The organism is Pseudomonas sp. MSSRFD41, assembly GCF_014230245.1.
Taxonomy (GTDB): domain Bacteria; phylum Pseudomonadota; class Gammaproteobacteria; order Pseudomonadales; family Pseudomonadaceae; genus Aquipseudomonas; species Aquipseudomonas piscis.
This window is the reverse complement of sequence record NZ_JACKZK010000001.1, coordinates 560,224-616,357: the sequence shown is the minus strand read 5'-3', so window position 1 is coordinate 616,357 and position 56,134 is coordinate 560,224. Positions and strand designations below refer to the sequence as shown.

General features: G+C 64.5%; 51 protein-coding genes and 1 riboswitch (2 of these 52 running past the window's edge). Of the genes, 26 read left to right on the top strand and 25 right to left on the bottom strand.

The window, feature by feature from the left end:
* On the top strand, positions 1–157 hold the final stretch of the coding sequence (choV, locus tag H7A76_RS02930) for a choline ABC transporter ATP-binding protein (RefSeq protein WP_185697118.1). It extends 1,022 nt beyond the left edge of the window; only the last 157 of its 1,179 coding nucleotides appear in the window; its start codon lies beyond the left edge, outside the window; the stop codon is at positions 155–157.
* A 211-nt stretch (positions 158–368) separates the two neighbouring features.
* On the opposite strand, the gene betT is transcribed toward choV, so the two are convergent.
* A complete protein-coding gene (betT, locus tag H7A76_RS02925; RefSeq protein WP_185697117.1) occupies positions 369–2,366 on the bottom strand; it encodes a choline BCCT transporter BetT in 1,998 nt (665 codons plus the stop codon).
* Positions 2,367–2,791: 425 nt separating this feature from the next.
* On the opposite strand from betT, the gene betI reads away from it, so the two are divergent.
* The 9 genes from betI (at position 2,792) to yccS (ending at position 16,502) form a co-directional block, all read left to right on the top strand.
* Positions 2,792–3,385: a transcriptional regulator BetI gene (betI, locus tag H7A76_RS02920; protein WP_185697116.1), complete on the top strand. Its 594-nt coding sequence runs from the start codon at positions 2,792–2,794 to the stop codon at positions 3,383–3,385.
* Between the two features lie 106 nt (positions 3,386–3,491).
* A complete protein-coding gene (gene betB, locus H7A76_RS02915) occupies positions 3,492–4,964 on the top strand; it encodes a betaine-aldehyde dehydrogenase (protein WP_022641536.1) in 1,473 nt (490 codons plus the stop codon).
* A 143-nt stretch (positions 4,965–5,107) separates the two neighbouring features.
* Positions 5,108–6,811, top strand: coding sequence for a choline dehydrogenase (gene betA, locus H7A76_RS02910; RefSeq protein ID WP_185697115.1), 1,704 nt, complete (start codon positions 5,108–5,110; stop codon positions 6,809–6,811).
* Positions 6,812–7,056: 245 nt separating this feature from the next.
* Positions 7,057–8,499, top strand: a complete 1,443-nt coding sequence (locus H7A76_RS02905) for a TldD/PmbA family protein (protein ID WP_185697114.1) — start codon at positions 7,057–7,059, stop codon at positions 8,497–8,499.
* The gene (locus tag H7A76_RS02900) at positions 8,499–9,836 is read left to right on the top strand and encodes a TldD/PmbA family protein (RefSeq protein ID WP_185697113.1); all 1,338 of its coding nucleotides are present in this window, start codon (positions 8,499–8,501) and stop codon (positions 9,834–9,836) included. The genes H7A76_RS02905 and H7A76_RS02900 overlap by 1 nt, the downstream gene beginning before the upstream one ends.
* Before the next feature lie 74 nt (positions 9,837–9,910).
* Positions 9,911–11,338, top strand: a complete 1,428-nt coding sequence (mdtD, locus tag H7A76_RS02895; RefSeq protein ID WP_185697112.1) for a multidrug transporter subunit MdtD — start codon at positions 9,911–9,913, stop codon at positions 11,336–11,338.
* Positions 11,339–11,456: 118 nt separating this feature from the next.
* Positions 11,457–12,842: an ATP-dependent RNA helicase DbpA gene (gene dbpA, locus H7A76_RS02890; protein WP_185697111.1), complete on the top strand. Its 1,386-nt coding sequence runs from the start codon at positions 11,457–11,459 to the stop codon at positions 12,840–12,842.
* A gap of 149 nt (positions 12,843–12,991) precedes the next feature.
* Complete coding sequence (locus H7A76_RS02885; protein ID WP_185697110.1) at positions 12,992–14,170, top strand: NAD(P)/FAD-dependent oxidoreductase; 1,179 nt, start codon at positions 12,992–12,994, stop codon at positions 14,168–14,170.
* Between the two features lie 142 nt (positions 14,171–14,312).
* Positions 14,313–16,502, top strand: coding sequence for a YccS family putative transporter (gene yccS / locus H7A76_RS02880; RefSeq protein WP_185697109.1), 2,190 nt, complete (start codon positions 14,313–14,315; stop codon positions 16,500–16,502).
* A gap of 47 nt (positions 16,503–16,549) precedes the next feature.
* On the opposite strand, the gene H7A76_RS02875 is transcribed toward yccS, so the two are convergent.
* Complete coding sequence (locus H7A76_RS02875; protein WP_185697108.1) at positions 16,550–17,287, bottom strand: ABC transporter substrate-binding protein; 738 nt, start codon at positions 17,285–17,287, stop codon at positions 16,550–16,552.
* Positions 17,288–17,555: 268 nt separating this feature from the next.
* On the opposite strand from H7A76_RS02875, the gene H7A76_RS02870 reads away from it, so the two are divergent.
* On the top strand, positions 17,556–18,008 hold the full coding sequence (locus tag H7A76_RS02870; RefSeq protein WP_185697107.1) for a GNAT family N-acetyltransferase: 453 nt from the start codon (positions 17,556–17,558) through the stop codon (positions 18,006–18,008).
* Positions 18,009–18,011: 3 nt separating this feature from the next.
* On the opposite strand, the gene H7A76_RS02865 is transcribed toward H7A76_RS02870, so the two are convergent.
* Genes H7A76_RS02865 through H7A76_RS02855 form a run of 3 tightly spaced genes read right to left on the bottom strand, consistent with a single transcriptional unit; the run spans position 18,012 to position 21,002 of the window.
* Positions 18,012–18,308 (bottom strand): helix-turn-helix domain-containing protein, encoded by a 297-nt coding sequence (locus tag H7A76_RS02865; RefSeq protein WP_185697106.1) that lies wholly within the window; start codon positions 18,306–18,308, stop codon positions 18,012–18,014.
* 13 nt (positions 18,309–18,321) lie between these two features.
* Complete coding sequence (locus H7A76_RS02860; protein WP_185697105.1) at positions 18,322–18,834, bottom strand: M48 family metallopeptidase; 513 nt, start codon at positions 18,832–18,834, stop codon at positions 18,322–18,324.
* A 44-nt stretch (positions 18,835–18,878) separates the two neighbouring features.
* The gene (locus H7A76_RS02855; RefSeq protein WP_185697104.1) at positions 18,879–21,002 is read right to left on the bottom strand and encodes a bifunctional diguanylate cyclase/phosphodiesterase; all 2,124 of its coding nucleotides are present in this window, start codon (positions 21,000–21,002) and stop codon (positions 18,879–18,881) included.
* A 319-nt stretch (positions 21,003–21,321) separates the two neighbouring features.
* Between H7A76_RS02855 and H7A76_RS02850 the strand changes: the two genes are divergently transcribed.
* The gene (locus H7A76_RS02850; protein WP_185697103.1) at positions 21,322–21,993 is read left to right on the top strand and encodes a polysaccharide lyase family 7 protein; all 672 of its coding nucleotides are present in this window, start codon (positions 21,322–21,324) and stop codon (positions 21,991–21,993) included.
* Between the two features lie 61 nt (positions 21,994–22,054).
* On the opposite strand, the gene fba is transcribed toward H7A76_RS02850, so the two are convergent.
* The 6 genes from fba to tkt all read right to left on the bottom strand — a co-directional run bounded on the left by fba (position 22,055) and on the right by tkt (position 28,358).
* The gene (gene fba / locus H7A76_RS02845) at positions 22,055–23,119 is read right to left on the bottom strand and encodes a class II fructose-bisphosphate aldolase (protein ID WP_022641550.1); all 1,065 of its coding nucleotides are present in this window, start codon (positions 23,117–23,119) and stop codon (positions 22,055–22,057) included.
* A gap of 243 nt (positions 23,120–23,362) precedes the next feature.
* A complete protein-coding gene (locus H7A76_RS02840) occupies positions 23,363–23,692 on the bottom strand; it encodes an MliC family protein (protein WP_185697102.1) in 330 nt (109 codons plus the stop codon).
* Positions 23,693–23,749: 57 nt separating this feature from the next.
* Positions 23,750–23,971 (bottom strand): hypothetical protein, encoded by a 222-nt coding sequence (locus tag H7A76_RS02835; protein ID WP_185697101.1) that lies wholly within the window; start codon positions 23,969–23,971, stop codon positions 23,750–23,752.
* A gap of 32 nt (positions 23,972–24,003) precedes the next feature.
* Positions 24,004–25,167: a phosphoglycerate kinase gene (locus H7A76_RS02830; RefSeq protein ID WP_185697100.1), complete on the bottom strand. Its 1,164-nt coding sequence runs from the start codon at positions 25,165–25,167 to the stop codon at positions 24,004–24,006.
* Positions 25,168–25,184: 17 nt separating this feature from the next.
* Positions 25,185–26,249 (bottom strand): erythrose-4-phosphate dehydrogenase, encoded by a 1,065-nt coding sequence (gene epd, locus H7A76_RS02825; protein ID WP_185697099.1) that lies wholly within the window; start codon positions 26,247–26,249, stop codon positions 25,185–25,187.
* A 111-nt stretch (positions 26,250–26,360) separates the two neighbouring features.
* Entirely contained in the window at positions 26,361–28,358 is a 1,998-nt protein-coding gene (tkt, locus tag H7A76_RS02820) for a transketolase (protein ID WP_185697098.1), read from the bottom strand.
* 258 nt (positions 28,359–28,616) lie between these two features.
* On the opposite strand from tkt, the gene H7A76_RS02815 reads away from it, so the two are divergent.
* From H7A76_RS02815 to H7A76_RS02800, 4 genes are all read left to right on the top strand, one after another.
* Positions 28,617–29,612: a metalloregulator ArsR/SmtB family transcription factor gene (locus tag H7A76_RS02815; protein ID WP_185697097.1), complete on the top strand. Its 996-nt coding sequence runs from the start codon at positions 28,617–28,619 to the stop codon at positions 29,610–29,612.
* An 18-nt stretch (positions 29,613–29,630) separates the two neighbouring features.
* On the top strand, positions 29,631–30,821 hold the full coding sequence (metK, locus tag H7A76_RS02810) for a methionine adenosyltransferase (protein WP_185697096.1): 1,191 nt from the start codon (positions 29,631–29,633) through the stop codon (positions 30,819–30,821).
* 222 nt (positions 30,822–31,043) lie between these two features.
* Positions 31,044–32,714: an NAD-dependent DNA ligase LigB gene (gene ligB / locus H7A76_RS02805; protein WP_185697095.1), complete on the top strand. Its 1,671-nt coding sequence runs from the start codon at positions 31,044–31,046 to the stop codon at positions 32,712–32,714.
* A 120-nt stretch (positions 32,715–32,834) separates the two neighbouring features.
* A complete protein-coding gene (locus tag H7A76_RS02800; RefSeq protein ID WP_185697094.1) occupies positions 32,835–33,230 on the top strand; it encodes a DUF1090 domain-containing protein in 396 nt (131 codons plus the stop codon).
* A gap of 68 nt (positions 33,231–33,298) precedes the next feature.
* Here the strand turns inward: H7A76_RS02800 and H7A76_RS02795 are convergent, their stop codons facing one another.
* Positions 33,299–33,748, bottom strand: coding sequence for a cytochrome c (locus H7A76_RS02795; RefSeq protein WP_185697093.1), 450 nt, complete (start codon positions 33,746–33,748; stop codon positions 33,299–33,301).
* Positions 33,749–33,879: 131 nt separating this feature from the next.
* Here H7A76_RS02795 and H7A76_RS02790 point away from each other — a divergent pair, with 131 nt between their 5' ends.
* Positions 33,880–35,064: a murein transglycosylase A gene (locus tag H7A76_RS02790; protein WP_185697092.1), complete on the top strand. Its 1,185-nt coding sequence runs from the start codon at positions 33,880–33,882 to the stop codon at positions 35,062–35,064.
* A 54-nt stretch (positions 35,065–35,118) separates the two neighbouring features.
* Here the strand turns inward: H7A76_RS02790 and H7A76_RS02785 are convergent, their stop codons facing one another.
* Positions 35,119–35,502, bottom strand: coding sequence for an MAPEG family protein (locus tag H7A76_RS02785; protein ID WP_185697091.1), 384 nt, complete (start codon positions 35,500–35,502; stop codon positions 35,119–35,121).
* Positions 35,503–35,537: 35 nt separating this feature from the next.
* Positions 35,538–36,371, bottom strand: coding sequence for an EamA family transporter (locus tag H7A76_RS02780; RefSeq protein ID WP_185697090.1), 834 nt, complete (start codon positions 36,369–36,371; stop codon positions 35,538–35,540).
* 294 nt (positions 36,372–36,665) lie between these two features.
* Between H7A76_RS02780 and H7A76_RS02775 the strand changes: the two genes are divergently transcribed.
* Complete coding sequence (locus H7A76_RS02775; protein ID WP_185697089.1) at positions 36,666–37,925, top strand: cation:proton antiporter; 1,260 nt, start codon at positions 36,666–36,668, stop codon at positions 37,923–37,925.
* 53 nt (positions 37,926–37,978) lie between these two features.
* Here the strand turns inward: H7A76_RS02775 and H7A76_RS02770 are convergent, their stop codons facing one another.
* Complete coding sequence (locus H7A76_RS02770; protein WP_185697088.1) at positions 37,979–38,383, bottom strand: hotdog domain-containing protein; 405 nt, start codon at positions 38,381–38,383, stop codon at positions 37,979–37,981.
* Between the two features lie 199 nt (positions 38,384–38,582).
* Positions 38,583–38,689, top strand: a riboswitch (S-adenosyl-L-homocysteine riboswitch).
* Positions 38,690–38,710: 21 nt separating this feature from the next.
* Here H7A76_RS02770 and ahcY point away from each other — a divergent pair.
* The 4 genes from ahcY (at position 38,711) to H7A76_RS02750 (ending at position 44,169) form a co-directional block, all read left to right on the top strand.
* Complete coding sequence (ahcY, locus tag H7A76_RS02765; protein ID WP_022641583.1) at positions 38,711–40,120, top strand: adenosylhomocysteinase; 1,410 nt, start codon at positions 38,711–38,713, stop codon at positions 40,118–40,120.
* Positions 40,121–40,310: 190 nt separating this feature from the next.
* Positions 40,311–41,156: a methylenetetrahydrofolate reductase [NAD(P)H] gene (gene metF / locus H7A76_RS02760; RefSeq protein ID WP_185697087.1), complete on the top strand. Its 846-nt coding sequence runs from the start codon at positions 40,311–40,313 to the stop codon at positions 41,154–41,156.
* Between the two features lie 119 nt (positions 41,157–41,275).
* Complete coding sequence (locus tag H7A76_RS02755; protein ID WP_185697086.1) at positions 41,276–42,091, top strand: ABC transporter substrate-binding protein; 816 nt, start codon at positions 41,276–41,278, stop codon at positions 42,089–42,091.
* Positions 42,092–42,315: 224 nt separating this feature from the next.
* Entirely contained in the window at positions 42,316–44,169 is a 1,854-nt protein-coding gene (locus tag H7A76_RS02750) for a DEAD/DEAH box helicase (protein WP_185697085.1), read from the top strand.
* Positions 44,170–44,388: 219 nt separating this feature from the next.
* Here H7A76_RS02750 and H7A76_RS02745 read toward each other — a convergent pair whose 3' ends face one another.
* Together H7A76_RS02745 and H7A76_RS02740 are read right to left on the bottom strand one after the other, a co-directional pair.
* Positions 44,389–44,985 (bottom strand): YceI family protein, encoded by a 597-nt coding sequence (locus H7A76_RS02745; RefSeq protein WP_185697084.1) that lies wholly within the window; start codon positions 44,983–44,985, stop codon positions 44,389–44,391.
* Between the two features lie 32 nt (positions 44,986–45,017).
* Positions 45,018–45,569: a cytochrome b gene (locus H7A76_RS02740; protein WP_185697083.1), complete on the bottom strand. Its 552-nt coding sequence runs from the start codon at positions 45,567–45,569 to the stop codon at positions 45,018–45,020.
* A gap of 322 nt (positions 45,570–45,891) precedes the next feature.
* Here H7A76_RS02740 and H7A76_RS02735 point away from each other — a divergent pair, with 322 nt between their 5' ends.
* Both H7A76_RS02735 and H7A76_RS02730 read left to right on the top strand, forming a co-directional pair.
* The gene (locus H7A76_RS02735; protein ID WP_185697082.1) at positions 45,892–47,298 is read left to right on the top strand and encodes an adenosylmethionine--8-amino-7-oxononanoate transaminase; all 1,407 of its coding nucleotides are present in this window, start codon (positions 45,892–45,894) and stop codon (positions 47,296–47,298) included.
* A gap of 70 nt (positions 47,299–47,368) precedes the next feature.
* Positions 47,369–48,088, top strand: a complete 720-nt coding sequence (locus tag H7A76_RS02730) for a 16S rRNA (uracil(1498)-N(3))-methyltransferase (protein WP_185697081.1) — start codon at positions 47,369–47,371, stop codon at positions 48,086–48,088.
* A gap of 85 nt (positions 48,089–48,173) precedes the next feature.
* On the opposite strand, the gene H7A76_RS02725 is transcribed toward H7A76_RS02730, so the two are convergent.
* From H7A76_RS02725 to H7A76_RS02715, 3 genes are read right to left on the bottom strand one after another with little or no spacing between them, the layout of a single operon-like run.
* Positions 48,174–49,079, bottom strand: coding sequence for a transporter substrate-binding domain-containing protein (locus tag H7A76_RS02725; protein ID WP_185697080.1), 906 nt, complete (start codon positions 49,077–49,079; stop codon positions 48,174–48,176).
* A 29-nt stretch (positions 49,080–49,108) separates the two neighbouring features.
* Positions 49,109–49,459, bottom strand: coding sequence for a RidA family protein (locus H7A76_RS02720; RefSeq protein WP_185697079.1), 351 nt, complete (start codon positions 49,457–49,459; stop codon positions 49,109–49,111).
* 22 nt (positions 49,460–49,481) lie between these two features.
* On the bottom strand, positions 49,482–50,723 hold the full coding sequence (locus H7A76_RS02715) for a D-amino acid dehydrogenase (RefSeq protein WP_185697078.1): 1,242 nt from the start codon (positions 50,721–50,723) through the stop codon (positions 49,482–49,484).
* 107 nt (positions 50,724–50,830) lie between these two features.
* Here H7A76_RS02715 and H7A76_RS02710 point away from each other — a divergent pair, with 107 nt between their 5' ends.
* Entirely contained in the window at positions 50,831–51,745 is a 915-nt protein-coding gene (locus H7A76_RS02710; protein WP_185697077.1) for a LysR family transcriptional regulator, read from the top strand.
* A 103-nt stretch (positions 51,746–51,848) separates the two neighbouring features.
* Here H7A76_RS02710 and trhA read toward each other — a convergent pair whose 3' ends face one another.
* On the bottom strand, positions 51,849–52,466 hold the full coding sequence (gene trhA, locus H7A76_RS02705; RefSeq protein ID WP_031320660.1) for a PAQR family membrane homeostasis protein TrhA: 618 nt from the start codon (positions 52,464–52,466) through the stop codon (positions 51,849–51,851).
* Between the two features lie 200 nt (positions 52,467–52,666).
* Between trhA and H7A76_RS02700 the strand changes: the two genes are divergently transcribed.
* Complete coding sequence (locus H7A76_RS02700; RefSeq protein WP_185697076.1) at positions 52,667–53,581, top strand: LysR substrate-binding domain-containing protein; 915 nt, start codon at positions 52,667–52,669, stop codon at positions 53,579–53,581.
* Between the two features lie 35 nt (positions 53,582–53,616).
* On the opposite strand, the gene madM is transcribed toward H7A76_RS02700, so the two are convergent.
* The 4 genes from madM to H7A76_RS02680 form a co-directional block, all read right to left on the bottom strand.
* Entirely contained in the window at positions 53,617–54,381 is a 765-nt protein-coding gene (gene madM / locus H7A76_RS02695) for a malonate transporter subunit MadM (RefSeq protein ID WP_185697075.1), read from the bottom strand.
* A gap of 1 nt (position 54,382) precedes the next feature.
* Positions 54,383–54,790, bottom strand: a complete 408-nt coding sequence (gene madL, locus H7A76_RS02690) for a malonate transporter subunit MadL (protein ID WP_185697074.1) — start codon at positions 54,788–54,790, stop codon at positions 54,383–54,385.
* 67 nt (positions 54,791–54,857) lie between these two features.
* Positions 54,858–55,793 carry a malonate decarboxylase subunit epsilon gene (gene mdcH / locus H7A76_RS02685; RefSeq protein ID WP_185697073.1) on the bottom strand — a complete coding sequence of 312 codons (936 nt, stop codon included), beginning with the start codon at positions 55,791–55,793 and terminating at the stop codon, positions 54,858–54,860.
* Positions 55,790–56,134, bottom strand: partial view of a malonate decarboxylase holo-ACP synthase gene (locus tag H7A76_RS02680; protein WP_185697072.1) — the 3' portion only. 285 nt of this gene lie beyond the right edge of the window; only the last 345 of its 630 coding nucleotides appear in the window; its start codon lies beyond the right edge, outside the window — the gene reads right to left on this strand; its stop codon occupies positions 55,790–55,792. Before H7A76_RS02680 ends, mdcH begins: the two co-directional genes overlap by 4 nt.

The following is a 56,134-nucleotide window of genomic DNA, read 5'->3' as shown; positions in this document are numbered from 1 at the left end:
CCCGACCCTGGTGGATTCCAATATCGGCATGCGCGAGGCCCTGCAGATCCGCTACCAGACCGGCAACAAGCTGGTGCTCCACGATAACCACAAGGTGGTGGGGATCCTTGGCGACAGCGAGCTCTACCACGCGCTGCTCGGCAAGAACCTGGGCTGATGCACGGAAACGACAACGCCGCGACCTGGGTCGCGGCGTTGTCGTTTGAGCGGGAATAGAGGGTGCGAATTGCACCTGTTGCAGGAGCGGATGTGGCGGTAAGCCACACATCGCTTCGCGGGCAAGCCCTGCTCCTGCGTAGGAGCCAGGCTTGCCCGCGATGCAGGCGACGCGGTACCCGGTGAACCCGGGCCCGCGTCTACTTCAGGACTTAGCTATAGACCCGGCCCAGGAGTTGCCGATGGCTTTCGAACTGATCGAGCACGTCACGGGTGATCTGATCCTGGGTGAAGCCCATCAAGTCGTATTCCTGGCTGCCGTTGTGCAGGTACACCTCGGCACGGTAGTAGCGTGCACGCGCCTCCGGCGCATCGGCCGACTCGCTCGGCGCCGCCAGGTAACCGTCCAGGCTCACTTCATAGACGAAGGGGTTGCCCTCTTCCATCTCGATCCGCACACCCATGCAGCGCTTGGACTTGCCCAGCAGGGTCTGCACATCCAGCCCCTGGTTGCGCAACTGGGTCGCGGCTTCTTCCAGGGCCGGGGTCACGTGCTTGTCCATGAAGCGCTGGACCACTGCCTGGGTCGGCTGCAGGTCCAGCTGGGTCAGGCGCTCGCTGAAACCGCGACGGCCGCGGGCCGCCAGCTCCGCTTGTTCCTGCTCGACCCGGGTGTCCTGGGCCATGGCCTTGTACAGGCCGAACATGAAGCACACCAGCACCACCGAGAACGGCAGGCCAGCCAGTACCACCATGGTCTGCATGGCCTGGAAGTTACCGGCGAACAGCAGGCCGACGGTCACCAGGGTGATCACGACCGACCAGAAGATCCGCAGCCAGTGCGGGGCGTCTTCGTCGACGTTACCGCCCTTGCAGGACAGGTTGGCCATCATCACCGCGCCGGAGTCGGCCGGGGTCAGGAACAGCACGAAGCCCACGAAGATCGACACACCGATGACGATCTTCGACGCCGGGTAATGCTCGAGCAGCTGGTAGATCGCCATGGACGGCTGTTCCAGGGCGGTCTTGCCCAGTTCCACCGCGCCCTGGTTGAGCACCAGGTCCAGGGCCGAGTTGCCGAAGATCGACAGCCAGGCCAGGGTGAAGCCCAGCGGGATCAGCAGTACGCCAGCCACCAGCTCGCGCACGGTACGACCACGGGAAATACGAGCGATGAACATGCCGACAAAAGGTGCCCAGGAAATCCACCAGGCCCAGTAGAACAGGGTCCACAGGCCCAGCCAGCGATCGGACTTGGCACTGTCGCCTTCATACACATAGAGGTCGAATGTCTTGAGCACCACGCCGTTGAGGTAGTCGCCGATGTTCTGCACGAAGCCGTTGAGCAGGTGCAGGGTCGGACCGAACAGCAGGACGAAGATCAGCAAGCCACTGAACAGGACGATGTTCAGGTTGGACAGGCGGCGAATGCCGTTCTCCACCCCGGATACCGCGGCGATGGTGGCCACCGTGCTCATGACGATGATCACGATCAACAGGTTGGTGTTGCTGTGCTCCATGCCGAACAGGTTTTCCAGGCCGGACGATACCTGCATCGAGCCGATGCCCAGGTTGGTCACCAGGCCCAGCAGGGTCACGAACATGCCGAAACCGTCCACCGCGTGGCCGGCCGCGCCCTTGACCCAGCGCTCGCCGACCAATGGGTACAGCGCCGACCGCAGGGCCAGCGGCTGGTTATGCCGGTAGGCGAAGTACGCCACCGCCAGGCCCACCAGGGCATAGATCGCCCAGCCGTGCAGGCCCCAGTGCAGGAATGTCAGTTGCAGCGCCTGGCGCGCGGCCTGGTTGCTGGCCGGCACGCCTTCGGGCGGGTTGAAGTAGTGGTCCAGGGGCTCGGACGCACCGAAGTACAGCAGCGAGATGCCGATGCCGGACGAGAACAGCATCCCGGCCCAGGCGCCATAGCTGAAGTCCGGGGTATCTTGCTTGGCCCCCAGCTTGAGCTTGCCGTAGGAAGAAAACGCCAGGCCCACCACGAACACCAGGTAGGCGGCGATCACCAGCATGTAGTACCAGCCGAAACTGCGGGACAACCAGGCCTGGGCAATGTCCAGCATCTTGCCGGCCTCTTGCGGGGCGATGATCAGGATGGCAGTCAACAACAGGATCAGCGCGGTCGAGGTATAGAACACCCAACCGTTGACCCGCACCTTTTCCGGCGGGGTCTTTATAAGAGAGGCAGAACTCATTGCACAGATGCTCCAGGCAGTGCGAGAGAAGGACACAAGGCAACACGGCACCCGACCAATCGGTTAGTTGGCAGCCGATCGTCGGGTGATATAAAGACACCCCGAAAAAAGCCCGGACCCACGGCGGCTGCGTTGCGAACCAGCATCCCCGACCTCGACTCGAACCCCTGGTTCGGCGTCAGGCCTGAAGCGTCTTGCCCATTCAACACGTCCGTCCTTACCGGTTCACGCCATGCCATCCCTGGGGTGCGGTCTTTTTCGGAGGTCGTTTTCCGCCATCCACATGCGGGAAGAATCCGTAGGCAGCGACGATTTGTCGCAGATCTTATTCTTTGTTGATTGAACGTTCAATCAAAACAAAATAGACTGGCCCGCAAGCCGACAGCCGTCATGCGTCTGCCGGCGGGCCTAAGGAGAGGTAGCAGATGCCCAAGGTCGGTATGCAACCCATACGCCGCCAGCAGTTGATCGAAGCCACGCTGCAAGCGGTCGACCAGGTCGGGATGGGGGACGCCAGCATTGCGCTGATCGCCCGTTTGGCCGGAGTGTCGAACGGCATCATCAGTCACTACTTTCGGGACAAGAACGGCCTGATCGCAGCGACGATGGGTTACATCATGAGCATGCTCAACGAAGGCGTCAGAGCACGTCGCCTGGCCCTGACGGACGACAGCCCGCGCGCTCATCTGAAGGTGATCATCGAGGGCAACTTCGATGCCAGCCAGGTGAACGGCCCGGCAATGAAAACCTGGTTGGCCTTCTGGGCTTCCAGCATGCACCAGCCCGATTTGCACAGGTTGCAGCGGATCAACGACCACCGCTTGTATTCCAACCTGTGTTGCCAGTTCCGCCGCGCCCTGCCGCTCTACCATGCGCGCAAGGCAGCCCGCGGCCTGGCGGCCTTGATCGACGGCTTGTGGCTGCGTGGCGCCCTGTCGGGTGATGCATTCGACACCGACCAGGCGATACGGATTGCTTACGAATACATGGATCTACAACTGGCTAAGCAGGAGCGCTAGAGCACAACCAAGACGCTCGGCCTCTGCATGCCACTGGTCAGCGTGCCCGAATCCAAGGACACGCCCGGTGGCCAAGCCCATAACTCAATGCACTTGCGAGGACACTATGGCCCGTTTTGAACTGCAAAAACTCTACATCGACGGCGGCTACACCGATGCCGGCAGCGACGCCACCTTCGATGCCATCAACCCGGCCAACGGTGAAGTTCTCGCACAAGTGCAACGTGCGACCAAGGAAGACGTGGAACGCGCCGTGGTCAGCGCCGAAAAAGGCCAGAAGATCTGGGCCGCCATGACCGCCATGGAGCGTTCGCGCATCCTGCGTCGCGCCGTGGACATCCTGCGTGAGCGTAACGACGAGCTGGCCGCCCTGGAAACCCTGGATACCGGCAAGGCCTACTCCGAGACCAAGTACGTCGACATCGTCACCGGCGCCGACGTGCTGGAATACTACGCAGGCCTGGTACCGGCCATCGAAGGCGAGCAGATCCCGCTGCGCGACACTTCCTTCGTCTACACCCGCCGCGAGCCACTGGGCGTGGTCGCCGGCATCGGTGCCTGGAACTATCCGATCCAGATCGCCCTGTGGAAATCCGCACCGGCCCTGGCCGCTGGCAACGCGATGATCTTCAAGCCGAGCGAAGTGACTTCGCTGACCACCCTGAAACTGGCCGAGATCTACACCGAGGCTGGCGTACCGGCTGGCGTGTTCAACGTCCTGACCGGCAGCGGTCGTGAAGTCGGCACCTGGCTGACCGAGCACCCGCGCATCGAGAAAGTCTCCTTCACCGGCGGCACCGACACCGGCAAGAAGGTCATGGCCAGCGCTTCGAGCTCCTCGCTCAAGGAAGTGACCATGGAACTGGGCGGCAAGTCGCCGCTGATCATCTGCGACGACGCCGACCTGGATCGCGCCGCCGACACCGCGATGATGGCCAACTTCTACAGCTCCGGCCAGGTTTGCACCAACGGCACCCGCGTGTTCGTACCGAGCCACCTGAAGGCTGCTTTCGAAGCCAAGATCGCCGAACGCGTTGCCCGCATCCGCGTGGGTAACCCAGAGAACGAGAACACCAACTTCGGTCCGCTGGTGAGCTTCGCCCACATGGAGAACGTGCTGGGCTACATCGCCAAGGGCAAGGAAGAAGGTGCCCGCGTACTGTGCGGCGGCGAGCGCCTGACCGACGGCGAATTCGCCAAGGGCGCCTTCGTCGCTCCGACCGTGTTCACCGACTGCACCGACGACATGACCATCGTCCGTGAAGAAATCTTCGGCCCAGTGATGAGCATCCTCACCTACGAGACCGAAGAAGAAGTGATCCGCCGTGCCAACGACACCGACTTCGGCCTGGCCGCCGGTATCGTCACCCGCGACCTGAACCGCGCCCACCGCATCATCCACCAGCTCGAAGCCGGTATCTGCTGGATCAACGCCTGGGGCGAGTCCGACGCCAAGATGCCAGTCGGCGGCTACAAGCAGTCGGGCGTGGGCCGCGAGAACGGCATCAGCTCGCTGAACAACTTCACCCGCATCAAGTCGGTGCAGGTCGAGCTGGGCGACTACAGCTCAGTATTCTGAGCAGCGGCAAGTAGCTAGCTATCAGCGGCAAGCCAAGGCATTAGCACGGCTTGCCGCCTGCCCCTCATTCAATGCCAAGCCCGCTTCGCTGCCTTCTCTTGCAGCTTGAAGCTTGAGGCTTGCAGCTCTCCACGGAGGCTCCAATGTCCCAAGAATTCGACTACATCATCGTTGGTGCCGGCTCTGCCGGTAACACCCTGGCGACCCGTCTGACCGAAGACGAAGGCGTCACCGTCCTGCTGCTGGAAGCCGGCGGCCCGGACTATCGTTTCGACTTCCGTACCCAGATGCCTGCGGCCCTGGCGTTCCCCCTGCAAGGCCGCCGCTACAATTGGGCCTATGAGACCGATCCAGAGCCACACATGAACGGCCGCCGCATGGAATGTGGCCGTGGCAAGGGCCTGGGCGGTTCCTCGCTGATCAACGGCATGTGCTACATCCGCGGCAACGCCATGGACTACGACGGCTGGGCCAAGCTGCCGGGCCTGGAAGACTGGAGCTACCTGGACTGCCTGCCGTACTTTCGCAAGGCCGAAACCCGCGACATCGGCCCTAACGACTACCACGGTGGCGAAGGCCCGGTACGGGTGACCACGCCCAAGGCTGGCAACAACCCGCTGTTCCACGCCATGGTCGAGGCCGGTGTACAAGCCGGTTATCCACGCACAGAAGACCTCAACGGCTACCAGCAGGAAGGCTTCGGTCCGATGGACCGCACCGTGACTCCCGAAGGCCGTCGCTCCAGCACCGCCCGCGGTTACCTGGACGTAGCCAAGAAGCGCTCCACCCTGACCATCGTCACCCACGCCCTGACCGACAAGGTCCTGTTCGAAGGCAAGCGCGCCGTAGGCGTGAGCTACCTGCAAGGCAGCACCGAGGAGCGCGTGGAAGCCCGTGCACGCAAGGAAGTCATCATCAGTTCCGGCGCCATCGCTTCGCCACAGCTGCTGCAACGCTCCGGCGTCGGCCCGCGCGCCCTGCTGGAAAGCCTGGACATCCCGGTGGTCCACGACCTGCCGGGCGTCGGCGAAAACCTGCAGGACCACCTGGAGCTGTACCTGCAATACGCGTGCACCCAGCCAGTCTCGCTGTACCCATCGCTGCTGTGGTGGAACCAGCCGGCCATCGGTGCGCAGTGGCTGTTCAAGGGCACCGGCATCGGCGCCAGCAACCAGTTCGAAGCCGGTGGTTTCATCCGTACTCGCGAAGAGTTCGAATGGCCGAACATCCAGTACCACTTCCTGCCGGTAGCTATTAACTACAACGGCTCCAACGGTGTGCAGGAACACGGCTTCCAGGCCCACATGGGCTCCATGCGTTCGCCAAGCCGCGGCCGGATCCAGGTCAAGTCCAAAGACCCGCGCCAGCACCCGAGCATCCTGTTCAACTACATGGCCACCGAGCAGGACTGGCAGGAATTCCGCGATGGCATCCGCCTGACCCGGGAAATCATGCAGCAGCCGGCACTGGACGCCTACCGCGGCCGCGAGATCAGCCCGGGCATCGAAGTGCAGACCGATGAACAGCTGGACAAATTCATCCGCGAGCACGCCGAGACCGCGTTCCACCCATCCTGCTCGTGCAAGATGGGCACCGACGACATGGCCGTGGTCGATGGCCAGGGTCGCGTGCACGGCATGCAGGGCCTGCGTGTGGTGGATGCCTCGATCATGCCGATCATCACCACCGGCAACCTCAACGCGCCGACGATCATGATGGCCGAGAAAATCGCCGACAAGATCCGTGGCCGCCAGCCGCTGCCGCGCAGCAAGGCTGCCTACTACGTGGCCGGCGATGCCCCGGTACGTGGCAAGCCGGTACGCGACGTAGCCGCGAACGCGCAGTAAGCATGATGGGCGCCGGCCGCAATGGCCGGCGCCATTCCCTTGGATTTCCCCGCCTTCTTCCCCCCTTTCCACTGCACCCACCGCGTCCTTGATCGCAGCCGCGGGCAACGGCTACAGTCTGCCCATCCGCTGCATCCCCTACGCTCCACGGACTTTATCCCGAGCCCTGCGCGACCTATACCTGTAGGAGCCGGCCCGCCGTCGATAAGACCCGCAAGCCCCTGCTCTTCACAAGGAGGTCATTCATGTTCGACTTTCACCCCCAGCTCAAGCAGCGCTTCGCTGCCTTGCGCACGGGCGCCGAGTTCTTTTCCCTGCGCTACGTGCGCGAGTCCGACCGATACCTGTCGGTGCGCAAGAATGTCGCCGAGCCGCCCAGGCTGGGCCGCGACGAAGGCGCGATGCTGACCGTGCGAGTCGCCGGCGTGGAGGCCTATGCCGCCACCAACGACCTGTCGCCAGGCGGCCTGCAGGCGGCCCTGGACCGCGCCGAACGGCAAGCCCGGGTGATCGCCGCCCACGCCCTGCTGGACCTGCGCGAACAACCGGTCTCCAGCCACCGTGCCGATTACTTCTCGCCCAATCTCGAGCAGCCCTTCCCGTCCCTGAGCGATTGCTACCAGCTGCTGGGCGACGAATCGGCCTCGGTGCCCAAGGACGAGCGCCTGGTGAACTGGCAGGTAGGCATCGGCGTGACCCAGGTCGAGCAGATCTACCTCAACAGCGCCGGGGCCGAGTTGCGCCAGGCCCAGCGCTTCGTCTACCCGGGCCTGGACGTCACCGCCTACGACGGCAACGACAGCCAGACCCGCAGCCTGGGCCGGGAGAATTTCGGCCAGCAGGGCGCCGGCGACGTGATCAGCCGCTGCGGCCTGCTGGGCGCCGCCCCCCGGATCGCCGAGCAGGCCCTGCAACTGCTGCTGGCTCCCAACACGCCCCAAGGCCCGCGGGACCTGCTGCTGATGCCGGACCAGATGATGCTGCAGATCCACGAGTCCATCGGCCATCCCCTGGAGCTGGACCGCATCCTGGGCGATGAGCGCAACTACGCCGGCACCAGCTTCGTCAAGCAGGCGGACTTCGGCCACCTGCAATACGGCTCGCGGCTGCTCAACGTGACCTTCGACCCGGACATCCCCGAGGAGCTGGCCAGCTATGGCCATGACGACGAAGGCACCGCCGCCAGCAAGCAGTTCCTGATCCGCGAAGGGTTGCTGGTACGCCCCCTGGGCGGCGCCCTGTCGCAGTACCGCAGCGGCCTGGACGGCGTTGCCAACAGCCGCGCCAGCAGCTGGAACCGCGCGCCCATCGACCGCATGGCCAACCTCAACATCGAGCCTGGCGAGCAGTCCCTGGAACAGCTGATCGGCGGGATCGAGCACGGCATCCTGATGTCCACCAACCGCTCCTGGTCCATCGACGACGCGCGCAACAAGTTCCAGTTCGGCTGCGAATGGGGCCAGTTGATCGAGAACGGCGAACTCAAGGGCGTGGTGAAGAACCCCAACTACCGGGGCATTTCCGCGCAGTTCTGGCGCAACCTCAGCGCCGTCGGCAACCGTGGCACCTTCCAGGTCCTGGGCACGCCCAACTGCGGCAAGGGCGAACCCAACCAGGTGATCCGCGTGGGCCACGCCTCGCCAGCCTGTGTATTCAGCAAGATCGACGTATTCGGAGGAGATGCCTGATGACCAGCGCGACCAATCAGGCCCAGCCGTTCAAGACGCTGGTGCAATGGCTCAAGGACGAGATCCGCGGGTCGGAACAATTCACCCTGAGCTACGCTGCCGAAGCCTCGGAGTTCATCCGCTTCAACCATGCCAAGGTACGCCAGGCCGGGCAGGTGCAGCAGGCCAGCCTGACCTTCAAGCTGATCGACGATGGCCGCCACGCCGACCTCGACATCACCTTGGCCAACGATCCCGAGGTGGACCGCCAGCGCCTGGCCGAGGGCCTGCAACAACTGCGTGAAACCCTGCCGCTGCTGCCGGCCGACCCTTACCTGATGCTCAACCACACCCACTGGCAGTCCCAGCATGAGCAAAGCCATCCGCTGCCAGGCAGCGAGCAGGTGGTGGAGGAAATCGGTCGCGCCGCCGCAGGCCTGGATCTGGTCGGCATCTATGCCGCTGGTCCCATCAGCCGTGGTTTCGCCAGCTCCAGCGGGGCCTTCGGCTGGCACCAGGCCAACAGCTTCAACTTCGACTTCAGCCTGTTCCACGCCAATGGCGAGGCGGTGAAGGCCAGCTACGCCGGACACGCCTGGAACAGCGACGCCTTCGCCCAGCGCTTCGACCAGGCCCGCCGGCAACTGGAGTTCCTCGGCCGGCCGTTGCGTACCCTGGCCCCCGGCCAATACCGCGCCTACCTGGCCCCCGCGGCCCTGGAGGAGATCATGGGCATGCTGGCCTGGGGCGGGTTCTCGGCCCAGTCCATCGCCAGCAAGCACAGCGCCCTGCAGAAACTCTATGCCGGTGATGCGAACCTGAGCCCGCTGGTCTCGGTGCGCGAGCAGGTCAGCGGCTCCCTGAGCCCGGCGTTTTCCGACGAAGGCTACCCGCGCAGCGACCTGGCGCTGATCGCCGGTGGCGCCGCCGAGGCGCGCCTGATCAACTCGCGCAGCGCCGCCGAATATGGCCTGACCGCCAACGGCGCCGGCAGCGGCGAATACCCCAGCGCCCTGGACATGGCCGCCGGCCAGTTGGCCCAGCAGGACATCCTCAGGCAATTGGGCACTGGGCTGTACATCAGCAACCTGTGGTACCTGAACTACTCGGACCTGCCTGCGGCGCGCCTGACCGGCATGACCCGCTTCGCCACCTTCTGGGTGGAAAACGGCGAGATCCAGGCGCCGGTGAGCACCATGCGCTTCGACGACAGCGTCTACAGCCTGCTGGGCTCGCAGCTCGAGGCGCTCACCGAGCAACGCGAGCTGTTGCTCTCGGCCAGCACCTACGGCCAGCGCCAGACCGCGTCGATGCATCTGCCCGGGGCACTGGTCAGCCGCCTGACGCTAACCTTGTAGAATCGGCCTAGAGTTGCAAGCCACAAGCTTGCAACTTGAAGCTTGCAACTTACCTCTGTCGTTGTTGAGGTCCCATGCCCGAACGTTCGCCACTCGATGCCACTACTATCCGCTGGCTGCCGTGGGTAGTGGCCATCGCCTTCTTCATGCAGTCCCTGGACGGCACCATCCTCAATACCGCGCTGCCGGCCATGGCCAGGGACCTGGCCGAAGACCCGTTGCGCATGCAGGGCGTGGTCATCGCCTACATGCTCACCGTGGCGCTGCTGATCCCGGCCTCGGGCTGGATCGCCGATCGCTTCGGCACCCGCAACATCTTCTTCGGCGCGATCTTGCTGTTCAGTGTCGGCTCGCTGCTGTGCGCCCTTTCCGGGTCCCTGGGCATGCTGGTGGCGGCCCGGGTGATCCAGGGCCTGGGCGGCGCGCTGATGCTGCCGGTGGGAAGGCTGGTGGTGCTGCGCGCCTACCCGCGTTCGGAACTGGTACGGATCATGGGCTTCATCACCATTCCCGGGCTGCTGGGTCCGCTGATCGGCCCGACCATGGGCGGCTGGATGGTGCAGTACCTGACCTGGCACTGGATCTTCCTGATCAACCTGCCGGTGGGCGCCATCGGCTGCTACGCGGTGTGGCGCTTCATCCCCGACCTGCGCGGCAGCGAGCGCACCCGCTTCGATGGCCTGGGCTTTCTGCTGTTCGGCGCGGCGATGGTGCTGATCACCATCGCCATGGAAGGCCTGGGCGAACTGCACCTGCCGCACTTGCGGGTGATGTTGCTGCTGTTCGCCGGCCTGGCATGCCTGGCGGCCTACTGGTTGCGTGCCGGGCATATCGCCGATCCGCTGTTCGCCCCGTCGCTGTTCAAGGTGCGGACCTTCGCCGTCGGCATCCTCGGCAACCTGTTCGCCCGCCTGGGCAGCGGCGCCCTGCCGTTCCTGGTGCCCTTGCTGCTGCAGGTGGCCCTGGGCTACTCGCCGTCCCAGGCCGGGATGAGCATGCTGCCCCTGGCGGCTGCGGCGATGCTGGCCAAGTCCATTGCCCGACCACTGATCGAGCGCCTGGGCTATCGCCTGGTGCTCACCGGCAACACCCTGGCCCTGGGCCTGATGCTGGCGAGCATGGGCCTGGTCAGCGAGCAGACGCCCTACCCGCTGCTGCTGGGCATGCTGGCGGTGCTGGGAGCGATCAACTCGCTGCAGTTCACGGCGATGAACACCGTGACCCTGATCGACCTCGACGATGCCGCGGCCAGCAGTGGCAACAGCCTGTTGTCGGTGGTGGCGCAACTGTCCCTGAGCCTGGGGGTGGCCTGCGCCGGGGCGCTGCTGGGCGGCTTCACCGCCTCCATGGACAGCGATGGCGGCGACACGGTGCTCGGTGCCTTCCAGCTGACCTTCCTCACCGTGGGCCTCATGGCCATGCTGGCGGCGGCGATCTTCCTCCAGCTGTCGCCCAGCGATGGCCGCAGGACGCGCAAGGTCCAGGAGCATATCGAGCACTGATTGACCATCCCCCTACCACATGAGCCTGGGAGGTCCTGGCTACTTTTCGTCCAGAAATTGCAGGAAGGGGGAGCGGGGCTGATACACTGCGCGACATTTTGTTTTGCAGGCCCGTCCCGTGACCACCATCGCCACCGCTTTTAATACCTTGCCCCTGTCCGCCGCCATGCTGGCCAACCTCGACTCCCTCGGGTATGCCCAGATGACGCCGATCCAGGCGCAAAGCTTGCCGGTGATCCTCAAGGGCCTGGACCTGATCGCCCAGGCCAAGACCGGCAGCGGCAAGACCGCGGCCTTCGGCATCGGCCTGCTCAACCCGATCAACCCGCGCTACTTCGGCTGCCAGGCCCTGGTGATGTGCCCGACCCGCGAGCTGGCCGACCAGGTCGCCAAGGAGCTGCGCCGCCTGGCCCGCGCCGAGGACAACATCAAGATCCTGAGCCTGTGCGGCGGCGTGCCCTTCGGCCCGCAGATCGCTTCGCTGGAGCATGGCGCCCACATCATCGTCGGCACCCCGGGGCGCATTTCCCAGCACCTGGACAAGGGCACGCTGAAACTCGACGGCCTCAACACCCTGGTACTCGACGAAGCCGACCGCATGCTCGACATGGGCTTTCATGATGCGATCGAGGCCATCATCGGCCAGACCCCGGCACGCCGGCAGACCCTGCTGTTCTCCGCCACCTACCCGGCGGGGATCAAGAAGTTGGCGGCCAAGTTCATGCGCGACCCGCAGCAGGTCAAGGTCGAGGCGCTGCACAGCGACAGCCAGATCGAGCAGCACTTCTACGAAATCGCCCCGCAGGATCGCATCGACGCAGTGGTCAAGGTACTCGACCATTTCCGCCCGCAGTCTTGCGTGGCCTTCTGCTTCACCAAGCAGCAGGTGCAGGAAACCGTCGACCACCTGACCGCCAAGGGCATGTCCGCCGCTGGCCTGCACGGTGACCTGGAGCAGCGCGATCGCGACCAGGTGCTGGCGATGTTCGCCAACCGCAGCATCTCGGTGCTGGTGGCCACCGACGTCGCCGCCCGGGGCCTGGATATCGACGCCCTGGACATGGTGATCAACGTCGAGCTGGCCCGGGACGCGGAAATCCATATCCACCGTGTTGGCCGTACCGGTCGCGCCGGCGAGAAAGGCCTGGCCGTCAGCCTGGTGTCGCCGTCCGAGGCCCACCGCGCCCAGGCCATCGAGGAACTGCAGAAGGCCCCGTTGAACTGGGAGCAGATCGATAGCCTGAAGAACCGCGGCGGCGGCCCGCTGCTGCCGGCCATGAGCACCCTGTGCATCGCGGCCGGGCGCAAGGACAAGGTGCGGCCGGGCGATATCCTCGGCGCCCTGACCGGCGAGGCCGGCATCCCCGGCGCCCAGGTCGGCAAGATCGCGATCTTCGACTTCCAGGCCTACGTGGCCGTGGAGCGTGGCATCGCCAAGCAGGCCCTGCAACGCCTCAACAGCGGCAAGATCAAGGGCCGTTCGCTGCGCGTACGGATTCTGTAACCCACCCCGTTCGATCTGTAGCCGCTGCCGTAGGCTGCGAACCTCTCCGAAGGAGGCGCCGCTCTTGAGGCCGTGAAGCCCCTGCGGGCTTGTCGCAGCCTTCGGCAGCGGCTACAGGTTTATTTGCCTGCACTCTCGAGGACACCGTTTTGCGCTCTACCGAAGTCGTGATCATCGGCGCCGGCGCCGCCGGCTTGATGTGCGCCCTGACCGCCGCCGGCCGTGGGCGCCAGGTGCTGTTGCTGGACCATGCCAACAAGGCCGGGAAGAAGATCCTGATGTCCGGTGGCGGACGCTGCAACTTCACCAACATGTACACCGAGCCGGCCAACTTCCTGTCGCAGAACCCACACTTCTGCAAGTCGGCCCTGGCCCGCTACACCCAGTGGGATTTCATCGGCCTGGTGGCCAAGCATGGCGTGCCCTACCACGAGAAGAAGCTCGGCCAGCTGTTTTGCGACAACAAGTCCAGCGATATCCTCGCCATGCTCCTGGCCGAATGCGAACAGGTCGGGGTCGAGCTGCGCCTGGACACCTCGATCCAGCAGATCGAGAAACTGGAGTCGGGCTACCTGCTGCAGACCACCCTGGGCCAGGTGCGGTGCCAGTCCCTGGTGATCGCCACCGGCGGCCTGTCGATCCCGACCCTGGGCGCCACCGGCTTCGGCTACCAGGTGGCCAGGCAGTTCGGCCATGAGCTGCTGCCGACCCGCGCCGGGCTGGTGCCCTTCACCATCACCGACCAGCTCAAGGAGCTGTGCAGCGAACTGTCCGGAACCTCGGTGGACTGCCTGGTGAGCTGCAACGGCCAGAGCTTTCGCGAGAACATCCTGTTCACCCACCGTGGCCTCAGCGGCCCGGCGATCCTGCAGATTTCCTCGTACTGGCAGCCTGGCGACAGCGTCCAGATCAACCTGCTGCCCGAGCACGACGCCCTGGGCTGGCTGCACCAGCAACAGGCCGAGCGCCCCAACAGCGAGCTCAAGACCCTGCTGGGGGAGATCTTCACCAAGAAGATGGCTGGCCTGCTGGCCGACCACTGGTTCATCTCCAAGCCGATGAAGCAGTACACCCCCGGCGAGCTGGCGGAGGTCGCCGACAAGCTCGGCAACTGGCAGCTGGTGCCGGCGGGCACCGAGGGCTACCGCACCGCCGAAGTGACCCTGGGCGGGGTCGACACCCGCGAAGTCTCATCCAAGACCATGGAATCGCTGAAGAGCCCGGGGCTGTATTTCATTGGCGAAGTGCTGGACGTCAGCGGCCACCTGGGCGGTTTCAACTTCCAGTGGGCCTGGGCCTCGGGCTACGCGGCGGCGCAGTACGTCTGATGCCTGAGCCGGCGCAGGGCGCCGGCAGGTGCGGAGCCGCATCGTCGGGAACAGAATTTGCTGGCGGATGTGACGGCGGCATTGCGCCGTCGTCAATACTGGCTCAATTTAGCGGCATCGCCCGGAAGGCTCCTCCCAATCCATGCCATCGACTTCTTTTCGCCAGTCCCTGCGCCGCCTCTGGGCGCTGGATAAATTCAGCTACAGCGTGCGGGTATTCATCGCCCTGACCGGCAGCATGGCGCTGTGCTGGTACCGGGACGAGATGAGCCTGCTGATCCCGCTATTCCTCGGCGTCATCGCCAGCGCCCTGGCGGAAACCGACGACAGCTGGCAAGGCCGCCTCAACGCCCTGGCGGTGACGCTGGTGTGCTTCAGCATCGCCGCGCTGTCGGTGGAGTTGCTGTTCCCCTACCCCTGGGTCTTCGCCATCGCCCTGGCCCTGGCCAGCTTCGGCCTGACCATGCTCGGCGCCCTGGGAGAACGCTATGGCGCCATCGCCTCGGCGACCCTGATCCTCTCGGTCTACACCATGATCGGCGTCGACCAGCGCGGCGGCGCAATGCTCGACTTCTGGCACGAGCCGCTGCTGCTGGTGGCCGGCGCCGCCTGGTACGGCCTGCTCTCGGTGCTGTGGCAGGCGATGTTCTCCAACCAGCCGGTGCAGCAGAGCCTGGCACGGCTGTTTCGCGAGCTGGGCTATTACCTCAAGCTCAAGGCCTCGTTGTTCGAACCGATCCGCCAGCTGGACGTGGAGGCCCGGCGCCTGGAACTTGCCCGACAAAACGGCAAGGTGGTAGCCGCCCTCAACAGCGCCAAGGAAATCATCCTGCACCGGGTCGGCAACAGCCGCCCGGGGTCGAAGGTCAGTCGTTACCTGAAGCTGTACTTCCTGGCCCAGGACATCCACGAACGCGCCAGTTCCTCGCACTATCCCTACAACGCCCTGGCCGACGCCTTCTTCCACAGCGACGTGCTGTTCCGCTGCCAGCGCCTGCTGCGCCAGCAGGGCAAGGCCTGCCGGGCCCTGGCGGAGTCGATCCAGATGCGCCAGCCGTTCGTCTACGACTCCGGGTTCGCCGAAGCCCTGAGCGACCTGCAAGCCTCGCTGGAACACCTGCGCATCCAGAGCAACCCGGCCTGGCGCGGGCTCTTGCGCTCGCTGCGGGCCCTGGCCGCCAACCTCGGCACCCTCGACCGGCTGCTCAGCGATGCCAGCAACCCCGACGCACTGGCCGATGCCACCGACAGCAGCCTGCTGGATCGCTCGCCGCGCAACCTCAAGGACGTCTGGACCCGCCTGCGCACCCAGCTGACACCCACTTCGCTGTTGTTCCGCCATGCCCTGCGCCTGCCCCTGGCGCTGAGTATCGGCTACGGCATGGTGCACCTGATCCACCCGTCCCAGGGCTACTGGATCATCCTCACCACGCTGTTCGTCTGCCAGCCCAACTACGGCGCTACCCGGCGCAAGCTGGGCCAGCGAATCATCGGCACGGCCATCGGCCTGACCATCGCCTGGGCGCTGTTCGACCTGTTCCCCAACCCGCTGGTGCAGTCGCTGTTCGCCATTGCCGCCGGCGTGGTGTTCTTCGCCAACCGCGCCACCCGCTACACCCTGGCCACCGCCGCCATCACCTTGATGGTGCTGTTCTGCTTCAACCAGGTGGGCGACGGCTACGGGCTGTTCCTGCCACGGTTGTTCGATACCCTGCTGGGCAGCCTGATCGCCGGGCTCGCGGTGTTCCTGTTCCTGCCGGACTGGCAGGGCCGGCGCCTGAACCAGGTGCTGGCCAACACCCTGGCGTGCAACAGCATCTACCTGCGCCAGATCATGCAGCAGTACGCCGCCGGCAAGAGCGACGACCTGGCCTACCGCCTGGCTCGGCGCAACGCCCACAACGCCGACGCGGCGCTGTCCACCACCCTGGCCAACATGCTCATGGAACCGGGGCACTTTCGTAAGGAAGCGGATGTGGGCTTCCGCTTCCTGGTGCTGTCCCACACCCTGCTCAGCTACCTCTCGGGCCTGGGCGCGCACCGTGGCACCCAACTGCCGGAAGAGGTGCGCGAACAGCTGATCGGCGGTGTCGGCAGCAGCCTGGCGGCCAGTATCGACGAGATCGCCCAGGGCCTGGCCAGCAGGACCCCGATCGCCATCCAGAGCGACACCGAGGAAGCCCTGGCCAACGAGCTGGAACAGATGCCGGACGACATCGATGAAGAGCAGCGCCTAGTGCAGACCCAGCTGGGATTGATCTGCCGCCAGCTGGGTCCGTTGCGGACCCTGGCGGCCCACCTGATCAAAGGGACAGCACAGCCGCAAGCCTGAGGAGCACCCACAGCCTGGCTTGGCACTCGACGCTTGCCCTGCCCCTTCTACATGCCGTGCTGGCGCAACAACCGGGCGTAGCTGCCATCGGCCTTCATGGCGGCAATCTCGCGATCGAACCTGGCGACGATCTGCGCATGTTCGGGGTTCTTCAGGCTCACCAGGATATGCAGGCTGTTCTCGCTCAAGGGCTTGGGCAGGAACTCCACCGCATTGCGCACCCGGGGCGACTCCCGGGCCAGGTAGTAGCGGGCGACGTATTCATCCTCCAGGGTCAGCTTGACCCGGTCCGCCGCCAGCATGCGCACGGCCATGGCGAAGTTGTGCACCGGCACCTTCTGCAAGTCCGAGTCGCTGTCGAATTCAGAGGAATAGGCGTAGCCGCGCACCACGGCAATCGGGTGCTCATGCAACTGCTTGAGGTTGTGGTACTCCAGGGGCGCGTCCTTGCGCTTGAGGAAGCGGATACGGTTGACCAGGTACTCGGCGGAGAACTGCCCCAGCCGGGTGCGTTCATCGTTGTACCAGGCGTTGACCAGCACGTCGTAGCGCCCCTCGCCGATTCCCAACAGGGCCCGGGCCCAGGGCACTTGCTCGAATTCACTGGCGTAGCCGGCGCGGGCCAAAGCGGTACTGACGATATCGGTGGCCACGCCGCCGTTGACCAGGGTCGCGTCGGTAAACGGGGGCCAGGCATCAGCGACCAGTCGCAGCTTCTCCGCAGAAGCGCCCTGGCCCAGCAACAGCAATCCGATCAAAGCCAGAGCCCGATGCAATCGCAGCATGCTTGAAGATCCTTAGCGGGCACAGTGCCCAGCGCGTTCCAGCCTACACTCGAGGGCCGATGCAGCGACCACCCAGGTCCTAACCTTAGCTCATCGCAGCCAATGCACAGGACTTGCAAAACAGATTACACAAAGAAGGGAAAAGCCAGTGAACGGAGTAATGGCATTTTGACCCATCTCACAGAAACAAACTCCATACATCTGCCAGCAAGACATCCTCTGGCGATGTGCTTAGTATTTCGCGCAGCTCTTTTCACAGGATAAAGAAATGACCGTCGAATGGGTCTGCAAACACCACACCGATCTGGGCAAGGAACAGCTCTACGCCATTTTACAGCTACGCACCGAAGTCTTCGTCGTGGAACAGAAATGCCCCTATCAGGAGGTCGACGGTCGTGACCTGGAAGGTGACACCTGCCACCTGATGGCCTGGGACGGCGACCGCCTGGTGGCCTACCTGCGCCTGCTGGACCCCATTTCCCAGGGCGGCGACGTGGTGATCGGCCGCGTGGTGATCGCCGAGCAGGCTCGCGGCAAGGGCCTGGGGCATACGCTGATGGAACAGGCCCTGAAACAGGCGCAGCGGCACTGGCCCGAAACGCCGATCTACCTCTCGGCCCAGGCCCACTTGCAGGCTTACTACGGCCGCTATGGGTTCAGCGTGGTGGGCGAGGAATACCTGGAAGACGACATTCCGCACATCGGCATGCGCCGCAGCTGAGACTCAGGGATAACCCAGCACGGCCTTGATCTGGCCCAGGTGGGGTTCGATCCAGGCCTTGTCGATGGCCCCCCAGCTGTGGATCCGGTAATGCCCGGCATGGTTGCGGGCGCCGTCCTGCTGCTGGAACTGGCAAACGATGTCCAGGTCGGCCAGGGCGGCGATGGTGTCCTGGGCGGTGCGCCGGGGCATGCCCGTGAGTTCGGTCAGCGCTGGCACGCTGTTGGCCTGGCCGCTGTCGATCAGGTACGCCACGTACAAGCGGCGGTAGAAACTGCTTTTGGTCTTGCTTACATCCATCGCCCACTCCTTGTTAGCCCATTGCGCCCGCCTTCGGCTGCAGGTCGCGCCAGGTGAGGTAGACCCGCAGGTCGAACTCCAGCTGGTGATAGCCCGGCAGCATGTGCTCGCAGAGCTTGTAGAACGCCTTGTTGTGGTCCGATTCCTTGAAGTGCGCCAACTCGTGGACCACGATCATGCGCAGGAACTCGGGCGCCGCCTCCTTGAACAGCGAGGCGATGCGGATTTCTTTCTTGGCCTTGAGCTTGCCCCCCTGCACCCGCGACACCGTGGTGTGCAGGCCCAGGGCGCGATGGGTCAGGTCCAGGCGGTTGTCGAACAGCACCTTGTCGATGGCCGGCGCGTTGCGCAGGTATTCCTGCTTCAGCTCCAGGGCATAGCTGTACAGGGCCTTGTCACTCTGTACGCCGTGCTTGTGGGGATAGCGCCGCTCCAGATACTCGCCCAGGCGATCTTCGTCGATCAGCTGGCGCACCTGCTCTTGCAGGGCGACTGGATAGGCCTGGAGGTACTTCAAGACGATCATGGGCAACGGCGACACCTGGAGCTAGGGTCGCCAGTTTAGCGAATTCAGGCCTGCAGCGCGCTCCAGTCGAAGGGCTGGACGAACTGGCTGGCGCTGCCGGAGGTCAAGGGTCGCGCCACCAGGAAACCCTGGACGTATTCGCAACCGTTGTCCTTGAGCCAATGGTATTGCTCGAGGGTCTCCACGCCTTCGGCGATCACCAGCAACCCGAATTGCTTGCACAGGTCGATCACGCAGCGGGCGATCGCAGCGTCCCGTGGTGAGGTCAGCAACCGGGCGATCAGGTGTCGGTCGAGCTTGAGGGTATCCAGTGGCAGGTCACGCAAGAAGGCCAGGCAGCAGCTACCCGAGCCGAAATCGTCGAGGGCCACGCGCACGCCCAGCTGGTGCAATTGCTGCAACTGCTTGCGGGTCTCTGCCAGGTTCTGGGTCAGCGCCGCTTCGGTGACCTCGACCTCCAGCTGGCGCGGTTGCAAGCCGTTGCGCAGCAGCACCTGGCGCAGCTCGGCCGAAAGATTGGGCATGCTGAACTGGGTCGCGCTGAGACTGACGCTCAGTACCAGGTCGGGGCTGAACACCTGCTCCCAATCCTTGCGCTGCGCAGCGCCCTGCTGGTAGATCCAGCTGCCCAGGAGACTGATCAGCCGCGCCTCTTCCAGCAGCGGCAGGAACAGCCCCGGCGGTACATCGCCGACACTGGGATGGCGCCAGCGCAGCAGGGCTTCGAAACCACGCAGGCGACCATCGGCGATGGCCACCTGGGGCTGGTAGACCATGGTGAATTCCTTGCGTTCCACCGCACTGCGCACGCTTTCCTCGAGCATCAGCCGGGACCGCGCGCGCCCATTCATCTCGTGGTCGTAGTAGCGATATTGCTGGCGGCCGGCACGCTTGGCTTCGTACATGGCGATGTCCGCGGCCCGCAGCAGGCCATCCAGGTTGGAACCGCAGTCGGGGTAGATGGCGATGCCGATGCTGGCCCCCAGGACCACGTCCATGCCATCGATCTGCTGGGTGATGGACAGGCGTTCGATCAAGCGCTCGGCGACTTTCGCCGCCTGCTCGGGAAATCCCAGCTCCAGCAAGGCGGTGAACTCGTCGCCCCCCATGCGCCCGATGATGTCGAACGAGTGCAGGCCCTCCTTCAGCTGTTCCGAGACCCAGCGCAGTATCCGGTCGCCGGCGTCATGCCCGAGAGAGTCGTTGACCCGCTTGAAGCCGTCCAGGTCCAGGTACAGCAGGACCAGGGACTTTCCCGGGCGGTCGCTGCGCAACAGGATGCTCTCCACTGTCTGGTAAAAACCTCGGCGATTGAGCAGTCCGGTCAAGGGGTCGGTGACGGCCTGGTATTCCAGCTGCTGGTGCAGGTGCCGTACCTCGGACATGTCCAGCAGGGTCACCACCATGGCCTTCTGCTCGCTCGGCAGCGGGGCGCAGGACAACGCCACGCTGATCTGCTGGCCGGGAGCGGTGCGCAGCAGGGCATCATGCAGTCGGAAGATCTCGCCCCGACGATAACTGGCGTACAACTCGGACACATGCCAGTCCGGGACATGGGGTTTTTGCAGATAGTCGAGAAAGGCCGAGCCCTCCAGCTCCTTCGCCTGGGCATTGAGCAACCGCGACACCGCGGGGTTGGCGAAGCGTATCCGCCCCTCCTCGTCCACCACCAGGATGCCCTCGGCGGCATTGTCCAGTACCGAGGCGTTGAAGGCCCGGGCCTGTTCCAGGTCATGACTCAGATGCTGCAAGGCCCGACGGTTGCGCTGGTGCTCCAGCAACGCCTGGACCTTGGGTTTGAGAATCTGCGGGTCGAAGGGCTTGAACAGGTAGTCCACCGCGCCATTGGCATAGCCCTTGATCACGGCATCCTGGGATTGCTCGTTGGCGGTGAGAAAGATGATCGGCGTCAGGCGTGTGCGCTGGCTGCCGCGCATCAGGCGGGCCACTTCGAAACCATCCATGCCCGGCATCTGCACGTCGAGCAGGACCAGATCCACCTCATGCTCCAGTAACAGACTGAGGGCCTCGACACCCGAGGCGGCGGTCATTACCCGCCAATCCTGGCGCTGCAACAGCGCGCGCATGCTCAGGAGGTTCTCGGGGTAGTCATCGACGATCAGAAGAGTGGAGTGGCCCTCGGCGGTCTCCGGTTGCACGCATTCCATGCTGCTTCTCTTGTCTGTAATGAGACTGAACTGGTGAAAAAAACCTGACAAAGACTGAGGTTTCACTCTAGCCCCGGATATTCAAAAGCAGAAGCTGTCGTGGAGCCATCACTCCGCCAATGGCCCCTGCTCCCGACTAACGGTCACAGTTCTGCCGCATTGCAATTCATGAATATGGCACCTGGAGATTTCACTGGCGTCATTTTTCCGCCGTACGGCGCTTGCCGGAACATCCTTGCGAAGGCTAAAAAAACGCCCGAGAAGCGCGGCCTGGAGCCTTCGCCCAGCTGCGCCCGGTACACTTTTGCGGAACCGTCCCATGATCGACCTGGCAACCTGGAACCTCAGCGTTCCCGTCGGCAGCCCGCCGGCCACCATCGATACTCCGACCTTGGTCAAGGGCTTCAAGAACCAGTACTTCCATGCCGATTCCGGCACCTTGTTCTTCTGGTCGCCAGTCACCGGCTCGAAGACCGAGAACGCCATCTATCCACGCACCGAGCTGCGCGAGACCTATGCCAACGGCACCCTGCGCAACTGGACCTACCCCGAAGCCGACAACCTGCTTCAAGCCACCCTGGCGGTGAACCAGGTGCCCTCCTCGGGCAAGATCGTCATCGGCCAGATCCATGCGTACAACAGCACCCGGCCGCTGGTGAAGCTGGAATACCAGTACAAGGCCAGTCAGGGCCGCGGCAACATCGTGGCCAAGGTGCGCATGCGCCCTGACGACACCCGCTCCCGGGTCATCGACATCGCCGAGAACGTGCCCATGGACCGGCGGTTCTCCTACCTGATCCACCTGAGCCCGGGCGGCGTCCTGGGCATCAGCGCCGCCGGCTATCGCTGGGATACCCAGCTGGGCGCCGCCTGGCGTGACAAACCGCTGTACTTCAAGGCGGGGGTCTATGTGCAGGACAACAGCGGCTACACTAGCGAAGGTGGCAAGGTGACCTTCTCCAAGCTGGACATCGACCACAACAAGCGCTGAGCCGGCACACAGGCACGAAAAAGCCCGCATCGCTGCGGGCTTTTTCGTAGACGACCGAGGCTTAGTTGACCTTGGCGTTCAGCTCACCCTTGAGGTAGCGCTGGAACATGCCTTCCAGTGAGATCGGCTTGATCTTCGAGGCATTCCCGGCGGTGCCGAAGGCTTCGTAGCGAGCGATGCACACGTCGCGCATGGCAGTCACGGTGGCGCCGAAGAACTTGCGTGGGTCGAACTCGCTCGGGTTGGTGGCCATCAGGCGGCGCATGGCACCGGTGGACGCCAGGCGCAGGTCGGTGTCGATGTTGACCTTGCGCACGCCGTGCTTGATGCCTTCGACGATCTCCTCGACCGGCACGCCGTAGGTTTCCTTGATGTCGCCACCGTACTGGTTGATGATCGCCAGCCACTCTTGCGGGACCGAGGAAGAACCGTGCATCACCAGGTGGGTGTTGGGGATGCGCTTGTGGATTTCCTTGATGCGGTCGATGGCCAGCACGTCGCCGGTAGGCGGCTTGGTGAATTTGTAGGCACCGTGGCTGGTACCGATGGCGATGGCCAGGGCGTCGACCTGGGTCTTCTTGACGAAGTCGGCGGCTTCTTCCGGATCGGTCAGCATCTGGCTGTGGTCCAGCACGCCTTCGGCGCCAATACCGTCTTCTTCACCGGCCATGCCGGTTTCCAGGGAACCCAGGCAGCCCAGCTCGCCCTCTACCGATACGCCACAGGCGTGGGCCATGGCCACGGTCTGCTGGGTCACGCGGACGTTGTACTCGTAGTCGGTCGGGGTCTTGCCGTCTTCACCCAAAGAACCGTCCATCATCACCGAGCTGAAGCCCAGCTGGATCGAGCGCTGGCAGACGTCGGGGCTGGTGCCGTGGTCCTGGTGCATGCACACCGGGATGTGCGGGAACTCTTCGATGGCGGCCAGGATCAGGTGGCGCAGGAACGGGGCGCCAGCGTATTTGCGGGCACCGGCGGAAGCCTGGACGATCACCGGGGAGTCAGTCTTGTCAGCGGCTTCCATGATGGCGCGCATCTGCTCAAGGTTGTTGACGTTGAAGGCTGGAACGCCATAGCCGAACTCGGCTGCGTGGTCCAGCATCTGGCGCATGCTGATGAGTGCCATTGTGTGTCTCTCTCCCGGTCGAGGGTCGTTAATCGTGCAAGCCTGCCGTAGCGGCGACTGCTATTCAAGTGATTGCAGATCGGGGGTCAGCCCGGCCTGCGGATTCGTTGCTTCATCAATTTCAAGAACCCTGCATCCCTGTGGGAGCGAGGCTTGCCCGCGATAGCCATCGGCCTGGCGACATCCATGATCAATGTCCGGGTATCACCGCGAGTTCCTACAGGTTCAGCATCGGTTCCCGGCCTACGGCGCTTTACAGCCGCGGCCGATCAGGTCGTTGGTGGCGACCCAGTAGACCAGGCCTTCCTCCCCCTTGAGGTGAAACGCCAGCATGTCGTCGCTGTACAACGACCCCGAACCGCTAGGCTCGAGTTTCAGGCGGCGTACCTGGTCGTCGCCTCCCAGTCGCACGTCGACGGCCTTGCGGCTGTCGTCGGTGTAGCGCCAGAGCACCTGGGCCTGGCTGTCGCAGACCCAGGTGCTCCAGTCGTCGGTGCTCGGCGACTTGAGCAAGTGCAGGTCGGCGCATCCGCCAAGCAGCCCCAGCGTCGCCACGGCGATCAAAGCTTTCATCGATGTTCCTCGGCCGGACCCCAAGGCCCGGCACGTCGAGTTATCCAATCTGACCCGTCAAGGGCAACCCTGTTCCCTGGCCTTTGACGGAGTCTCGTATTTCTCCAAGCCTTCGGGCCCCAGGCGCTTGTTGATCACCGGTGCCGTCTCGGCCTGCCAGTCGGCCTGGTAGCAACCTTGCCCCGGCTTCTGCGCGGCATCCGCGGGTTGGCCCGTGGAAGTGCCGGAGCACCCCGCGAGCCAGGCTGTGGCAAGCAGCAATGGCAACGTCTTGACCATCAGAACACTCCTTTGCCCGGCCAATGGCAATCTCAGGCCTTGGCCCGGGCTTCCAGGACTTCGACCGCCGGCAGCACCTTGCCCTCGACGAACTCGAGGAAAGCGCCACCACCGGTGGAAATGTAGGAGATCTGCTGGGCCACGCCATACTTGTCGATGGCCGCCAGGGTGTCGCCACCGCCAGCGATGGAGAACGCCGTGCTATCGGCGATGGCCTGGGCCAGGACCTTGGTGCCGTTGCCGAACTGGTCGAACTCGAACACACCCACCGGACCGTTCCAGAGGATGGTCTTGGACGACTTGAGCAGTTGGGCGAATTGCGCAGCGGTTTGCGGGCCGATGTCCAGGATCATGTCGTCGGCCGCCACGTCGGCGATCGCCTTGACCGTGGCCGCGGCGCTCTCGGCGAACTCCTTGGCCACCACCACGTCCACTGGCAGCGGCACGCTGACCTTGGCGGCGATGGCACGGGCGGTGTCCAGCAGGTCCGGCTCGTACAGCGACTTGCCCACCGGATGGCCGGCAGCGGCCAGGAAGGTATTGGCGATGCCGCCACCGACGATCAGCTGGTCGCAAACCTGGCTCAGGCTGTTGAGCACGTCCAGCTTGGTGGACACCTTGGAGCCGGCGACGATCGCCGCCATCGGCTTGGCCGGGGTGTCCAGGGCCTTGCCCAGGGCGTCCAGCTCGGCCGCCAGCAGCGGGCCTGCCGCCGCCACCTTGGCGAACTTGGCCACGCCGTGGGTCGAACCCTCGGCCCGGTGGGCGGTACCGAAGGCATCCATCACGAACACGTCGCACAGGGCGGCGTATTGCTGGGCCAGTTCATCGGCGTTCTTTTTCTCGCCCTTGTTGAAGCGCACGTTCTCGAACAGCACGACGTCGCCGGCCTTGACCTCGACACCACCCAGGTAGTCGGTCACCAGCGGCACTTCGCGGCCCAGGGCGCGGCTCAGGTAGTCGGCCACCGGCTTGAGGCTGTTCTCGGCCGAGAACTCGCCTTCGGTCGGGCGGCCCAGGTGCGAGCAGACCATCACCGCCGCGCCTTTCTCCAGGGCCAGCTTGATGGTCGGCAGCGAAGCCAGGATCCGCGCGTCGCTGGTGACTACACCGTCCTTGACTGGGACGTTGAGGTCTTCGCGGATCAGCACGCGCTTACCTTGCAGATCGAGGTCGGTCATCTTCAACACGGTCATGGGTCGCAATTCCTGGGTTACTGAATATTAGAAGCAGGGAGTGGAGTGGCTGTTTGCAGGTAATGGCCGGCAACGTCCAGCATCCGGTTGGCAAAGCCCCATTCGTTGTCGAACCAGGCCAGGATGTTCACCAGCCGGGGGCCGGAAACGCGGGTCTGACTGGCATCGACGATCGCCGAATGGGGGTCATGGTTGAAATCGCAGCTGGCGTGCGGCAATTCGGTATAGGCCAAGAGGCCCTTGAGCGGGCCGCTGGTGGCAGCCTCGCGCAGGATCCGGTTGACCTCGGCGGCATCGGTGTCGCTGACCGTCTGCAGGGTGATATCCAGGCAGGACACGTTGACCGTCGGCACCCGTACCGCTTTGGCCTGGATTCGCCCGGCAAGTTCCGGCAGCAGGCGCTCGATGCCCCGGGCCAGGCCGGTGGATACCGGGATTACCGACTGGAACGCCGAGCGGGTGCGGCGCAGGTCCTCGTGGTGATAGGCATCGATCACCGGCTGGTCGTTCATCGCCGAGTGGATAGTGGTGATGGACACGTACTCCAGGCCGATGGCCTGGTCCAGCAGGCGCAGCAAGGGCACGCCGCAGTTGGTGGTGCAAGACGCGTTGGACACCAGCAGCTCGTCGCCGCTCAGGCAATCCTGGTTCACCCCGTAGACGATGGTGGCGTCGACATCCGCCTCGCTGGCCATCGGCTGGGAGAACAACACCCGCGGCGCGCCGGCAGCGAGGAAGCGCTGGCCGTCCTCGCGGGTGTGGTAGGCACCGGAGCATTCCAGCACCAGGTCGATGCCCAGGGCTGCCCAGTCGATGCCTTCGGGAGTGGCACTGCGCAACACCTTCACGCAGTTGCCGTTGATATGCAGACAATCGCCATCGACGGTCACCTCGCCGGGAAACCGGCCGTGGGTGGAGTCGAAGCGTGTCAGGTACTCGACGCTGGCCATGTCGGCCAGGTCGTTGATAGCCACGATCTCGAACCTGGCCGCAGCCCCTCGCTCGAACAGAGCACGCAAGACGCAACGACCAATCCGGCCGTAGCCGTTGAGTGCAACTTTATAAGGACGCGGTTGGGACATGGGGTTCTCGATCAGGCACGGCAGACGAACTTGTTATAGGCACTCGCAAGCGGGGGCCGGTAAACCAGCCCCCGCTTGCGACTGTGGTGGACAGGCCACCACGTGCTTTTCTCAGTCTTCCAGCAGCTCTTCGGCCTGGCCCAGGATGTTGTCCAGGGTGAAGCCGAACTCTTCGAAGAGTGCCGATGCAGGCGCCGACTCACCGTAGGTGGTCATGCCGATCACGCGGCCTTCCAGGCCCACGTACTTGTACCAGAAGTCGGCATGGGCAGCTTCGATGGCAATCCGCGCACCGACCTGCAACGGCAGGACCGACTGCTTGTAGGCAGCATCCTGGGCATCGAACACGCTGGTGCACGGCATGGATACCACACGCACCTTGCGGCCTTGCTCGGTCAGCTTGTCGAAAGCCTGCACCGCCAGGCCCACTTCCGAACCGGTGGCGATCAGGATCAGCTCAGGCTCGCCCGAGCAATCCTTGAGCACATAGCCACCGCGGCCGATGGCGGCGATCTGCGCGGCATCGCGGGTCTGGTGCTGCAGGTTCTGGCGCGAGAAGATCAGCGCCGATGGGCCGTCCTTGCGCTCCAGCGCGGACTTCCAGGCCACCGCCGATTCCACGGCGTCGGCTGGACGCCAGGTGTCGAGGTTCGGCGTGCTGCGCAGGCTGGTCAGTTGCTCGATCGGCTGGTGGGTCGGGCCGTCTTCACCCAGGCCGATGGAGTCGTGGGTATAGACGTGGATGACGCGTTGCTTCATCAGGGCCGACATGCGCACCGCGTTGCGGGCGTATTCCATGAACATCAGGAAGGTCGCGCCGTAAGGCACCAGGCCACCATGCAGGGCCACGCCGTTCATGATGGCGGTCATGCCGAACTCGCGCACGCCGTAATACATGTAGTTGCCGCTGGCGTCTTCTGCGCTGACGCCCTTGCAGCCTTTCCACAGGGTCAGGTTGGAACCGGCCAGGTCCGCCGAACCGCCGAGGAACTCAGGCAACAATGGACCGAAGGCGTTAAGGGTGTTCTGGCTGGCCTTGCGGCTGGCGATGGTCTCGCCCTTGGCCGCCACTTCGGCGATGTAGGCGTCGGCCTTGGCGGCGAAGTCCGCCGGCAGGTCACCGGCCAGGCGCCGTACCAGTTCGTTGGCTTCGGTCGGGAAAGCTGCGGAGTAAGCGGCGAAACGCTGGTCCCAATCGGCTTCGACAGCGCGGCCGGCTTCCTTGGCATCCCACTCGGCATAGATGTCGGCAGGGATTTCGAACGGACCGTGCTTCCACTTCAGGGCTTCGCGGGTCAGGGCGATTTCCTCGGCGCCCAGTGGTGCGCCGTGGCAGTCTTCCTTGCCCTGCTTGTTCGGCGAACCGAAGCCGATGGTGGTCTTGCAGCAGATCAGGGTTGGCAGCGGGCTCTTGCGCGCGGTCTCGATGGCGGTCTTGATCTCTTCCGGATCGTGGCCGTCGACGTTGCGGATCACTTGCCAGTTGTAGGCTTCGAAGCGCTTGGGCGTGTCGTCGGTGAACCAGCCTTCGACTTCACCGTCGATGGAGATGCCGTTGTCATCGTAGAAGGCGATCAGCTTGCCCAGGCCCAGGGTGCCGGCCAGGGACGCGACTTCATGGGAAATGCCTTCCATCATGCAGCCATCGCCCAGGAACACATAGGTGTGGTGATCGACGATGTTGTGGCCGGGACGGTTGAACTGCGCCGCCAGGACTTTTTCCGCCAGGGCGAAACCCACGGCATTGGCCAGGCCCTGGCCCAGCGGGCCGGTGGTGGTTTCCACACCCGGGGTGTAGCCGAATTCCGGGTGGCCCGGGGTACGGCTGTGCAGTTGGCGGAAGTTCTTCAGGTCGTCGATCGACAGATCGTAGCCGGTCAGGTGCAGCAGCGAGTAGATCAGCATCGAGCCATGACCGTTGGATAGCACGAAGCGGTCACGGTCGGCGAAGGACGGATTGCTCGGGTTGTGCTTGAGGTAGTCACGCCAAAGTACTTCGGCGATATCCGCCATACCCATGGGGGCACCCGGATGGCCGCTGTTGGCTTTTTGCACGGCATCCATGCTGAGGGCACGAATGGCGTTGGCACGCTCACGACGGCTTGGCATCGCTGATCTCCTGAAGATTGGACAAAACAAAACGGAAAAAAGGCCTGCATTTTCCCTCAGGCGTCTGGCGGGGGCAATGACAGATAGTCACTCAAGCACGTTTTTCCTACGGCTAACCACTCAATCGACCAGGCAAACCCCGACACCGTTCCCCATCCTGGTTGACGACAGCCTTGACTCAAGCCCAGCCCAGCCAATATCAAAACTTTTTGATATTGGCCTTGCAGGCTGTTTGAGCCATCACTAGACTGCGTTCCCATGAACCTGCACGCCTCTACCATCCGCCATGACGATTGCGACGAACTGGCCACCCTGTGCAAGGCCGGCGGCGATCCGTTGCGGCTGAACGTATTGCGTGCCCTGAGCAACGATTCCTTCGGCGTGCTGGAGTTGGCGCAGATCTTCGCCATTGGCCAGTCGGGCATGAGCCATCACCTGAAGGTCCTGGCCCAGGCCGGGCTGGTGGCCACGCGTCGCGAAGGCAATGCGATCTTCTACCGCCGCGCCCTGCCCCACACCGAGCTGCTGGGTGGCAAGTTGCATGCATCGCTGCTGGACGAGGTCGACCAATTGCCCTTGCCAGTCGAAGTCCAGTCGCGAATCGGCCTGGTCCATGGGCAACGGGCCGCAGCCAGCGAAGACTTCTTTTCCCGGGTGGCGGATAAATTCCGCGCCCAGCAGGACCTGATCGCAGGACTGGCGCAGTACCGCGAAAGTGTCCTGGCGCTATTGGACAAGTTGAGCTTCAAGCCAGAAGCCACGGCCATCGAGGTCGGCCCAGGCGACGGTGGATTCCTCCCCGAGCTGGCCCGGCGCTTTGCCCAAGTGACAGCACTGGACAACAGCCCGGCGATGCTGGAGCTGGCACGCCAGTTGTGCGAACGCGAAGCACTGGCTAACGTCAGCCTGCAACTGGCCGATGCACTGAAGGGCTTGCCACTCAAGGCCGACTGCGTGGTGCTGAACATGGTCCTGCACCATTTCGCGGCGCCAGCCGAGGCACTCAAGCAGATGGCGCAATTGCTGCAAGCAGGCGGTAGCCTGCTGGTGACAGACTTGTGCAGCCATAACCAGAGCTGGGCCAAAGAAGCCTGCGGTGATCTCTGGCTAGGGTTCGAACAAGATGATCTGGCCCGTTGGGCCACCGCTGCGGGACTGACTCCCGGGGAAAGCCTCTATGTGGGCTTACGTAATGGTTTCCAGATCCAGGTCCGCCATTTTCAGCGACCGGCTGGCGACACTCACCATCGGTAAATTTAGGAAACCGTCGAGATGAGCGAATACTCCCTTTTCACCTCCGAGTCCGTGTCCGAAGGGCATCCGGATAAAATCGCTGACCAGATTTCCGATGCGGTGCTGGACGCCATCATCGCCCAGGACAAGCACGCCCGCGTAGCGGTTGAAACCCTGGTCAAGACCGGTGTCGCCATCGTCGCCGGGGAAGTCACCACCAGCGCCTGGGTCGACCTGGAGCAGATCGTTCGCGACGTGATCTGCGACATCGGCTACACCAGCTCCGACGTCGGCTTCGACGGCGCCACCTGCGGCGTGATGAACATCATTGGCAAGCAGTCCCCTGATATCAACCAGGGTGTCGACCGCGCCAAGCCAGAAGACCAGGGCGCTGGCGACCAGGGCCTGATGTTCGGCTATGCCAGCAATGAAACCGCGGCGCTGATGCCTGCACCGATCGCGTTCTCCCACCAACTGGTCCAGCGCCAGGCCGAAGCCCGCAAATCGGGCCTGCTGCCATGGCTGCGCCCGGACGCCAAGTCCCAGGTCACCTGCCGCTACGAGAACGGCATCGTGGTCGGTATCGACGCGGTGGTGCTGTCGACCCAGCACAACCCGGAAGTGTCCTATAACGACCTGCGCGAAGGCGTGATGGAGCTGATCGTCAAGCATGTGCTGCCAGCCGAGCTGCTGCACAAGGACACCCAGTTCCACATCAACCCGACCGGCCAGTTCATCATCGGCGGCCCAGTGGGCGACTGCGGCCTGACCGGCCGCAAGATCATCGTCGACAGCTACGGCGGCATGGCTCGCCACGGTGGTGGCGCGTTCTCCGGCAAGGACCCATCCAAGGTCGACCGTTCGGCAGCCTACGCCGGTCGCTACGTGGCCAAGAACATCGTCGCCGCCGGCCTGGCCGAGCGCTGCGAGATCCAGGTGTCCTACGCCATCGGCGTCGCCCAGCCGACTTCGATCTCGCTGAACACCTTCGGCACCGGCAAGATCAGCGATGACAAGATCATCAAGCTGGTACGCGAGCACTTCGACCTGCGCCCATACGCGATCACCACCATGCTCGACCTGCTGCACCCGATGTACCAGGACACCGCAGCCTACGGCCACTTCGGCCGTACTCCGGAAACCAAGACCGTGGGTGAAGACACCTTCTCCACCTTCACCTGGGAAAAAACCGACCGCGCCGAAGCCCTGCGCGCCGCCGCCGGCCTGTAAGCCTTCCCGCGTCACCAAGGCCCCGCCCGGCTATGCCGGCGGGGCTTTTTGTACCCGCAGATTTCTCCCTCCCGCCTCCATATTCCCTGCCTTACAGCCGCAGTCGCCGCTCGTGGCGCCTGCCGGGCCGACCGGGAAACAACCGGCAAACACCTGCCACGCCCGTCCCACATCACCGCGCCTAACCTTTGAGCATGACCTTTCCGGGCAAGGACGCTCGCCATGCTGCCAAGACTGCTCCTGCTGTCGATCTTCATCCCACTGTCGGCCCAGGCCCATTGCCCGGACTGGCCGGCAACCCAGGCCGACGTGGAGATCACTACCCTGCACCAACAGCTCCAGCGCTGGGATACCAGCTATCACCGGGACGGCCAGGCGCTGGTTGCCGATGAACTCTACGATCAGGCCCGCCAGCGCCTGGATACACTGCAAGGCTGCTTCCCCCACGCGCCCCAGGCAAAGCCCCACCCGCTGGCCAGCGCCCGCGGCAACATCGCCCATCCGGTGGCCCATACCGGCGTGGAAAAACTCCCGGGCGCCGACGCCGTGCGACTCTGGCTGCGCAACCGTCGGGAAGTCTGGGTGCAGCCCAAGATCGACGGCGTGGCCGTGAGCCTGATCTACCGCAAGGGCCGCCTGGACCAGGCGCTGAGCCGGGGCGATGGTCAGCAGGGCCACGACTGGAGCAGCGTGGCCCGGCAGATTCCGGCCATCCCCCAGCAATTGCCGCAACCCGTGGACCTGCTGCTCCAGGGTGAGCTGTACCAGCGCCTGGAGGGCCACGTGCAGGCCCGGGCCGGCAGCCGCAATGCCCGTAGCCGAGTGGCGGGCTGGATGGCCCGTAAACGCCTGGAACCCGATGCCGCGGCACAGATCGGCTTGTTCGTCTGGGATTGGCCCCAAGGGCCACAAGCGATGGATGAGCGCCTGGAGCAGTTGGCCAAGCTGGGCTTTACCGAAGGCCGCGAATACAGCCGCAGGGTCGCCAACTTCGACGCGGCCCAGCAGTGGCGCGAGCACTGGTACCGCTCAGCGCTACCCTTCGCCAGCGACGGAATCATCCTGCGCCTGGGCCGACGCCCCGCGGCCGAACGATGGCAGGCCCGGAATCCGCACTGGATCGCGGCCTGGAAGTACCCCTACACCCAGGCCTTGGCCAATGTCCGCGAGGTAGAGTTTCGCGTCGGTCGCACCGGGCGAATCACGCCACTGCTGCACATCGAACCGGTCACTCTCGACGATCGGCAGATCCGCCGGGTAAGCGCTGGCTCACTACACCGCTGGCGCCAGCTGGACATCCTCCCCGGCGACCAGGTGGCCGTCAGTCTCGCCGGCCTGACCATTCCCCGCCTGGATGGCGTGGTCCTCAGGGCACCGCAGCGTCCACCGCTCCAGGCTCCGGTGCAGAGCGACTTCCACGCGCTGAGCTGCTGGCAACCCTCCCCCGGATGCGAGAGCCAGTTCCTGGCACGCCTGACCTGGCTCAGTGGCAAGCAGGCGCTGGACCTGGAGCATGTCGGCGAGCAGACCTGGGTACGACTGGTCCAAGCGGGGCGAATCAAGAGCCTGCTGGATTGGTTGACCCTCGACCAGGCAGAGCTTGTTAACATGGCCGGCTTCGGCGCACGCAGCAGCGCACGCCTGCTCGAAAGCCTGCACAACGCCAGGCGGCGACCCTTCGCGCTTTGGCTGAAGGCCCTGGGCTTGCCGCCCAGTGGCGCTGCCGACCTGGGCGGGCCATGGCAGGCGCTGGCACTCAAGAGCAGCCTGGACTGGCAGCAAGAAGCCGAGGTTGGGGTGGAGCGCGCGGAGCGACTGGCAGCGTTCTTTCGCGACCCGCAGGTGCTGGCCTTGCGTGCCACCCTGAATGCCGCCGGCGTCGAAGGTTTTTAGTCGCTCACCTGGGTCGGGTATTGAACCACCTGGTCCGCAATGGGCTCCAACAGCCCATTCCGGCACGCCCCAGCATTACTTCATTGGTTATTTTTTGATCTTTTTCACCTGGAGCCGTCAATGAACATCTTTCCTTCGCTCGCAGCCCTGACCCTATGCGGCTTGATGAGCGCGCCACTGTTGGCCAACGAGCAAACACCCGAACTGACCGGCTGCGCCGCCAAGCGCCAGGCCCTCGCGACCCAGATCGAACAAGCCAAGGCCCACGGCAACGGCGATCAGCAGGCCGGCCTGGAACGCGCCCTGAATGAAGTCACCACCCATTGCACCGACGCCTCGCTGAAGAAAGAGCGGGAAAACAAGGTGCTCGACGCCAAGCACGAAGTCAGCCGCCGCCAGGCCGACCTGGAAAAGGCCATGAAGAAGGGCGACTCGGAGAAGATCAACAAGCGCAAGGACAAGCTCGCCGAATCCCGCAAGGAACTGCAGCAAGCCCTGGACGATCTGGACAAGTAAGCCGGGCACTGCCCCCGACATGACGAGGAGCCCCGGCATCCCTGCCTGGGTCTCGCCCCAAGCCGGGATCAGTGATTACGAAACTCTTTGTGGCAGGCGCTACACGCGTCCTCGACCTTCTGCACCGCCGGGCCAAGGTTGCTGGCCTTGTAGGGCTGGACCTGGCTGGCGACCACCAGTTCACCGGTGGCTGCCTCCAGGGTCCGAGCCAGCTCCTGGAAGCGTGCCTGCCGGCGCCAGACATCGTCGGTGGCGCTGGTGTGGTCTTCTTCCTTGACTGCAGGGAAGTGCTTCCAGGGCTCATGGGACAGGTTGTCGAGCTTCACTGCGCCCTCGGCGAAACGCGCACCGTCGAACGGAATGCGTCCGCGGAGCATGCCTCCCAGGTCTTCGCCGGTCTTGAGCATCTGCTTGAAGATCGCCTTGCGCTGGCCCAGGGGAGAATTGGGATCGACCCCACCGCAGGCGGAAAGCGTCAGGCAGGCCAGCAATACAACAGAGAGTCTTTTTAACGTCATGGTGGCTTCAGGTCAGGTCACGGAAAACGGCGGCCAGTATCCTCGCCTCCCGGACAAAGACCAATAGCCCTATTAATAATATGGGTTGTCCTCCGCCACGGATGCGGGACGTCCCCCCAAGGAAACACAGCATGAACCCGAGTTTTCCCCGCTGGTGCCGCCACTGGTTCTGGACCGTCCCGGCCCTGGCGCTACTCGCCGGTTGCAACGGCGGCGACACAGAACAGCCACCCTCTCAGCCCCAGACACACGCCCTGGCCACCTACAACAGCGCCCCCTGGGAGGCGCTGCCCGCAGTAGCCGACAACGACCTGCTGGCCGGCTTCGGTTCCTGGCGCAGCGCCTGCACCCGGCTCAAGACCGATCCAGTGTGGGGCGCCACCTGCGCCGCCGCGGCCAACGTGCCCCTGAACCCCGAGGCGATCCGTGGTTTTCTCAAGGAACGCCTGCAGGTCTACGGCCTGCGTTCGGGCAGCGGCAGCAACACCGGCCTGATCACGGGCTACTACGAGCCGGTGTATCCCGGCAGCCTGGCCCAGACCAAGACGGCCAACGTACCGGTGTATGGCGTGCCGGACGACATGATTGTGGTCGCCCTGGACAGCCTCTATCCCGAACTCAAGGGCAAGCGCCTGCGAGGGCGGCTCGAAGGCCGGGTGCTCAAGCCCTACGACGATGCCGCGACCATCGAGACCCAGGGCGTCAAAGCGCCGGTGATCGCCTGGCTGACCGACCCCATGGACCTGCAGTTCCTGCAGATCCAGGGTTCGGGCAGGATCCAGCTGGACGATGGTCGCCAACTGCGCATCGGTTATGCCGACCAGAACGGCCACCCGTACCGGCCTATCGGTCGCTGGCTGGTGGAGCAAGGCGAACTGAAGAAGGAAGAAGTGACCATGGGCACCATCGCTGCCTGGGCCAAGGCCCACCCGGCGCGGATTCCCGAGCTGCTGGGCAGCAACCCGAGTTATGTGTTCTTCAACCGCAACCCGGACAGCAACGAAGGGCCGCGCGGCTCGCTGAACGTTCCCTTGACCTCGGGCTACAGCGTCGCCGTGGACCGCAAGGTGATTCCCCTGGGCAGCCTGCTGTGGTTGTCCACCACCCGTCCCGACGGCAGCAGCCTGGTACGCCCGGTGGCGGCCCAGGACACCGGCGGCGCGATCACCGGGGAAGTACGCGCCGACCTGTTCTGGGGAACCGGCGATGCAGCCGGGCAACTGGCCGGCGACATGAAGCAGCCAGGCCAGATCTGGATGCTCTGGCCCAAGGACATGCCGCTGCCCCAGGTGCCGCAAGTCGCCAATGCCCCGTAACGCCTCCAGCCGGAACCGGCTTGTCGACCTGAGCGTCGACAAGCCTGGCCAACTTCAGATCGAGACGAAAAAGAAGCTGGCGATCAGCCCCATGCCCACGAACCACACCAAAGAACGCAGCACCGCCCAGTCGGCCAGGTAACAGATGATGTACAAAAGGCGGCTGGTGATGAACAACACCGCCAGCACGTTGATGGTCACCAACTGGGCGTTGCCCGCCACATGGGCCACCAGCACCGCAGCGGCGAACGCCGGGGTCACTTCGAAGCTGTTGAGCTGCGCGGCATTCGCCCGCTTACCGACCCCTTGCAACTGTTCCAGGAACGCCCGTGGATCATGGTTATCCCGCAACCCGTACTTGCCGGACCCCTTGGCCACCGCAGTACCCAGGTAGGGCAGGAAGATGGCGATCAATACACACCAGAACGCGACAGTCATAACGTCAATCCTTTTTTAGAGTTTTTAGGGAATACTCACAGTTTCATCACCAACATGCCGATCAGCACCAGGCCACAGGCCATCAGCCTTGGCCGGCCGAAGGGTTCCTTCAGGTAGCGCATGCCGAACAGCACCACCAGAATCACACTGATTTCACGCAAGGCCGCCGCTTCGGCGATAGAGCCCAACTGCATGGCCCAAAGCACCAGAGCGTAGCTGAACAGCACACAGAAGCCGACGCTCAGTCCCAGGCGCCATTGTTCACGCCAGAACAGGGCGAAAGCCGGGCGCTTCCAGACCAGCGCCACCAGGGGAAAAGGCCAGGCACTGAGCAACGTGACCCAGGCCAGGTAGTCCAATGGGTGCTCCCAGCGGCGCAGGGCCTGGCCGTCGATGAAGGTGTAGCAACCGATGCACAGGCCGATCAGGGCCACCACCGGTAGCATGCTCCAGGGCAGGCGCGCGCCGCCTCCGCCCTGCCAGAGCAGGCACAGCATGCCGAAGGGGATCAGCAAGATGCCGAGGATCTGCTGGGTGCTCAGGGCTTCGCCACCCAATCCCAGGGTCAGCGCCAGCACCACCAGGGGCGAAAGGCCACGCATCAGTGGGTACACCAACCCCAGGTCCCCCACTCGGTAAGCCTGGATCAACAGGTAGCGATACAGGAGTTCGAAAGCCGCGGAAGCGAAGATCCAGGGCCAGAGCTGCTGGGGCGGCCATTGCAGGAAGAACAGCATGCCGGCCACGAACAGCAGGGCCACACTGTCCATGCAGGCCACCACCAGCAGGCGCTCGCCACTGAACTTGATCAGCGTGTTCCATGCCGCATGCAGCAGCGCCGCAATCAGAACCAGAGTTGTCGCCAGCACCTCGCCTCCCTGCCTGAACATCATTGCGAAACGGCGATCCTCGCATGCCGCCAGGCCCAGTTGCACGGAACATCGGCGCTTTTGGCCGGGTAGGCAGCGAATGCGTCCGCATGGGCATGGGTCCGAGTTTGCCCTGGGCCTGCAACATCACCGCTTCTGCGCGGTCAATGTGTCGATCCTTGCCTGATGGCAACTGGCCTAGCCACCCACTGTGCCCCTGGGCGGCACCGGGACATCAAACCCCTGGCCTGAACGACTTCAGGCTGTTTTCCACAATCATCCAAAGGAGTCCGGATGCTTGAACTTGTCGCTGCCTTTATCTGCCTGACGACCCTGCTGACGTACGTCAACTTCCGTTTCATCGGCCTGCCGCCGACCATTGGCGTAATGGTCACCGCCCTGCTGTTCTCCCTGCTGCTGCAGGGGCTGACCTACCTGGGCTACCCGGGCCTGGAGGAACATGTCGAAGAACTGATCGGCAAGATCGACTTCGGCGACCTGCTGATGAACTGGATGCTGTCATTCCTGCTGTTCGCCGGCGCCCTGCACGTCAACCTCAACGACCTGCGCAGCTACCGCTGGCCCATCGGCCTGCTGGCCACCGTCGGCGTGCTGATCGCCACCTTCGTCATCGGCAGCCTGGCCTACTGGATCTTCGGCCTGTTCGGCTGGCACGTGAGCTTCCTCTACTGCCTGCTGTTCGGCGCGCTGATCTCGCCAACCGATCCGATCGCGGTGCTGGGAGTACTGCGTACCGCCAATGCCTCCAAACCGCTGAAGACCACCATCGTCGGCGAGTCGCTGTTCAACGACGGTACGGCGGTGGTGGTGTTCACCGTGCTGCTGGGTATCGCGCAACTGGGCGAGACCCCGACCCTGGGCGCCACCGCCTGGCTGTTCGTGCATGAGGCCATTGGCGGCGTGCTGTTCGGCGGCCTGATCGGCTACCTGGTGTACCTGATGATCAAGAGCATCGAGCAGCACCAGATCGAGGTGATGCTGACCCTCGCCCTGGTGATCGGCGGTTCGGCCATGGCCAGCGAGATCCATGTCTCGGCGCCCATCGCGATGGTGGTGGCGGGCCTGATCATCGGTAACCTGGGGCGCAACCTGGCGATGAACGACATGACCCGGCGCTACCTGGATGGTTTCTGGGAATTGCTCGACGACATGCTCAACGCGTTGCTGTTCGCCCTGATCGGCCTGGAACTGTTGCTGCTGCCCTTCAATTGGCTGCACCTGGCGGCGGCCAGCCTTTTGGCATTGGCCATCGTGGCCTCGCGCCTGCTTACCGTGGCCCCGGCGATCCTGCTGCTGCGCCGCTGGCGCAGCGTGCCCCGGGGTACCATCCGCGTGCTGACCTGGGGTGGCCTGCGCGGCGGCGTCTCGGTGGCGCTGGCCCTGGCATTGCCTGCCGGCCCGGAGCGCGATTTGGTGCTGAGCATCACCTACATCGTGGTGCTGTCGTCGATCCTGCTGCAGGGCCTGACCATCGGCAAGCTGGTACGCCATGTCACCAGCGACGCACCGAAGGCACAGGCCGAAACCCACTGACCGATGGCCCATGCGCAGCGGGCGAGCTGGCCCGCCGCGCATGGGCAGAGACGTCAGGCGCCGGGCGCGTCGTCCTTGAACTGATCCTTGACGTACTTGATCTCGGTACGACCGTGGGGAGCGGGCAAGCCGTCCTCTCCCAGGTTGACGAAGACCATTTTCTCCACCGTGAGGATCGACTTGCGGGTGATCTTGTTGCGCACTTCGCAAGTCAGGGTGATGGAGGTACGACCGAACTCGGTGGCAGTGATGCCCAGTTCGATGATGTCGCCCTGGCGCGAGGCGCTGACGAAGTTGATTTCCGAAATGTACTTGGTGACCACGCGCTGGTTGCCCAGCTGGACGATGGCGTAGATCGCCGCTTCTTCGTCGATCCAGCGCAGCAGGCTGCCGCCGAACAGCGTGCCGTTGGGGTTGAGGTCTTCGGGTTTTACCCACTTGCGGGTGTGGAAATTCATGTTCGCTCCTGACCGTCCTGCCATTCGATGCCCGGCATGATGGCAGACCGGGCCGCCTCGCTCTATGCAACCTCGACTATGGTCTCGATTGAGGAACTTCATCCAGGTAGCAGAAACACTTTGGGAAGTCTGGCTCAGGTCGCTATAATCGCCACCGTTTCGAAACGGTCATCTACCCTTGATACCGTTTTCCCGCCACCTGTCCGAGGGGCGCTGCAGCAGGCTCGACCTGTCAGGCTCGGATGGGGCGTTGTCGGCACGGGACTTCCCGTGCGGACACTAAACGCACAACGGCGCCCATTCGCACATTACGAATGGAGGCTCTTCATGAGCGCTGTCAACACGCCTGCAGATTTTACCGATTACAAAGTCGCCGATATTTCCCTGGCCGCCTGGGGCCGCCGCGAAACCATCATCGCCGAGTCGGAAATGCCGGCCCTGATGGGTCTGCGTCGCAAGTACCTGGCCGAACAACCCCTCAAGGGCGCGAAGATCCTCGGCTGCATCCACATGACCATCCAGACCGCCGTGCTGATCGAGACCCTGGTTGCCCTGGGCGCCGAGGTTCGCTGGTCGTCCTGCAACATCTTCTCCACCCAGGACCAGGCCGCTGCCTCCATCGCCGCCGCCGGTATCCCGGTCTTCGCCTGGAAAGGCGAGACCGAGCAAGAGTACGAGTGGTGCCTGGAGCAGACCATCCTCAAGGACGGCAAGCCGTGGGACGCCAACATGATCCTCGACGACGGCGGCGACCTGACCGAGCTGCTGCACAAGAAATACCCTGCCGTCCTGGAACGCGTCCACGGCGTGACCGAAGAAACCACCACCGGCGTGCACCGCCTGCTGGACATGCTGGCCAAGGGCGAGCTGAAGGTTCCTGCGATCAACGTCAACGACTCGGTGACCAAGAGCAAGAACGACAACAAGTACGGCTGCCGTCACAGCCTGAACGACGCCATCAAGCGCGGTACCGACCACCTGCTGTCCGGCAAGCAAGCCCTGGTGATCGGCTACGGTGACGTGGGCAAGGGCTCGGCCCAGTCCCTGCGCCAGGAAGGCATGATCGTCAAGGTCACCGAAGTCGACCCGATCTGCGCCATGCAAGCCTGCATGGACGGTTTCGAGCTGGTCTCGCCGTTCATCGACGGTATCAACGACGGCACCGAAGCGAGCATCAACAAGGACCTGCTGGGCAAGATCGACCTGATCGTGACCACCACCGGTAACGTCAATGTTTGCGACGCGAACATGCTCAAGGCCCTGAAGAAGCGCGCCGTGGTCTGCAACATCGGCCACTTCGACAACGAAATCGACACCGCCTTCATGCGCAAGAACTGGGCATGGGAAGAAGTGAAGCCCCAGGTACACAAGATCCACCGTACCGGCCACGGCGATTTCGACCCGCAGAACGACGACTACCTGATCCTGCTGGCCGAAGGCCGCCTGGTGAACCTGGGTAACGCCACCGGTCACCCAAGCCGCATCATGGATGGTTCGTTCGCCAACCAGGTCCTGGCCCAGATCTTCCTGTTCGGCCAGAAGTACGCCGACCTGTCGCCAGCCCAGAAAGCCGAGCGCCTGACCGTTGAAGTGCTGCCCAAGAAACTCGACGAAGAAGTGGCCCTGGAAATGGTCCGCGGCTTCGGTGGCGTGGTCACTCAACTGACCAAGCAACAGGCCGACTACATCGGCGTGACCGTCGAAGGCCCGTTCAAACCGGACGCCTACCGCTACTAAGAGCAGCTGCAAGCCTTGAGCTTCAAGCGGCAAGTAAAGGCCAAAAGCCGACCTTGCCGCACGAAGCCCACGGCTTGGCCCCCATTTGCCAAAACAGTGTCAGGCTCCAGGCTCCAGGTACAAGAGACGAGCGCACCCCCGCTTCTCTTGCAGCTTGCAAGCTTGCGGCTTGTAGCTGGAGGTTTCCTCCATGTCCCAAGACCGTCGCTACAGCTTCGAGTTCTTCCCCACCAAGACCGATGCTGGGCATGAAAAACTGCTCGCCACTGCCCGTCAGCTGGCCGACTACAACCCCGACTTCTTCTCCTGCACCTACGGCGCCGGCGGTTCGACCCGTGATCGTACGGTCAACACCGTGCTGCAGTTGGAGAACGAAGTAAAAGTCCCTTCGGCACCGCACCTGTCCTGCGTGGGCGACAGCAAGGACGATCTGCGCGGCCTGCTGCGGCAATACCAGGCAGCCGGCATCAAGCGTATCGTCGCCCTGCGCGGCGACTTGCCCTCGGGCATGGGCATGGCCAGCGGCGAGCTGCGCCACGCCAATGACCTGGTGAACTTCATTCGTGAAGAGACCGGCAGTCATTTCCACATCGAAGTCGCCGCCTACCCGGAAATGCACCCGCAAGCGCGCAATTTCGAGGACGACCTGCAGAACTTCGTGCGCAAGGCCAACGCCGGTGCCGACAGCGCGATCACCCAGTACTTCTTCAACGCCGACAGCTACTTCTACTTCGTCGAGCGCGTGCAGAAGCTGGGCGTGAACATCCCGATCGTGCCGGGCATCATGCCGATCACCAACTACAGCAAGCTGGCGCGCTTCTCCGACGCCTGCGGCGCCGAGATCCCGCGCTGGATCCGCAAGCAGCTGGAAGCCTATGGCGACGACAGCACCAGCATCCAGGCCTTCGGCACACAGGTCATCAGCCAGATGTGCGAACGCCTGCTGCAAGGCGGCGCCCCGGGATTGCATTTCTACACCCTGAACCAGGCGGAACCGAGCCTGGCGATCTGGAACAACCTGAAGCTGCCGCGCTGACCGGCAAGGCAACACCGGCCCCGGTGCCGACCGGGGCCTCCATACCCGCGCCAGGCCTGATCTAGAGCGCCAGGAACTGCCCCTAGCATTTGCATGATCTCTCGGCGTACTCTCCAGCAATGTCCGTCATTGCCCGGTTGCTGACCACCCTTCTCTGCGCTTGCCTGAGCCTCGCCGCCCATGGCGAGACGCTACGCATCGTCACCGAACCCTGGGCCCCCTATGTCTACGAGGAAAACGGCAAGCCCCTGGGGCTGGACTACGAGACCACCGCCATCGTCTTCCAGCGCCTGGGCATCGAGGTGCAATGGCAGTTCCTGCCCTGGAAGCGCTGCCTGGCGATGCTGGAAACCGGTCAGGCCGACGGCGCTCTGGATATCTTCCACAGCGACGAGCGCGACAGCACCCTGCTCTACCCCAGCGAGGCGCTATCGGAAGTCGAGTTCGTGATGTTCTACGCCAACCGCCGCCCCCATCCGTTCAAGCGCCTAGACGAGCTCAAGGGCCTGACCATCGGCACCTCCCCTGGCTACCTGTACAGCGAAGATTTCAGCAACTCCACGCTATTCAACCGTGAGCCCGCCCCCACCCACGAGGCCAACTTCGGCAAATTGCTGTTGGGCCGGATCGACCTGCTGATCACCGACAAGCGGGTCGGCCAGCACCTGCTGGACACCCTCGGCATCCGCGACCAGATCAGCCAGAACCCCCTGGTCGTCAGCCGCCAGCAGCAATACTTGGCGGTGCGCCGCCAGGCTGGCATGGACCTGCTGGTGCAGCGCTTCGGTGCCGAACTCAAGCGTTTCAAGCGTGAACCGGGCTATGCCGCGCTGAGCGCCAAATATGGCGCGGAACCCGTGCTGCCGCCTGTCAGATCCTCTTCGACCCGCGAATCGGAAAAAACCGTTGAGCAGCAGGAAAGCGGCGCGCATTGAATGCTCTGTTATACTCCGGCCTCCCGCCAGGCTCACGCCCGGACGCTGGGATCCTGTTCAAGACATCTCCACCCCGCTACGGCGCAGCCGACCGGCCCGCGCGAGCCCTCGGTGGATGTCTTCCCAGGCCAGCAGGACCGGACGGGATTGCGTCCTCTTGAACGCCATTCGCGCCCGGCAAGATCATCCCTTTGGGCCAAGCCCTCACTAAAACAGGATTACTCATGTCCTTTGCTTCCCTCGGTCTCTCCGAGGCTTTAGTCGGCGCCATCGAAGCAGCCGGCTATACCCAGCCTACTCCGGTGCAACAGCGGGCCATTCCCGCCGTGTTGCAAGGTCGCGATCTGATGGTCGCGGCACAGACAGGTACTGGTAAAACCGGCGGTTTCGCCCTCCCGATCCTGGAGCGGCTGTTTCCCAATGGTCATCCGGACAAATCCCAACGTCACGGCCCGCGCCAGCCTCGCGTCCTGGTCCTGACCCCGACTCGCGAACTGGCCGCGCAGGTGCACGACAGCTTCAAGCTGTACGCCCGCGACCTGAAGTTCGTCAGCGCCTGCATCTTCGGCGGCGTCGGCATGAACCCGCAGGTGCAGGCCATGGCCCGTGGCGTCGACGTGCTGGTGGCCTGCCCCGGCCGCCTGCTGGACCTGGCCGGCCAGGGCAGCATCGACCTGTCGCACGTGGAAATCCTGGTCCTGGACGAAGCCGACCGCATGCTCGACATGGGCTTCGTCCATGACGTCAAGAAGGTCCTCGCCCGCCTCCCGGCCAAGCGCCAGAACCTGCTGTTTTCCGCGACCTTCTCCAAGGACATCACGGACCTGGCCAGCAAGCTCCTGCACGACCCCGAGCGCATCGAGGTCACCCCGCCGAACACCACGGTGGAGCGGATCGAGCAGCGGGTCTTCCGCCTGCCGGCCAGCCACAAGCGCGCGCTGCTGGCGCACCTGATCACCGCAGGTGCCTGGGAACAGGTCCTGGTGTTCACCCGCACCAAGCACGGCGCCAACCGCCTGGCCGAATACCTGGACAAGCATGGCCTGAGCGCCATGGCGATCCACGGCAACAAGAGCCAGAACGCCCGCACCAAGGCCCTGGCCGACTTCAAGGCCGGCGAAGTGCGGATCCTGGTGGCGACCGATATCGCCGCCCGCGGCCTGGACATCGACCAACTGCCCCATGTGGTCAACTTCGAGCTGCCCAACGTCGACGAAGACTACGTCCACCGTATCGGCCGTACTGGCCGGGCCGGCCGTTCGGGCGAGGCCATTTCCCTGGTGGCCCCGGACGAAGAGAAGCTGCTCAAGAGCATCGAGCGCATGACCAAGCAGAAGATCGCCGATGGCGACCTGATGGGCTTCGATGCCAGCGCGGTGGAAGCCGAGAAACCGGAAGTGCGCGAGCGTCCGGACACCCGTAACTCGCGCAACGCCCGCGCGCCCCGCGGCGACAACCCGAATGGCGGCGGTGGCGGTCGCAAGGACAAGGGCAAGGACAAGGGCGGCAAGGACAAGCCGGCCCGTGGCGAGCGCCAGGCTCGCGAGCAGAAGCCTCGCGAAAAAGCCGCGCCGCGCGAACAACGCCAGCCAGTCCCAAGCCCGGACCGGGCGCCGGACGAGTTCCTCGATGACGACGTGGACAACTTCGGCAACCGCGCCGACTACGTCAGCCCGTACCAGAACAAGGGCAACCAGCAAGGCCGCGGCCGTCGCCCCGCAGCCCCGGGCCAGGGCACTGGCGGCAATGGGCAGCGCAACGGCGGCCAGGGTCGCAATGGCAATCCGCGCAACGGTGGCGGAGCCAGCAACAGCAACGGTGGCACGCCGGCCAAACGCAACGGCCAGCGCAATGGTGCTTCCCGTGATGGCCAGGGCCGTCGCGACGATTCGCGCAACCGTCGTGGCCGTGACGATCAAGGCCGCCAGGAACCTGCCGTGCAGAATCCTCGGAGCGTCCAGCCGAAGATCATGCACAAGGAGTCCAAGGTCGATCGCTTCCCGACGCCTGAACAACTGGAACAGTTGCCAAGCCGCCCACGGGGCGAAAAACCGGCCCTGCTGACGCGTAACCGCTAAGCGAGCTGCAATGCAAAACGCCCCGGATCGTGAGATCCGGGGCGTTTTCGCTGGTATCGGGGAAAACGGCCAGCCGATAAAAAACGCCCTCGGTTGGAGCCGGGGGCGTTTTCTTGTGCGTGCCGTGGGCGCGAACGCGCCGATGGCAGCAGCGCGGCGCAGATCGCGAAGGCCCTGCGGGCCTTGTCGCAGCCTGCGGCAGCGGCTACAGGCGAAGCATTACTTGGCTTTCACACCTTCGAAGGTGATGTACAGGTCGACGTTATTGGACGCCGGGCCCAGGTCCATCATCTTGCCGAAGTCCTGGCGATTGATGCTGGTGGTGCCTTCGAAGCCAGCGCGGTAGCCGCCCCATGGATCCTTGCCTTCACCCAGGAAGGTGGCCTTGACCACGACAGGCTTGGTCACGCCATGCAGGGTCAGGTCGCCGGCTACGTCGGCGGTCAGCTTGCCATCAGCGTTCTTGCCGGTTGGCTTGACGCTGGTGGAGACGAACTTGGCGTCGGCAAACTTGCCAGCGTCCAGGAAGTCCTTGCTGGTGATGTGCTTGTCACGCTCGGCGTGGTTGGTGAACACGCTGGCGGTACGCACGTTGACTTCGATCTTGGCGTCTTCAGGCTTGGCCGCGTCGAAGCTGAACTTGCCGTCCAGGTCCTTGAAGGTACCGGTGATGAAGCTGTAGCCCAGGTGGCTGATCTTGAAGTCGACGAAGGCGTGCTGGCCTTCCTTGTCGATCACGTAGTCCGCTGCCATTGCCTGGCCGGTCGCCAATACAGCAGATCCGATTGCCAGAGCGGCGAGAGTCTTTTTCAACATGCTTTCCATTCCTTTCGAGTCAAGGTTGAACATCAGGCTTTGCGGCCCAGCATACGGGTGAGGGTCGCATCACGATCGATAAAGTGGTGCTTCAATGCAGCCAGTCCATGGATGCCGGCAAAGACTACCAGCACCCAGGCCAGGTACAAATGCACCGCACCTGCCACATCTGCCTGGTCCGGGAGTCCGGATACCAGGGCAGGAATTTCGAACAAGCCGAATACCGGGATACCCACGCCGTCTGCGGTGGAGATCAGGTAACCGGCGATCATCACCGCGAACAGGCCCAGGTAGAGGAACGCGTGTCCCAGCTTGGCCCCCAGTCGGGTCAGGCGGCCATGATTGGCCGGGGCCGGCGGCGGTGGGCTGACGAACCGCCACAGCACCCGCAGCAGCATGATCGCAAACAGCGTCAGGCCAATGCTCTTGTGCAGGTCCGGCGCGTCTTTGCGCCAGGTACTGTAGTAGTCCAGGCCGACCATCCACAGGCCCAGGGCAAACAGTCCGAATACCGCCAGGGCCACGCCCCAGTGCAGAACAATGCTTACCCAGCCGTAGCGCGAAGAAGAATTACGTAACTGCATTGTGTCGCATCCTGTAAGAAACGCTGGCCAAGACTATCGATTTACCTATCGAATTAAAGCGGAAATTTTCGCTTTGAAATATCGAGAAATACGATCGATAGTCTGTACCGAGCGAGTTAAGTAAAGATTAAGTCCCTCAAGTTCCTCTACGGGCAAGTCCCCCGTCCCCGTGCCTTGGCCTCCATCACCGGCGTCTTTGCCCAGGATGGGCCACACCCGCGGCGCTACCTCGCACAACCAGGTTGTCCCACGGCCATGCATTGCATAGGCTTGCTCGATCGTTTGCCCGCGCCATTTTGCGAGCACCTCCAGGAGACTGTACATGGGCCTGAATAACCAGTGGATGCAACGCGATCTCGCAGTGTTGTGGCATCCCTGCACCCAGATGAAAGACCACGAACAACTGCCGTTGATCCCGATCCGGCGGGGCGAAGGTGTCTGGCTGGAAGATTTCGAGGGCAAGCGCTACCTGGATGCGGTCAGTTCCTGGTGGGTCAACGTGTTCGGCCACGCCAACCCGCGCATCAACCAGCGCATCAAGGACCAGGTCGACCAGCTGGAGCACGTGATCCTGGCCGGCTTCAGCCACCAGCCGGTGATCGAGCTGTCCGAGCGCCTGGTGGCCATGACCCCCGCCGGGCTGGACCGGGTGTTCTACGCCGACAACGGCTCGTCGTGCATCGAAGTGGCGCTGAAGATGAGCTTCCACTACTGGCAGAACACCGGCAAACCGGCGAAGAAGCGCTTCGTCACCCTGACCAACAGCTATCACGGCGAGACCATCGCCGCCATGTCGGTGGGCGACGTGCCGTTGTTCACCGAGACCTACAAGGCCCTGCTGCTGGACACCCTCAAGGTGCCCAGCCCCGACTGCTACCACCGCCCTGAAGGCATGGGCTGGGAAGCGCATTCGCGCAACATGTTCGCCGCCATGGAGCAGACCCTGGCCGAACACCACGAGACGATCTCGGCGGTGATCGTCGAGCCGCTGATCCAGGGCGCCGGCGGCATGCGCATGTACCACCCGGTCTACCTCAAGCTGCTGCGCGAGGCCTGCGACCGCTACGACGTGCACCTGATCCACGACGAAATCGCCGTGGGCTTCGGTCGTACCGGCACCCTGTTCGCCTGCGAGCAGGCCGGCATCCGCCCGGACTTCCTGTGCCTGTCCAAGGCCCTGACCGGCGGCTACCTGCCCCTGGCTGCCTGCCTGACCACCGACAAGGTCTACCAGGCCTTCTACGACGACTACCCGACCCTGCGCGCCTTCCTCCACTCCCACAGCTACACCGGCAACCCGCTGGCCTGTGCCGCGGCGCTGGCGACCCTGGATATCTTCGAACAGGACAACGTGATCCAGGCCAACCAGGCCCTGGCCGCACGCATGGCCAGCGCCACCGCGCACCTGGCCGACCACGCCCACGTCGCCGAGATCCGCCAGACCGGCATGGCGCTGGCCATCGAGATGGTCCAGGACAAGGCCAGCAAGGCCGCCTATCCCTGGCAGGAACGCCGTGGCCTGAAGGTCTTCGAACACGCCCTGAGCCGTGGCGCCCTGCTGCGTCCGCTAGGCAGCGTGGTGTACTTCCTGCCGCCCTACGTGATCACCCCGGAGCAGATCGACTTCCTCGCCGAAGTGGCCAGCGAAGGCATCGACATCGCCACCCGGGACAGCGTCAGCGTGGCGGTGCCCAAGGACTTCCACCCGGGTTTTCGCGATCCGGGCTGAGGCCCGCCCGAGCGTGGCCGCACAGGCCACGCACCCGCCCCCACCGATCCGACTTCAACAGAGACCACAGATGAGATTGTCCCGCTTCTTTATCGACACCCCCCTGGGCCTTGGCGAGCACGAGCTGCCCGAAGCCCAGGCCCACTACATCGCACGGGTGCTGCGCATGGCCGAGGGCGATGCGTTGCAGGTGTTCGACGGTTCGGGGCAGGAGTTTCGCGGCACCCTGGTGGAGGTGGGCAAGAAGCGCGTGCGGATCAGCCTCGACGAGAGCTTCGCCGGCCAGCCCGAGTCGCCGCTGCGTATCCACCTGGGCCAGGGCCTGTCCCGTGGCGAACGCATGGATTGGGCGATCCAGAAAGCCACCGAGCTGGGTGTCGACCAGATCACGCCGATCTTCAGCGAACGCTGCGAGGTGCGGCTCAAGGATGAACGGGCCGACAAGCGCCTGCTGCATTGGCGCCAGGTGGCCATCAGCGCCTGCGAGCAGTGCGGGCGCTCCAAGGTCCCGGTGATCCACCCGCCGCTGTTGCTGGCGGATTGGCTCAAGCAGACCGCCGCCGACCTCAAGCTGGTGCTGCACCCGGTGGCCCAGCCACTGGAAAGCCACGCCCGCCCGGGCACCCTGGCCTTCCTGATCGGCCCCGAGGGCGGCCTGTCCGACGCCGAAGTCGAACAAGCCCAGGGCGCCGGTTTCCTGCCGGCGCGCCTGGGTCCACGGGTACTGCGTACGGAAACCGCGCCAGTGGTGGCCCTGGCCGTGGCCCAGCAGCTCTGGGGCGACTTCTAGCCCCCCGCCGTTGCCTGGCACACCGTGGCGCGTCCATCGCCGGCAAGCCTGGCTCCTACAACAGCCGGCAGGCCGCGGGACGGCGTTACTGCACCGGATCGCTGGTGGGCTTGGCGATGATCGCCTTCAGCTCGCTGGTCATCGGGAACTCCAGGTTCAGCCCCTTGGGCGGGATCGGCTGCTCGAACCAGCGCTGGTAGATCCCGTTGATCTCGCCGGAGCGGTACAGGTCCGCCAGGGCGGTGTTGACCAGCGCCAGGAACTGCGGGTCGTCCTTGCGCACCATGCAGCTGTAGATCTCCCGCGACTGCTCCTCGCCCACCACGACCCAGTTGTGCGGATCGCGAGCCTTGGCCCGCTCGCCGTAAAGCAGCGCATCGTCCATGTAGAACGCCGCCGCGCGCCCCGACTGGAGCATCTGGAAGGCTTCGCCGTGGTCCTTGGCGCTGATCACGAACATATCGATCTTGTGCTCGACGTTGAAGCTCTTGAGAAAGCGCTCGTTGGTGGTGCCGGCGGTGGTCACCACATTCTTGCCCCGCAGGTCGGCGAAGCTCTTGATCCCGCTGTCCTTGGCGGTCAGCAACTGGCCCTTGACGTAGATGAAGCCATAGGAGAAGGCCACCTGCTTCTGGCGCTCGGCCGTCACCCCGGTGGAGCCGCATTCCAGGTCCACGGTGCCGTTCTGCACCAGCGGAATGCGGGTCTGGGAGGTCACCAGGTTGTACTTCACCGCCAGCTTGGGCAGCTGCAACTGCTGCTGGATGCGCTCCACCACCTTACCCGCCAGCTCCACGGAATAACCCATGGGCTTGCCGCTGTTGTCCGCCACGTAGGAAAACGGCACCGAGGCATCGCGATATCCCAAGGTAATACTGGCGCTGTTGGCGATCTTGGCCAGGGTTCCCTCCAGGGGCGCCTCGTTGGCCTGGGCCATGGCGCTGAACAGCAGGCCCAGGGTGCAGCCGAGCAACGTGATCTTCTTGTGCATTGTTATTCTCCGTTGGGGATGAAGGCGCTTCAGCGACGGGTGGCGATGATACTGATTTCGACGAGGATGTCCGGGCGCGCCAGGGCTGCCTGCAAAGTGGTGCGCGCCGGAGCCTGGCCGGGGGACAGCCAGGCCGACCACACCTCGTTCATGCCGGCGAAATCCGCCTGGATGTCCTTGAGATAAATGGTGGCGTTGAGCACGTGGTCCTTGTCGCTGCCGACCTCGGCCAGCAGCGCATCGATCTTCTCCAGGACCTCGCGGGTCTGGCCGGCGATGTCCTGGCTGGCCCCCGGCACCTGGCCGGAAAGGAACACCAGTTCGGCGAAGGTCACGGCGCCACTCAGGCGGTTGTTGCTATGCAGACGCTGGATACTCATTGGAAACACTCCTGGTGATGACTCAGGCGGCGCGTGGCGCCAGGCCCTGCATGTCGATACTGGTGGGACGCTGGCCGATCAGTTCGCCCAGCAACTGGCCGCTGCCACAGGCCAGGGTGAAACCCAGCGCGCCATGGCCGAGGTTGAGCCACAGGTTGCGGTAGGCGGTGCCCCCCACCAGCGGCACGCCGCTGGGGGTCGCCGGGCGCATGCCGGCCCATTCCACGGCGGCCTGGTAATCGCCGGCATGGGCGAAGGTCTGCGCCGCCTGGCGCCGCAGCAGGGCCAGGCGCCCGGGGTCCGGGGCCGGGTCGAAGCCGACGATATCGACCATGGCCGCGACCCGTAGCTGCTGGCCGATCCGCGCGTAGACGATCTTGCGGTTGTAGTCGGTGATGCTGATTTCCGGCGCTCGGTGCTGCGGGCCGATGGGCGCGCTGAGGCTGTAGCCCTTGAGCGGGTACAGCGGCAGCTTGAGCCCAGGCAGCTGCAACTCGGAGCTGCGGTGCCCGGCAGCCAGCACCAGGTGGTCCACCGCCAGCTGGCGCTCGCCCAGGTCGATGGCCTGTACCCGGTCGCCCTGGTGCCGGATGCCGCGAACTCGCTGCCCAAGGAGGATCTGGCAACGTCCGGACGCCCGCAGGCGTGCCGCCAACTGCTGGCAGAAAGCATGGCAGTCGGCCACCTCTTCGTCCGGGGTATAGATGCCACCGATGAAGGGCGCATCGCCCAGGGCCGGCTCCAGGCTGGCGCATTCGGCCCCCGTCAGCACCTGCTGCTGGCGCGGGTCGGACAGGTTGTGCCGGGCGTGTTCGAAACTGCCGGCCTCACGAAAGGTCACCAGCTTGCCGTTGCGCCGCCAGTCGAAGTCCGCCAGGCCGTCGGCTTCGCGCCAGGTCTTGAGGGTCTCCTGGCTGAGCAGCGCCAACCGCAGCAAATGGGCGCCATTGCGCTGGTTCACCGAGTGCCGGCAAGCCCCCAGGAACCCCGCCAGCCAGCGCCACTGCGCCGGGTCCAGGCGTGGCCGCAGGCGCAACGGCGAATCGCCCTTGAGCATCCAGCCCAGGGCCTGCCAGGGCACGCCAGCATCGGCCAGCGGCGCCACGTAGCGATAGGACAGCTGGCCGCCGTTGGCGAAGCTGGTCTGGCTGCCGAGGCTGTCCTGGGCTTCCACCAGGGTCACCTCCAGGCCCTGGCGGACCAGGGCATAGGCGCTGGCCAGGCCAATGACGCCACCACCGATGATGCAAACCCGCTGACTCATGATTGCCCCTGGACCGTCGTTCGATGGACCCAAGGTTAGGGGCAGGTGACAGGCGCCGGACAATGAATAAAGATGGAACACCCATAAACAAAGGTTATGGACTTGCCATGCGCCTTCGCCATATCGAGATCTTCCAGGCCATCCGCCAGACCGGCTCCATCAGCGGTGCCGCGCAATTGCTGCACGTCTCGCAGCCGGCGGTGACCAAAGTGCTGCAGCACGCCGAACTGCAGCTGGGTTTCCCGCTGTTCCTGCGGGTACGCGGCAAGCTGCAACCGACCCCGGAAGCCCTGGAGCTGGAGCGGGAGGTGGACAAGGTCAGCGAGAGCCTGCAGGGCGTGCGCCGCCTGGCCCAGAACCTGCGCCGGGCGCCGGGCCACAGCCTGCGCATCGGCGCCACCCCGGCCCTGGCCCTGGCCTTGCTGCCGCCGGCCATCAGCGAGTGGACCCGGCGCTACCCGGACAGCCTCTGCGAGCTGTCCAGCGCCCACAGCCGCGAACTGGTGCAGAACCTGTTGATGCGCGAAATCGATGTGGCCCTGACCCTGCAACGCCCGGATCACCCCGGCCTGAACGGTCAGGTCCTGGCCCAGGGCGTGCTGGTGGCCCTGGCACCGAGCGGCTATTGGCCCGATGGCAGCCTGGGCCAGCCCCTGGCGCTGCAAGAACTGGCAGGCGCACCGCTGATCGGCCTGAGCAGCGCCGACCCGCTGTCGGCCCGGCTCGACGGTTATCTCAAGGCCGTGGAACCACCACCCCGGGTGAGCATCGCGGTGCAGACCTATTCCCTGGCCCGGGCCATGGTGGAGTCCGGCGCCGGCCTGGCGCTGATCGATCCCTTCACCGCCCTGGGCGCGTCCTCGGCCAGCACCGCGATCCGCCCCCTGAGCCCGTCGCTGCCCATCACCCTGTATGCCGTGAGCCGGGCCGCCGAACCGCCGCCCCATACCTTGAGCAGCTTGCTGGAGATCTTTGGCGGGCAGGCCCAGGAGCAACTGGATCGGTTGATGGCCGCCGATTGAGGCCGCCGGTCAGGATGTCATCGCGAGCCAGCTTCGCTCCTACACAGGGATCACCGTACCTGTAGGAGCGAGGCTACCCGCGCGGAACGATGAGGCGTGCCGATCACAACACATAGAACAGGATGGCGACGAAGTGCAGCAGGCTGCCGGCGATGACGAACAGGTGCCAGATGCCGTGGGCGTGGCGCAGGCGGTTGTCGAGGGCGAAGAAGATGATCCCCACGGTGTACAACACCCCGCCCGCCGCCAGCCAGGTGAAGCCCGCCGGCCCCAGGGCCGCCAGCAGCGGCTTGACCGCCACCAGCACGATCCAGCCCATCACCGCGTAGATCACGATGGACAGGACCCGCGCTTCGGAGCGCGGCTTGATCTCCTGCAGGATGCCGATCAAGGCCAGGCCCCAGACGATGCCGAACAGGGTCCAGCCCCAGGGCCCGCGCAAGGTCACCAGGCAGAACGGCGTGTAGCTGCCGGCGATCAGCAGGTAGATCGAGAAGTGATCGACCTTCTGCATGATGTTCTTCGCCCGCCCCCGCACGCTGTGGTAGACCGTGGACACGCTGTAGAGCACCAGCAAGGTGAAGGCATAGATCGCCACCCCGACGATCTTCCACGGGCTGCCGTCGAGGCTGGCCAGCACCACCAGCCAGATACCGCCGATAAACGCCGCGACCGCCCCCAAGAGGTGGGTCCAGGCGTTGAGTCTTTCTCCGTGATACATCGATCAGTCACCCTGAAAACATCCACAACCATCCCAGCAGACCCACTGCGGGCCGCTGCGTTCGACCGCAAGGCCAGCGACGGGCCTGCGCCTGCAGTGTGCAAGCGCAATATGTCCATTGGGGCGCGCCGCTGAAAAAACCAGCGGTCACATGACGACTCATCGGGCATCATCAGGCCCTCGCCACCAGAGTCCGGACCATGCTCATCGACGAAGAGTTGACCCTCAAGAAACTCGAAGTGTTTCTGGCCTTCATGCGCACCGGCAACCTGGCTCGCGCCGCCAGCGAACTGCAAACCAGCAATGTCAGCGTGCACCGGGCCATCCACTCCCTGGAAAACGCCCTGCGCTGCCCGCTGTTCAAGCACGAAGGACGCAACCTGACCCCGCTGGGAAGCGCCTTTGTGCTGGAAGAGCGGGCGCAGAAGCTGGTGCAGGACGTGGTCGAGAGCGTGCGCCTGACCCGTGAAGCCGCTGGTTTCTCGGCAGAACGTTTCAAGCTCGGCGCGCTTTACTCCCTGACCGTGAAAACCGTGCCGCAACTGATCATGGGCCTGAAGCTGCGGCGCAGCGAGCTGAACATCGACCTGATCCTGGGCTCCAACATCGATCTTTTATACAAGCTCAAGAACATGGAAGTGGATGCGATCCTGGTGTCCCTGGACGACAGCGTCAGCGATCCGGACTGCGAACGGCTGCCGCTGTTCTCCGACGATATCTTCCTCGCCACCCCGGCCGACTCGCCCTTCGCCCAAGAGCGCGAAGTGGACCTGGCGGCTGTGCGCGACGCCACGTTCATCACCCTGACCCAGGGTTTCGCCACCCACCAGGACGGCGTGCGGGTTTTCAAGCAGGCGGGGTTCGAGCCGAAGGTGGCGATGCAGGTCAACGATATCTTCACCCTGCTGAGCATGGTCAGCTCGGGGGTGGGTTATGCGCTGCTGCCGGGCAGGATCGCCGCCGTCTACGAGAACCGCGTGAAGCTGATACCGCTGCAGGCGCGCTACCGCCTGCAGCAACATATCGGCGTGGTCTTCCTCAAGGCCAAGGAGCGCGACCCGAACCTGCTGGCGCTGCTGGCCGAATGCCGGATGTATGCCAACCGGCAGGGTTAGAGCGCCAGAGTGTCGCAGGTGTGCATGACATCGGGTCAGCCCACCAGCCCACGCACGATGAAAAACAGCAGCGACGGCCCCAGCAGGCACCCCAACCCGGTGTGGAAGGTCGCCGTCAGCGCCCCATAGGGCACCAGGCGCCGATCGGTGGCCGCAAGCCCGGCGGTGACCCCACTGACGGTCCCGGCCAAGCCACCGAACACCATGGCCGAACGCGGGTTGTCCAGGCCCATCCAGCGGGCCGCCATGGGCGTGCCCACCATCACCAGGATCGCCTTGATCAGGCCGGTGGCGATCGACAGCGCCACCACATCGGAGCTGGCGCCGATGGCCGCGCCGGTCACCGGGCCGACGATGTAGGTCACGGCGCCGGCACCGAGGGTGGTCATGCTCACCGCATCGCGATAGCCAAAGCTCCAGGCGATGCTCGCCCCGACGATGAATGGCAGCACCGTGCCCAGCAGCAGCGCCACGGCGCCGATCAACCCGGCCTTGCGGGCCTCGGTGGCCTGGACTTCGAAGGCCGTGGCGACGATGGCGAAATCCCGCAGCATGGCGCCGCCCATCAGGCCGATGCCGGAAAACAGCGCCAGGTCCGCCAGGCCTTTCTGGCCACCGGTCAGGGTGCCGCCGACCCAGGCCAGGGCCAGGCCGATGACGATGGCGATCGCCGATCCATGCACGCGGCCGAAAGTCAGGTGCCGGGACAGCAGCACCGAGACCCACATGATCACGCCGACGAAGGCGAAGGCGGTGACCAGGCCGTTGTGTTCCAGGCCTTTCTCGATCAGGTCCCACATCTCAGCGCCCTCCCGCCGGCGCGGCTTCGATGCCCGGCTCCTGCGGTAGCGGATCGCCCTTGTGGGTCCGGCTGATCAGGGCGATGGTGCAGCCGCACACCAGCACCGAGCCGATGGCTGCCAGCACCGCCACCGGTCCGCCATGTAGCGCGGTGACCACATTCTGCTGGGCGGCCATGGCCACCACCACCGGGATGTACAGGGCGCCCCAGAAGCCGACGCCCATTTCACAGTCCTTGCTCATGCCGCCATGGCGCTGCATCCACAAGCGCGCGCAGATCAGCAGGATCATGGCGATGCCGACCCCGCCGACGTTGGACTTCACCCCCAGCAACACGCCGAGCATGTCGCCGATAATCACTCCCGCCAGCGTGCAGATCGCCAGCAATGCCACACCATAGATAATCATTGTCGTTGTCCTCGCAGTGCATCGTCGAAGTTGTTGTTCTTGTGCTTCGCCAGCCTGGGTCGCGGTTCTATCGGTCGCGGCGGCCCTCCTCGCGCAAAAGCGCCTGCAAGGTGTCCGGACGGGCGCCATCGAAGGCGAGCACCGAACCCTGCTCGAACACCCGGCGCGCCAAGCCGCTGAGCACCGCCCCGGGCGGCAGTTCGATCTGCAACCGTACGCCGCGCTCATAGGCGCCCTGCACGGTGCCGCGCCAGTCCACCAGCCGGCACATGTTGAAGGCCAGGTCGTCGCGCAATTGCTCCACCGTGCGCAATGGCCGCGCGCGGCTAGCACTCAGGTACCCCAGCCGTGGCGGCCCCATCGGCACCCTGGCGAACGCCTCGGCCAACCGTTGGGCCGGCTGCTCCAGCAACGGGCAATGGGACGGCACGCTGACCGCCAGGCGCCTGGCCACCCCGGCGCCACGGGCCCGGGCCAGTTCGGCCACGGCCTGCATCGCCGCCTCGCTGCCGGCGATCACCACCTGGGTGTCGGCGTTGATATTGGCCAGGTACACCGGCGATTCGCGGCCATGGACCCGGGCCAGCAATGCCTCCACCGTGCCCAGGTCCAGGCCCATCAGCGCGGTCATCCCGTAGCCCTGTGGATAAGCCTGCTGCATCAGCTCCCCGCGCAAGCTCACCAGGCGCAGGGCATCGGCGAAATCCAGGGCCCCGGCCACCACCGCCGCCGGATAGGCGCCGATGGACAGGCCAGCCACGTAGTCCACCGGGCAATCGGCGTGCAGCAGGGTCCGGGCACAGGCCACCCCGGCAATCAGCAGGCACAGCTGCACCGCCCGGGTCCCGGCCAGGGCCTGGGGCGAGTCCAGGCCCAGCACGTCCTGCCCCAGCACATCACTGGCCTCGCGCAGGCAGGCCACGACCTCCGGCCGCTCGGGCAGTCGCTGGAGCATCCCCGGCTGCTGCGCCCCCTGGCCCGGGAATACCAGCAAGCTGCTCATGCCGCCAACTCCCCTGGGCACCAGGGATCGCGTACCAACCGCGCTCCGCTGGCGCTCTTGAGCAGTACCCGCGAGGCGCCCCCGGCCCACTCCCGCAGGGCCAGGCCCCCGGCCGGCAGTTGCAATTGCAGGTCGACCCGGCACACGGCGCCATCGAGCAGTGCCAGCAGCTCCCGCGCCCGGGCCCGGGACAGCGGCTCAGGTGCCCGGAGAATCAGGTCCAGGTCGCTGTCCTGGTGCAATGCGGCCACCCCGCTGGCCAGCTCGAAGCCGGCGCTGCCGCCCACGCCCCAGGCCAGCCCCAGGGCGTCCAGCGGGCCACGCAACTGGTCCAGGGCCTG

What these genes read in the sequence shown, in the direction of transcription:
- H7A76_RS02795 (WP_185697093.1), bottom strand. Translation starts at nt 33,748, where the DNA reads ATGACGTTAAAAAGACTCTCTGTTGTATTGCTGGCCTGCCTGACGCTT.
- metK (WP_185697096.1), top strand. Translation starts at nt 29,631, where the DNA reads ATGAGCGAATACTCCCTTTTCACCTCCGAGTCCGTGTCCGAAGGGCAT.
- betT (WP_185697117.1), bottom strand. Translation starts at nt 2,366, where the DNA reads ATGAGTTCTGCCTCTCTTATAAAGACCCCGCCGGAAAAGGTGCGGGTC.
- betB (WP_022641536.1), top strand. Translation starts at nt 3,492, where the DNA reads ATGGCCCGTTTTGAACTGCAAAAACTCTACATCGACGGCGGCTACACC.
- yccS (WP_185697109.1), top strand. Translation starts at nt 14,313, where the DNA reads ATGCCATCGACTTCTTTTCGCCAGTCCCTGCGCCGCCTCTGGGCGCTG.
- H7A76_RS02875 (WP_185697108.1), bottom strand. Translation starts at nt 17,287, where the DNA reads ATGCTGCGATTGCATCGGGCTCTGGCTTTGATCGGATTGCTGTTGCTG.
- mdcH (WP_185697073.1), bottom strand. Translation starts at nt 55,793, where the DNA reads ATGAGCAGCTTGCTGGTATTCCCGGGCCAGGGGGCGCAGCAGCCGGGG.
- H7A76_RS02815 (WP_185697097.1), top strand. Translation starts at nt 28,617, where the DNA reads ATGAACCTGCACGCCTCTACCATCCGCCATGACGATTGCGACGAACTG.
- H7A76_RS02850 (WP_185697103.1), top strand. Translation starts at nt 21,322, where the DNA reads ATGATCGACCTGGCAACCTGGAACCTCAGCGTTCCCGTCGGCAGCCCG.
- H7A76_RS02735 (WP_185697082.1), top strand. Translation starts at nt 45,892, where the DNA reads ATGGGCCTGAATAACCAGTGGATGCAACGCGATCTCGCAGTGTTGTGG.
- H7A76_RS02725 (WP_185697080.1), bottom strand. Translation starts at nt 49,079, where the DNA reads ATGCACAAGAAGATCACGTTGCTCGGCTGCACCCTGGGCCTGCTGTTC.
- H7A76_RS02835 (WP_185697101.1), bottom strand. Translation starts at nt 23,971, where the DNA reads ATGGTCAAGACGTTGCCATTGCTGCTTGCCACAGCCTGGCTCGCGGGG.
- metF (WP_185697087.1), top strand. Translation starts at nt 40,311, where the DNA reads ATGTCCCAAGACCGTCGCTACAGCTTCGAGTTCTTCCCCACCAAGACC.
- ligB (WP_185697095.1), top strand. Translation starts at nt 31,044, where the DNA reads ATGCTGCCAAGACTGCTCCTGCTGTCGATCTTCATCCCACTGTCGGCC.
- mdtD (WP_185697112.1), top strand. Translation starts at nt 9,911, where the DNA reads ATGCCCGAACGTTCGCCACTCGATGCCACTACTATCCGCTGGCTGCCG.
- betI (WP_185697116.1), top strand. Translation starts at nt 2,792, where the DNA reads ATGCCCAAGGTCGGTATGCAACCCATACGCCGCCAGCAGTTGATCGAA.
- H7A76_RS02750 (WP_185697085.1), top strand. Translation starts at nt 42,316, where the DNA reads ATGTCCTTTGCTTCCCTCGGTCTCTCCGAGGCTTTAGTCGGCGCCATC.
- H7A76_RS02745 (WP_185697084.1), bottom strand. Translation starts at nt 44,985, where the DNA reads ATGTTGAAAAAGACTCTCGCCGCTCTGGCAATCGGATCTGCTGTATTG.
- H7A76_RS02840 (WP_185697102.1), bottom strand. Translation starts at nt 23,692, where the DNA reads ATGAAAGCTTTGATCGCCGTGGCGACGCTGGGGCTGCTTGGCGGATGC.
- fba (WP_022641550.1), bottom strand. Translation starts at nt 23,119, where the DNA reads ATGGCACTCATCAGCATGCGCCAGATGCTGGACCACGCAGCCGAGTTC.
- H7A76_RS02770 (WP_185697088.1), bottom strand. Translation starts at nt 38,383, where the DNA reads ATGAATTTCCACACCCGCAAGTGGGTAAAACCCGAAGACCTCAACCCC.
- H7A76_RS02790 (WP_185697092.1), top strand. Translation starts at nt 33,880, where the DNA reads ATGAACCCGAGTTTTCCCCGCTGGTGCCGCCACTGGTTCTGGACCGTC.
- H7A76_RS02730 (WP_185697081.1), top strand. Translation starts at nt 47,369, where the DNA reads ATGAGATTGTCCCGCTTCTTTATCGACACCCCCCTGGGCCTTGGCGAG.
- ahcY (WP_022641583.1), top strand. Translation starts at nt 38,711, where the DNA reads ATGAGCGCTGTCAACACGCCTGCAGATTTTACCGATTACAAAGTCGCC.
- H7A76_RS02830 (WP_185697100.1), bottom strand. Translation starts at nt 25,167, where the DNA reads ATGACCGTGTTGAAGATGACCGACCTCGATCTGCAAGGTAAGCGCGTG.
- H7A76_RS02700 (WP_185697076.1), top strand. Translation starts at nt 52,667, where the DNA reads ATGCTCATCGACGAAGAGTTGACCCTCAAGAAACTCGAAGTGTTTCTG.
- H7A76_RS02900 (WP_185697113.1), top strand. Translation starts at nt 8,499, where the DNA reads ATGACCAGCGCGACCAATCAGGCCCAGCCGTTCAAGACGCTGGTGCAA.
- H7A76_RS02710 (WP_185697077.1), top strand. Translation starts at nt 50,831, where the DNA reads ATGCGCCTTCGCCATATCGAGATCTTCCAGGCCATCCGCCAGACCGGC.
- H7A76_RS02800 (WP_185697094.1), top strand. Translation starts at nt 32,835, where the DNA reads ATGAACATCTTTCCTTCGCTCGCAGCCCTGACCCTATGCGGCTTGATG.
- H7A76_RS02715 (WP_185697078.1), bottom strand. Translation starts at nt 50,723, where the DNA reads ATGAGTCAGCGGGTTTGCATCATCGGTGGTGGCGTCATTGGCCTGGCC.
- betA (WP_185697115.1), top strand. Translation starts at nt 5,108, where the DNA reads ATGTCCCAAGAATTCGACTACATCATCGTTGGTGCCGGCTCTGCCGGT.
- H7A76_RS02905 (WP_185697114.1), top strand. Translation starts at nt 7,057, where the DNA reads ATGTTCGACTTTCACCCCCAGCTCAAGCAGCGCTTCGCTGCCTTGCGC.
- H7A76_RS02755 (WP_185697086.1), top strand. Translation starts at nt 41,276, where the DNA reads ATGTCCGTCATTGCCCGGTTGCTGACCACCCTTCTCTGCGCTTGCCTG.
- epd (WP_185697099.1), bottom strand. Translation starts at nt 26,249, where the DNA reads ATGTCCCAACCGCGTCCTTATAAAGTTGCACTCAACGGCTACGGCCGG.
- H7A76_RS02720 (WP_185697079.1), bottom strand. Translation starts at nt 49,459, where the DNA reads ATGAGTATCCAGCGTCTGCATAGCAACAACCGCCTGAGTGGCGCCGTG.
- H7A76_RS02860 (WP_185697105.1), bottom strand. Translation starts at nt 18,834, where the DNA reads ATGATCGTCTTGAAGTACCTCCAGGCCTATCCAGTCGCCCTGCAAGAG.
- H7A76_RS02740 (WP_185697083.1), bottom strand. Translation starts at nt 45,569, where the DNA reads ATGCAGTTACGTAATTCTTCTTCGCGCTACGGCTGGGTAAGCATTGTT.
- madL (WP_185697074.1), bottom strand. Translation starts at nt 54,790, where the DNA reads ATGATTATCTATGGTGTGGCATTGCTGGCGATCTGCACGCTGGCGGGA.
- tkt (WP_185697098.1), bottom strand. Translation starts at nt 28,358, where the DNA reads ATGCCAAGCCGTCGTGAGCGTGCCAACGCCATTCGTGCCCTCAGCATG.
- trhA (WP_031320660.1), bottom strand. Translation starts at nt 52,466, where the DNA reads ATGTATCACGGAGAAAGACTCAACGCCTGGACCCACCTCTTGGGGGCG.
- H7A76_RS02775 (WP_185697089.1), top strand. Translation starts at nt 36,666, where the DNA reads ATGCTTGAACTTGTCGCTGCCTTTATCTGCCTGACGACCCTGCTGACG.
- H7A76_RS02865 (WP_185697106.1), bottom strand. Translation starts at nt 18,308, where the DNA reads ATGGATGTAAGCAAGACCAAAAGCAGTTTCTACCGCCGCTTGTACGTG.
- H7A76_RS02855 (WP_185697104.1), bottom strand. Translation starts at nt 21,002, where the DNA reads ATGGAATGCGTGCAACCGGAGACCGCCGAGGGCCACTCCACTCTTCTG.
- madM (WP_185697075.1), bottom strand. Translation starts at nt 54,381, where the DNA reads ATGTGGGACCTGATCGAGAAAGGCCTGGAACACAACGGCCTGGTCACC.
- H7A76_RS02870 (WP_185697107.1), top strand. Translation starts at nt 17,556, where the DNA reads ATGACCGTCGAATGGGTCTGCAAACACCACACCGATCTGGGCAAGGAA.
- H7A76_RS02785 (WP_185697091.1), bottom strand. Translation starts at nt 35,502, where the DNA reads ATGACTGTCGCGTTCTGGTGTGTATTGATCGCCATCTTCCTGCCCTAC.